We start from the raw sequence: 44,967 nt of genomic DNA on the forward strand, positions 1-44,967 counted from the left end.
TTTGCCGCGTAGCCATGACATCGGAGTGGTCGCCGAAAATGGAGAGGGCATGGGTAGCGACCGCTCGCGCAGCCACGTGAAAAACACAAGGCCAAAGCTCCCCTGCAATTTTATACATATTGGGGATCATCAGGAGTAACCCCTGGGAAGCTGTGAAAGTAGTGGTCAGAGCGCCTCCGGCTAAAGAACCGTGAACTGCTCCGGCAGCTCCGGCTTCCGATTGCATCTCAATTACTTGTACAGGGCGGCCGAAGATATTTTTGCGGCCCTGTGCAGCCCATTCGTCGCATAGTTCCGCCATGGGCGAGGAGGGCGTAATGGGGTAGATGGCAGCCACTTCTGAGAGGGCGTAAGCCACATGCGCTGCAGCAGTGTTGCCATCAATGGTTTGCTTAGGCATGATTTTCATCTCCTTTAATTTAATAAACTTAAAAGATAATTTTTTCTCCTCCCAACCCGCTAATACTGTATCACTATGGAGTGCAGCAGTCAACTACTATGTATACATTATACAAGTGGTTCGAAAGCCTGACTATTAGATGGCCTGACAACCTGGCGGGCACACCTAAAAATTGTTGACAGCGATAGGGGATAGTGATATACTAAAGCATAAAAAAGAAAAATTACAACACGGATATGGCCGCGGAATGCTGTAAAATATGTTGGTATTCCAAAGTAGAGAATAGACAGCAACTCCAGCGGGCCAAAAAAAACAATATAGCAGGGGAGGGAAAGAGTTGCGCATTGTCTTTATAGGGCAGGCCCCTTTCGGGCGGGACTGCTTAAAGGCATTGGTTGATCAAGGTGAAGAAATTGTCGGAGTATTGACAATACCCGACAAACCGGACCAGAAAAGCCCCAACCCGGTTAAAGAACTGGCCTTGGAGCTAGGATTACCGCTATTGCAGCCCCCCAGGCTTAAAGACCAGGAAGTTATAGATTGGGTGGCGGCTTTGAAGCCCGATCTTTTAGTGCTGGCCTTCGTGACGCAATTCGTCCCCCGAGCCATGATTGATTTGGCCACCCATGGAGGAATCAATTTCCATCCATCCTTGCTCCCCAAGTACCGGGGCGGTAGTGCCATGAACTGGGCTATCATTAACGGTGAAACCGAAACGGGCGTAACTATCCACCAGATTGACGAAGGTGTGGATACCGGCCCCATTATCCTGCAAGAGAAAGTCCCCATCGATCCGGAAGATAGTGTAAAAACCCTCTATTTTAATAAGATTTATCCCCTGGGCGTGAAGATGGTTGCCGAGGCGGTCCGGCTAATTCGGGAAGGCAAAGCGCAGCCAATACCGCAGGATGAGAGCCAAGCTTCCTTCCAGCCGGTTATTAAAGAAGAACATGTGGGCATAGATTGGTCATGGTCCACCCAGAGGATTTATAATCTTATCCGCGGTTCGGACCCGACGCCCGGAGCTTGGGCTTTGTTCCGCGGGGAAAAGCTAAAGATTTGGGAGGCCAAGCCCTATTCCGGTCAGGGCGTGCCGGGCGAGGTTATAGCCATACCCGGTGAGGAGGGTTTTGTAGTGGCCACGGGTGATGGCGCGATCCTGGCCAAGCGGGTCCAGTACACCGGTACGGGCAAAATTCCGGCAAATGAATGGGCTAAAGCGGAGGGACTCAAAGCAGGAGATAAGTTAGAATCCGCCCGCCTTTAAAGGCGTTTTAAGGCGTTAATGCAGAGAAAAGAAAAAAATATAAGGGGTTAAACCTGATAAAGGGGTGAGGGGGCTAAGTTAAGTACATTTTTACTTTTGTGAAACATTGAACATAAAAAAGAGAGAGGAGGAACTGCTATGGCTAAAATGGTGGAAATCCGCTGGCATGCCCGCGGTGGCCAGGGTGCGGTATTGGCTTCCCGTTATCTGGCAGCCTCGGCAATTCGCGAAAATCTGTATTTCCAGGCTTTCCCCCAATTCGGTACGGAAAGAATGGGGGCCCCGATCGTAGCTTATACCCGCATTAGCGATGCTCCTATCAATTTGCGCTGTGCCATCGAGGAACCCGACATTGTAGTGGTTTTGGATCCTACTTTGCTAAAAGCTGTCAATGTGACTGCCAACCTGAAAGAAGGCGGCGCCGTGGTGGCTAATTATCCCGGAACGTCGGCTGAACTGGCCAGGGAGCTGGGAGTTGACGGCAAATTTAAAGTTTATGCAGTAGACGCCTATAAGATTTCCAGCGAAGAACTCGGCCGTCCTATTCCTAATACCCCCATGGTGGGTGCCCTGGCTAAAGTTTTGGGGCTCATTAAACTGGAAAACATTCTGGCGGAGTTTGAGGAACAATTCAGCCACCGCTTTAAGCCGGAAATTGTCCAGAAAAACCTGAATGCCGTGCGTCGGGCCTATGAGGAGGTGCAGGGAGCGTGACGGTACAAATCAATAACGCCATTCGCAAGCTAGATAAAAAGGCTTTTCCCGCGTGGTATGAGATTCCCCTGGGTGGAGCAATTGTGTCGGAGGGTTCCACTGATTACAAAACTGGCAGCTGGCGTACCAAGAGGCCCATCTGGAACAAAGATGAGTGCTCCCATTGCTTGATTTGCTGGATGTATTGCCCGGAAATGGCCATTCAGGCGCAAGATGGCAAGGTTACCGGGATAGATACCTCCCTTTGCAAGGGTTGCGGCATATGTGCCAATGAATGTCCCAAGGATAACGCCATGACCATGGCCGAGGGTGGAGAGTATTAGGAATACGGGGATAATCGGGAAGGAGGAAGAGAAGCATGAGAAAAACCATCGGCTTGACCGGTGACGGTGCAGCAGCTGAAGCCATGCGCCAGATCGACCCCGATGTGGTAGCGGCTTATCCTATTACACCGCAGACGGAAATCGTGGAGCGGTTCGCTGAGTTCGTCGCCGAGGGCTCGGTAAAAACCGAATTAGTTGCCGTGGAGAGCGAACACAGCGCCATGAGCGCTTGTTGCGGCTCCTCGGCCGCGGGAGCGCGGACCATAACCTGTACGTCTTCTCAGGGCTTGGCTCTGATGCATGAAGTGCTCTACATTGCCGCCGGCAACCGTCACCCCATTGTACTGATCAACGTGAACCGTACCCTTTCGGCGCCTATTAATATTCATAATGACCAGAGCGACAGCCTGGGTTCCCGCGATTGCGGATGGATTCAGCTATACTGTGAGGGTGCCCAGGAAGTTTATGATACGGTGATTCAGGCCGTTCGCATTGCCGAGGATCGCTCGGTGCTGCTCCCGGTTATGGTGTGCCTGGACGGCTTTGTGGTGAGCCATAACGTGGAGCCCATCAACGTCCTGGATGACCAGGAAGTGAAAGATTTTATCGGGGAATTCCGGCCAGCCCTTAATCTACTGGACACGGAGAATCCTGTTTGCTTAGGTAACCTGACACTGCCCGATTATTTCTTTGAACACAAATATTCCCAGGCCTATGCTCTGGAGCAGTCCAAGGGCGTTATCGCGGCAGTAGACAAGGAATTCGGCGAGAAATTTGGTCGCAGCTATGGTATTGTTGAGGGTTACCGTATGGATGATGCCGAAATCGCCATTGTTACCCTGGGTTCCATGGTAGGTACAGCCCGGGTTGTTACAGATGAACTGCGCGAACAGGGGGTCAAAGCAGGTGTACTAAAGATACGCTGCTACCGGCCCTTCCCCGTCGATGAAGTAGCGGAGGCCCTGCGGGGCGTAAAAGCAGCAGCAGTTATGGAGAAAGCCCTTTCTCCCGGCGCTCCGGGCCCTGCTGTTTTCAGCGATGTACTGGGTGCTCTCTATCATAAAGGCGTGCACACCAACCTGATAAGTTATGTGGCCGGCCTGGGTGGCCGCGATGTCCCGGCCCGGAGCATCCGCAGGGTATACGAGCACTTGCAGAGGATCGCCGCTGCCGGCAAGGTGGATCGAGTCCTCAATTACCTCGACCTGAGGGGGTGGCAATAATGGCAAGCCTTAAGGAACTCAGCCAAAAAGAAGCCCTTTTCACCGGCGGCCACCGTCTATGCGCTGGCTGCCCGGCGCCCATAGTGGTGAAGCAGATTCTCCTGGCCGCACCCCATTCGCCCATTGTAGTAAACCCGACCTGCTGCTTGGAGATTTCCTCGGCGGTCTTCCCCTACACCGCCTGGAAAACACCCTATTATCATAACGCCTTTGAAAACGCTGCTGCTATAGCGTCGGGTATAGACGCGGCCATTAAAGCCCTAAAGAAAAGGGGCAAGCTGGATTCCAATAAGCAGTTCGACGTAATCGTTATTGGCGGGGATGGCGGCACCTATGACATTGGCTTCCAGGCCCTGTCCGGAATGCTCGAGCGCGGACACCGGGTATTATACGTCTGCTATGATAATGGGGCCTATATGAATACCGGTATCCAGCGCTCCGGTGCCACGCCTTATGGGGCATGGACTACCACCAGCCATGTAGGCGAGGCCCAGAAGGGTAAACAGCAGCACCGCAAGGACCTGGCCTGGATTGCTGCTGCTCATGGCGCCTATGTGGCCAATGCCTCCCTGCACAACTGGCGCGACTTTATGCGCAAAGTGGAGAAGGCTCTGAACTATGACGGTTCCTCCTTTATCAACGTTCAGGCTCCTTGCCCGCGCGGTTGGCGCTTCCCCGAGAACAAAACGGTGGAAATCGCCCGCCTGGGTACGGAATGTTGCTTCTACCCCCTCTATGAGGTAGAAGAAAAGGGCCAGAAGTGGATTATTAACTACGTGCCCAAGAACAAGATTCCGGTGACAGAGTATCTCAAGCCCCAGGGCCGTTTTGCGCACTTCTTCCAGAAAGGAAACGAATACCTTATTGAAGAGTTCCAGGCGGAAGTGGACCGGCGCTGGGAACACTTGCAGCGCCTGGCCAAGATGAGCGAGGGAATATAGTTAATCTTGGGGGGGGTTACCCTGGATGAGGTAGCCTCCCCTTTATTTACTGGTCTACTGGTTAGGCCATAAGATAAGTGGATAATGTATAAAAAATAAAGAGAGAAGCGAATTTATGGTCTTTATAGGTGCCAGAGGTCGTAAAAAGGGCATGCTAGTTTTTGACCTTTTTTCTTAAAGGATGTTAAAATAAAATTAAATACCTAAGATGGAATTATCTTATCCTCTAACAAGTTTTGCTAAACTTATTAATCTTTTGAAGGACTCACTGGTACCTTACTAGGAAGCCCGCAGGGAGCCCGTTGCAAAAAAAGGGAAGGAGGCCTGGCATGCTGGATAGAGAAACCTTAGCCGAGCTGACCCGGATTGTGGGCCAAGAGAATGTACTGACCTCAGAAGTATCCCTGGCTACTTACATGTATGACGCCACTCTCTTTTATGGCAAGCCTGATGTCGTAGTGTTTGTTCAGAATGCAGAGCAAATATCAGCTATTTTAAAATTGGCCAACGCCAAAAATATCCCCGTAACACCCCGGGGAGCAGGTATGGGCTTGAGCGGGGGCACTGTCCCCCACCGGGGAGGCATTGTTGTTGTCATGACCCGTATGAACCGCATTTTGGAGATCGATCCGGTCAATAGGATAGCTGTAGTTGAGCCGGGTGTTACCAACATGGAATTGCAGAAAGCGGTGGCACCTTACGGAATGGTTTATATACCTGACCCGGCTAGCCAGAAGGTATCCACCATGGGCGGCAATTTTGGTGAAAACGCAGGCGGCATGCGGGGTATAAAATACGGGGTGACCAAAGACCATATCCTGGGCGTGGAACTTGTACTTCCTACCGGTGAGATCGTGAACATAGGAGGTAAGTGGGAGCCCATTGCCCCGGAACTTAACCTGTTGGCCCTCCTCATAGGTTCGGAAGGCACCCTGGGTATAGCCACCAAGATTACTGTGCGTCTTACACCCATGCCCCAGGCTATTAAAACCATGTTGGCCATCTACAATACTCTGGAGGAAGCCGGCAATTCCGTATCCCAGATCATTGCTCACGGTATTATTCCCACCACCCTGGAGCTAATGGATAATAAAGTAATCCAAGCCGTAGAGGACTGGTTACACATAGGCCTTCCCCTGGAGGCCGGTGCGGTGCTGCTCATTGAAGTGGATGGCTGGGAAGCCGGCTTGGAGCGGCAGGCGGAGAAAATTATTGAAATCTGCCGGGCCAACGGAGCGACGGAGGTGAAACTGGCCAGGAATGCCAGTGAGAGGGATAATTTATGGCTGGCCCGCAGGACAGCCATTGGAGCCATAGCCCGTCTCCGTCCCTCCTATGACCTAGAAGATGCTACCGTCCCCCGGACCAAGCTGCCGGAGATGCTGCGCCGGGTGGAGGCTATTGCTGAAAAATATAACGTTCCCATCGGAATGCTGGCCCATGCAGGTGATGGCAATCTCCATCCTCTCGTACTGTTTGATGAGAGGGATCATGATGAAATGGAACGCGTGCACAAAACGCGGGAGGAAATTTTTAAAGCCGCCCTGGATTTAGGCGGAACCCTCTCCGGAGAACACGGTATTGGCCTAACCAAGCTGGATTTTATGCCTCTGGCATTCACGCCGGCTGAGCTTGATTTTATGCGCCGGGAGCGTCGGGCCTTTGATCCCAATTCAGTGCTTAACGCCGGAAAATTCATACCCGAGGTTTAAGTTTTAAAACACCGGGGGGTAACAAAATGCAGGCGAAATTGATCAAGGAATTAGAAAATATCCTGGGTGCTGAACGGGTTAAAGAGGATTTAACTACGCGGCAGAAGATGGCCCTAGACTCGGACTACCTGCCGGATGTGGTGGTCTTTCCTGCCGATAGCGAGCAGGTAGCCAAAGTTGTGCGCCTCGCTAACGAGGAAGGAATCGCCCTAATTCCCTGGGGAGCGGGAAACCACGCCTGGCGAGGGCTGTTGCCTTACAAGGGCGGTATAGCTTTAAACTTGACTGACTTGCAGAACATCGTGGAGTTCGACCAAGATAACCAGACGGCTTACGTGGAAACAGGACTTTCCCTGGCCGCCTTAAATGAAAGTTTCCGGAAAGGGCGCCTGTTCCTACCAGTTGATCCGGTAGAAGGGGAGACGTGTACCCTGGGCGGTTGCATTGCCAGCAATGCCTCGGGCCCCAGGAAACTGAGCTATGGCACCATTAAAGATTATCTCTTGGGGTTGGAGGTCGTGTTGCCCACGGGCGAGATTGTGCGCACTGGGGGCAAGACGGTTAAAAACGTCCAGGATTACGATAACACCCGCTTTATGGCCGGATCTTGGGGCGCTTTGGGCATTATTACCAAGGCCATGCTGAAACTTAAGCCCCTGCCGGAAAAGGAGACTACGGTTTGCCTCGGATTCAGGGCCATAGAAGAGGCCTGCGAAGCGGCTTTTAATTTGCGCCAGGAATTGGGGCCGACGGCCTTGGAAGTCCTGGATTCTTACGCCGTAGAAGCGCTGGAGAAGGCGGGATACCCCTTGCCGGTTAAAGGAGAGGCATGTGTGCTGGCTGCTTTTGCCGGTTTTGAGGAGGCCGTCGCCTGGCAAGCTGGAGAAGCAGAGAAAAAATATGGCCAGGCTGCTCAAGGGGTTATCTGTACGGCAGATCAGGGAGAAGCTGTCTGGACGGCCAGGCGTTATGCTTTTAAAGCTGTTGCCGGCGATAAAGGAGCCCTGCTGGGCAGCGCTTCCCTACCTTTCACGGCCACCGGTAAGTTTATAAAGGAAGCCCGGTCGTTGCTGGCTTCCCTCCACCAAGAAGCTGCTTTGGTAGCTCATTTTGGCAACGGCCACGTCCACGTTTTCTTAAGGCAGCCGCCGGCAGCTTACCGGGAAATACAAGATGTGCTAGACAGGTTGCAAAATATGGCCTTAGAGGCAGGAGGCCATTTCCTGGTAGATAACATTAATGATTTGACCATGGCACGTCGCTGGGTAGAGGCTCGCGGGAGAGCCCTTATCCCCCTCCTCAGAAGGATAAAAGAAGCCCTGGATCCCCGCCGGGTTTTGACGCCTAACAGCAAAGTTCTGGCCTATGTGCTGGCTACCCCAGAGGTTAGCTAAATTGCCGGGTGGGAAAGGAGAGGCAAAGATGGTTAGAGCTTTACGCGACATGATGGAAGATGTGGTGCGCTGTAACAAGTGCGGCTTTTGCCAAGAAGTTTGCCCTACCTATAAAGCAACCGGCGAAGAGTTTTCGGTGGCCCGCGGTCGGAACCGCCTGATACGCCTTTCGCTGGAAGGGCTCTTTGATCTCACTCAAAATCCGGAAATAAACCACCACATATACTCCTGCCTCCTCTGCGGGGCCTGCGTTAACGCCTGCCCCTCTTCGGTCATAACCGATACCTTGGTCAAGGCAGCCAGGGCGGAGATCACCCGGGCCAAGGGTCAGCCCTTCCCTATCCGCCTGGCACTGAGGGGTGTCCTGGCCAATCAGCGCCGCTTAAGTTTAGGGGCCAAGGCTTTACGCTTTTACCAGCGCAGCGGAGCCCGCTGGCTGGCCCGGCATACGGGTTTTCTGAAATTGCTGGGCGCCCTCGGCAAGGCCGAAGGCCTTCTGCCCGATATACCGCCTGTTACCTTGCGCCAACGGTTGCCCCAGCTGCTTAAACCGCCTGCTCGACCTCGCCACAAGGTGGCCTATTTCATCGGCTGCGTAATTAATAATTTCTTCTCCCCCATAGGTGAGGCCACTTTACGGGTGTTGCAGCATAACGATTGCGAAGTGGTGGTGCCTGCCACTAACTGCTGCGGTATACCCCATGAGGCTTACGGCGATACAGAGATGCTCCTCGCTCTGGCCAAGCAGAACCTGGAGGCCTTTAAGCGGCACCAGGTAGAAGCTATCATTACAGATTGTGCTTCTTGTGCCCACGGCCTGCACAATTACGCCGAACTCTTTAAAGAGGATCCCTATTACGGGCCTTTGGCTCAAGAGATGGCGTCTAAAGTAAAGGAAGCAGTGGCTTATCTTTCTGAAATAGGTATAAAGAAAGAAATGGGCACCTTGGAGATTACCGTTACCTACCACGATCCCTGCCATGCAGTGCGAGGCTTAAAAGTTAAAAAAGAGCCGCGGGAAATTTTAAAAAGTATCCCTGGCGTGAAATTCGTAGAAATGAATGAAGCAGACTGGTGCTGCGGGGGAGCCGGATCCTACAATGTTACCCATTATGATCTGTCCCGCAAGATACTCGAGCGCAAAATGAACAACTTCCGCAATACCGGCGCCCAGTATCTGGCTACTGCCTGCCCGGCCTGCCTCATGCAGTTGGCCCACGGTATAAACACCCAAGGCCTGGCAGCCAAAGCCGTTCATGTAATCCAGCTATTAGACCAGGCTTACCAGAAAGCCTAAAACTTAAAAAGACACATATCCTTTCCCCCGGCCGAATAGGATTATCCTGGAGGTGCGGGGGATGTTTATTATTTGGAGACGCAAAATTATCCTGCAGGGGCTCTTGGGTCTTTTAATTTTTTTCTTAGGTTTGCTGGCCGGAAGTGTTCTCGCCGACCGCTCGCCCCTGGCCGTGCTGGTGGGACGGGCTAAAAAATTACTACCTATTTATAGCGTGGCTACCACCGAAAAAAAGGTGGCCCTTTCCTTTGATGCCACCTGGGGGGCGGAACATACCCCCAGAATATTAGAGATCTTGCGCCAGCACAATATAAAGACCACCTTTTTCTTGACTAACATCTGGCTGAAAAAATATCCCGACCTGGGGAAAAGAATCGCAGTAGAAGGCCATGAAATAGGGTTGCACTCGGCCACCCACCCCCATTTTACTTCCCTCTCCGAAGAGCAGATGGAACAGGAACTTAGAGAAAACCACCGCCTGGTGGAAGAAATTACCGGGTACAAGCCGGAACTCTTCCGGCCGCCCTTCGGCGACTATAACGACACGGTAATACGGGTGGTGCAGCGTCTGGGCTACAAGGCCATCCAGTGGGACGTGGATTCCCTGGACTGGCAGGAACACTTATCTGCCGAGGATATTTACCGGCGGGTTATAAAAGGTATCAAACCCGGCTCCATTGTCCTTTTCCACAACAACGGCCAGCATACGGCGGCTGTTTTGGGTCCTCTGCTAGATAAGCTGAAAGCCGAAGGCTACCAGGTGGTGCCGGTCTCCGAGTTGTTGGTCAAGGGCGATTATTACGTAGATCATGCCGGCGTCCAGCGCCCCGCTCAGTAAAATTAAAATTGCCTTGGAGGTCCCCCTTTCTCGTGCTATAATGCTATAATAAGCAGCAAAGGATGGAGCAAACCAGGAGCTTAAAAGTGAGGGAAGAAGGACGCAGCTGGGCACCTTTGTGGGAGGCCCTAAAGGGCTACACTAAGCAGAGGCTGGTTTCCTGGCATACGCCGGGGCATAAGGGCGGCCGGAACACCGGCCGGGATTTTTATGATCGCCTGGGACAATTCGTCTTCCAGGTGGATTTGACGGAACTGCCGGGTCTGGACAATCTCTACCGGCCGCAGGGGGTAATTAAGGAAGCCCAGGAAAAAGCGGCTAGTTTCTTTGGAGCGGGTCAAACTTTCTTCCTCGTTAATGGAGCCAGCACCGGCATAATGGCGGTTTTTCTGGCCGCCTGCCGGCCGGGAGATACGGTACTTCTGCCGCGGTATGCCCACCGTTCGGCTTTTGCCGGCCTTATCTTAAGTGGGGCGCGGCCGGTTTACCTCGAGGCCGCCTGGCTTTCCGAGCTAGACTTGGTTTTAGGTATCGAACCTGCTAAAGTAGAGAAGGCGCTGGAGGCTTATCCTGACGCCAAGCTGCTCTTGGTAGTACACCCCACTTATGAGGGGCTGGTACCTCCCACCCGGCACCTGATAGATCTGGCCCACGAGAAGGGTTTGCAAGTTTTAGTGGATGCTGCCCACGGGTCCCATTTCGGCCTGGATCCCCGGCTACCACCGTCTCCTCTGGCTTTGGGGGCCGACTACGTAGTACACGGTACCCACAAAACCTTGGGGGCCTTTACCCAGGCGGCCATGTTGCACATAAGGCCCGGGCTTGACGGCCGGGAAATCGGCCAGGCCCTCCAGATTTTGCAAACTACCAGCCCTTCATATTTGCTCCTGGCCTCCTTAGACGTGGCTCGCCAGCAGGTGGAGCTATGGGGAAGGGAATTATGGGCCCAAGCAGTGGTCCGGGCCCTGGAGTTGCGGGAAAAATTGAAAAAGGCGGGCGTACCCTGCCTGGAAGCAGCAGATGTACACGGAGAAGCCACAGCCGGGCTGGATGTGACGAGGCTGGTCATCCCCACGGCTCCTTTAGGGTTAACGGGACCGGAGGCACTAAAGGTTTTGCGAGACCTGGGTTACGAGATGGAAATGGCCGCTCTCAAATATATAGTAGGGATTCTCACGCCGGCGGAGGAAGAGGCCGAAATAAGCGGGCTTATAGAGGCATTGCGGCAAATAAGACAAGCCAGTCAGCCCTCCGGCAGGCGCCCACCGAGGATTTATACTACCTGCCGGCCGGTTGAGCTATGTAGTATCTTACCCCGAGTGGCCCTAACCCCCCGGGAGGCTTTTCAGGCCCGCCACCGGATGTTACCCCTTAAAGAGGCAGCGGGCAAGATAGCAGCCGAGTTGGTGGCTCCTTGTCCGCCGGGCGTGGCCCTGGTGGTACCAGGAGAAGTGTTAACCCCGGAGGTAGTAGAACTGCTGGCTCTCGTTTTAGGAAAAGAAGCCGAGGTACAGGTAGTGGACGCATGAAAGGCATTTTTATCACCTTTGAAGGCCCAGACGGTTCTGGCAAGACCACCCAGTTAGAGCTTTTGGCCCGGCACCTGGAAGCCAGGGGCCGCAAAGTTTTATGCACGCGGGAGCCCGGAGGTACTCCCCTGGCGGAAGGGATCCGCCAGCTTTTGCTTAAGCCCTGGCCGGAGGAAGTGTTGGGGATTACGGAGGTTTTTCTTTACGCTGCAGGCCGGGCCCAGCATGTAAAATTTTGCATCCTGCCCGCCCTGGAAGCCGGGAAGGTAGTTCTGTGCGATCGGTTCACGGATTCCACCCTGGCTTACCAGAGTTTCGGCCGGGGCCTGAGCGAGGGTCTGGTGCGCCAGATTAATGAGCTAGCCACCGGGGGGATAAGGCCTAGCCTCACCCTTCTTTTAGACCTGCCGCCGGAAGAGGGTTTGCGGCGTAGAAGCCCAGGAGAGGGAGGCAAGATACCGGACCGTTTGGAACAGGAAGACCTTACCTTTCACCGGCGGGTGAGGGAAGGCTACCTGGAGCTGGCCCGCCAGGAACCCGGCCGCATCAAGATCATTGACGCCCTCCAGCCTAAAGAAGAGGTCTTCAGGCAAGTCTGGGCAGCGGTAGAGCCGCTGCTTTAGCTCGGGGAGCCTGAGCTAACGCGGGTCAGGGAATGAGTCCTCTTAGGAGCTGAACTCTTGTGACAGTGCTGGAACAGTTAGAACAGGCCCTGGCGGCCGGCCGCCTGAGCCATGCTTATCTCCTTATAGGCGGCGAAAAAGAGGAAAAGCTGCATACGGTGCGCCAGATTGCGGCTGCGATAAACTGTGCTGCCAGGCAGGGCGGCCGGGCTTGCGGGCAGTGCCGTTCCTGCCGCCAGATGGCTGGCGGTAACCACCCTGACTACCATTACCTGGAGCCCCGCGGAGCCAGCATTAAAATAGATCAGGTGCGGCGGCTGGAGGCCGAACTGTACCTTAAGGCCTTCCAGGGGGGAGCACAGATAGTAGTACTCAATCAAGCCGAAAACCTTACGCCGGAAGCTGCCAATTGTCTTCTAAAAATCTTGGAAGAACCGCCCGGGGACGTCTATTTTTTCCTTCTGGCTGTCCAGCCGGCTCTGTTGCTCCCTACCATCTCTTCCCGCTGCCAGGTCTTGCGCTTTTCTGCCGAGGAGTCGGCGGGAGAAAGACTACACTACTGGCAGGAAATATTATCTGCGGACCTGTCCCGGTTGATGACCGCCCTTCTGCCTCGGATGGAAAAAGAAGAGGATGTGCTTTCCCTGGTGGACAGCCTTATGCTGGCCTGCCGGGATCACCTGGTATGGCAATTAACCCGGCAGGAAAGACTACTCCTGACCCCCAGAGGGGAATCCAGCAATACTGGCTGGCGGCCGCTGCCGCCGGCAACCCTCTGGAGGTGTTATAGGCACCTTTGGCGGACCAGAATTTATCTGGAACAAAACGCTAACCGCCGTTTGGCCCTGGAAGTTATGCTGCTTAATATCTATCGCGCCTTGAATTCCGCAGAGAAAGAAGGGATATAGCGATTGGCCCTGGTGGTAGGAGTTCGATTTAAAAAAGCAGGAAAAATATATTACTTTGATCCCGTAAATATAGAGCTTCAGGTAGGGGACAAGGTAATAGTGGAGACGGCCAGGGGCCTGGAATATGGCGAAGTGGTGGTAGGCCCGCGGGAGGTACCGGAGGAAAAAATAGTCCAGCCTCTTAAACCGGTGATCCGGCGGGCCACCCCGGCCGATGAAGAGCAGGTAGCCCTTAATCGCCAGAAGGAGAAAGAGGCTTTGGCTATCTGCCAGCAGAAAATTGCCGAACACGGCTTGCCCATGAAATTGATCGACGTAGAGTTTACCTTTGATCTCAGTAAAGTAATTTTTTACTTTACTGCCGAAGGGCGGGTGGATTTTCGCGAGCTGGTACGGGATCTGGCTTCTATCTTTCGTACCCGCATTGAATTGCGCCAGATTGGCGTGCGGGATGAGGCTAAGATGGTGGGAGGCCTGGGCGCTTGCGGCCGGGAAATTTGTTGCGCCTCCTTCTTGGGCGAATTCGAACCGGTTTCCATACGTATGGCCAAAGACCAATGCCTTTCCTTAAACCCCAGCAAGATCTCGGGCTTATGCGGGAGACTTATGTGCTGCCTGCGCTTTGAAAATAATGTTTACGAAGAGGCCAAACCCCTTTTTCCCGAGGTGGGGGACCAGGTGAAGACACCTCTGGGGGAGGGGAAGGTAACAGCCCTGAATATCCTCAAAGGTACTGTAGCTGTGGAACTGCCCGAGCGGGGTGTAATGGAATTCAGACGGGAGGAAGTAGAGGAGATTGAGTGAATTCAGGGACACTGGGCCATTGGAAGAACAGGGCGGTGAGAGTTTGAGCGTTGCCCTGGCTGCCCTGGAACTAAAGCTGGCTGAAGTACAGCGCGAAATAAAGCGGCTGAAGACGCACGTCCGGGGGCTGGAAGAAGAAAACCAGCGTCTGAGGGCAATGATAGCGGAGTCCGTTGCCGGTCCTCAGGGGCAGGACAGATTACGGTTTCTTTATGACCAGGGATATCATATCTGCCCCGCGCAATTTGCTCGGGTACGCGGGAGCCAGGGTTGCCTTTTTTGTTTAAGCTTTCTGGAAAAGAGGGGATGAGGTGGTGGGCTGCCTTTTTTTAGTTGGCACTCCCCTGGGGAACCTAGAAGATATTACTCTAAGAGCCCTCAGAGTCCTGAAGGAAGCCGACCTCATTGCTGCTGAGGATACCCGCCGCACGCGCGAATTGCTCGCCCATTATGACATCCATACTCCTCTTACCAGTTATCACCAGCATAACCTGCAAAAAAAAGGACCGCTCCTGCTCAAGCTGCTGAAGGAGGGAAAGAAGATAGCCCTGGTAACGGATGCAGGTATGCCCGGCATCGCCGATCCGGGAGAAGAGCTGGTAAGGGAAGCAGTAGAAGCAGGGATAGAGGTAGTAGCCGTGCCCGGTCCTAGCGCCGTAATTGTAGCCCTGGCGGTGTCGGGTTTGCCGACGGGGCGATTTGTCTTTGAAGGCTTTTTGCCGCGTAAACCCTCCGAGCGAAGGGAAAGGCTCACCGAGTTAGCCGAGGAAGAAAGAACGTTGGTCATCTTTGAGGCACCCCACCGGCTGCTGGACACTTTAGAGGATATGGTGGAGATCTTTGGCGGGGAACGTAAATTAGCGGTAACCCGGGAGTTAACTAAGAAGTTTGAAACGGTCTTCCGCGGGAGCCTGAAGGAGGCCCTGCAGCATTTTAAAGAGGAAGTCCCGCGGGGAGAGATAACCCTCGTGGTGAAAGGTGCTGTCCGCCTTAAACCCCTCTTTATACCGGAGGAGGCAGCTATTCTGGTGGCAGCCCTCGAAAAGGCAGGGCGACCGCGCAAGGAGGCTCTCGCTGAGGTAGCCAGATTTTACGGTCGCCCTCGTCGCGAAATTTACCAAGCTTGCTTGGAGAGCCCTAAACAGCTATAGAGCTCATAGCCATGGCGCAATCGCGGCACACATTTTTGCCCCGGAAATTGGTAACGTTCTCCGCATTGCCGCAGAAAACGCAGGCCGGCTCGTACTTTTTGAGGATAATTTTTTCCTGATCCACGTAGATTTCCAGGGCGTCTTTTTCTTCAATACCTAGAGTGCGCCGCAATTCGATGGGAATAACAATGCGGCCCAGCTCGTCCACTTTGCGGACGACACCAGTAGATTTAAGCAAGATTCTCCTCCCCCTTTTCTACACAGTTCGACATCTGAGCTATATGATACCACCTTTTCCAGTTCTAGTAAAATCGAATAAGGTTTAAAAATCGGCTATTTTGACCCTTTTTAGGTAAAACTTGACATATTGCTGAGTTTTTTAATATAATACTCCTGAATTTGCAGAAAGGGGACGGCCTTTAATGGGGGACAAAGTTTTTTACGTCACGACCCCAATCTATTATCCTAGCGACAAACTCCACATTGGCCATGCCCTTACTACGACCATGGCCGACACCCTGGCTAGATACAAGAGAATGCGGGGGTACGATGTCTATTTTCTTACCGGTTCTGATGAGCACGGCCAGAAGATACAGCGCAAGGCTCGAGAAGAAGGGCTGGAGCCTCTGGCCTATGTGGACCGCATCGTAGCCACTTTTAAGGAGCTATGGCGCCGGTTGGATATTTCCTACAACGATTTTATCCGTACCACCGAAGAACGGCATAAAAGGGTGGTGCAGGAGTTATTCCGGAAGATTTACGAAAAGGGTGACATCTACAAATCAGAGTATGAGGGTTGGTACTGCACACCCTGTGAAACCTTCTGGACAGAACGCCAGTTAAAAGATGGGAATTGCCCTGACTGCGGACGGCCGGTGGAGCTTCTCCGGGAGGAGAGCTATTTCTTCCGCATGAGCAAGTATGCCGACCAGCTTCTTAAATATATTGAAGAACACCCCGATTTTATCCAGCCGGCTTCCCGGCGGAACGAGATGATAAACTTTATTAAAGGCGGCCTGGAGGATCTCTGTGTCTCCCGGACCACCTTTGACTGGGGCATCCCTGTACCCCTGGATCCCAAGCACGTTATATACGTTTGGTTCGATGCCCTGACCAACTACATCTCGGCTTTGGGCTACGGCACCGAGGATGATAGCCTCTTTCGCAAATATTGGCCGGCGGCCGTCCACCTGGTAGGCAAGGATATTGTGCGCTTCCATACCATCATCTGGCCTACCATCCTTATGGCCGCAGGCATAGAACCGCCTCGGAAGGTCTTTGGTCATGGGTGGCTGCTGGTGGAGGGGGGCAAAATGTCCAAGTCCAAGGGCAACGTAGTGGACCCCATGGTTCTTATCGACCGTTATGGCTCGGATGCCATCCGCTATTTCCTCTTACGGGAGATGCCCTATGGCGGCGACGGGTATTATTCAGAAGAAGCTCTGGTCCACCGTCTGAACACTGACCTGGCTAATGATTACGGCAATCTTGTAAACCGCACCGTATCCATGATCGAGAAGTTTTGTGACGGTCTAATACCTGCTCCGGCCGGGGAAGAGCCTGTGGATCGGGAGCTAAAAGAACTGGCGGCCCGTATTCCGGTAGAGGTGGATGAGGCCCTGGAGCGTTTTGAATTTGCCCGGGCTTTAAGCGCCATTTGGCAGCTGATAAACCGGGCTAACAAATATATTGAGGAGACGGCGCCGTGGGCCCTGGCCCGCGACCCTGCCAAGAAGCCCCGCCTGCAGACAGTCCTCTATAACCTGGCGGAGGCCGTCCGCCAGGCGACTGTTATGTGTGCGCCCTTTATGCCGGGGGTTCCGCCCAGGGTTTGGGAACAACTGGGCATCCAGGATGCTTCCTTTGCCCATACCTGGGATAGCTTGAGCCAGTGGGGAGGCCTACCGGCGGGCAGCCGGGTAAAGCGAGGAGCACCTCTCTTCCCGCGAGTGGAGTGGCCGGCTGATGAGGAAGACCACCACAAGCAAGACCGGGAAAGCCTGGAAGAACAGGTCCCCGAGATAACCCTAGAGGAATTTTCTCGCTTGCAGCTTAAAGTGGCTGAAATAGTAGCCGCCGAGAAGGTTCCTCAAGCCGATAAGCTCCTCAAGCTGGAAGTAGACCTGGGAGGAGAGAGGCGGACGGTAGTAGCGGGTATTGCGCGCCATTACCAGCCCCAGGAACTGATAGGTAAAAAAGTAATCCTGGTAGCCAACTTAAAGCCGGCCAAATTGCGCGGGATCGTTTCCCAGGGCATGGTGCTGGCGGCTGTAGAGGGCGATAACTTGAGTCTCATCACCCCTGACCGGGATATTCCCTCGGGGGCTAAAGTGCGATAAGATAAAGAGAGGAACCGGGGATGAGCTTAAATCTAATAGATTCGCATGCCCACTTAAACGATCCCGCTTTTAGCCACGACTTGCCGGAGGTAATGGACAGATTGCAAAAGGCGGGGGTGGCTGTAGTCATAAATGTGGGATATGATATCAAATCTTCGCGGGAGGCAGTAGTTCAGGCCCATAACTGGCCGTTTTTGAAGGCGGCGGTAGCCGTTCACCCCCATGATGCCGCTACCTTCGATGAAGAAAGTGCGCGTGTCTTAAGGGGTCTGGCTCTGGATCGCCAGGTGGTAGCCATAGGTGAGACAGGGCTAGATTACTACCGGAATTTGTCGCCCAGGAAAAAACAAGAAGAAGTCTTCCGCTGGCACCTGAAACTGGCCAGGCAGCTAAACCTTCCGGTTATAGTTCACAATCGCGAGGCCCACCAGGACATATTGCGCGTTTTACGAGAGGAAGCTGATGAGCTGCCGGGGGGCGTGATGCACTGTTTTTCCGGCAGCTGGGAAACGGCCCGCCAATGCCTGGACCTGGGCTTTTATATTTCCTTCGCCGGTCCGGTGACTTTTAAAAATGCTGTAAGGCTCAGGGAACTGGTAACCAGGATCCCGCTGGATCGGCTTCTGATAGAGACGGATGCCCCTTATCTCACCCCGGAACCTCATCGCGGGCAGCGCAATGAACCGGCTAACATTCGTCTAGTAGCCGAAGCAGTGGCCACTATCCGGGGTGTAACGGTGGAAGAGATAATCGAGACCACCGCAGCCAACGCTAAAGCCCTCTTCAGACTATAGCGATCATTGGGGATAAACTTGAAGCTGGCAGGAAGCCATGGCGGCACTTTTAAAAGTGCTACCATGGCTTTTTTTATGGGGAGTTTAAATTGAGAATTATATGGCAAAAATTATCCCTAGGGAGAAAATTAAGTAGTACCTTTAAAAAGGAGTGAAAGAATTGCTGCGAAACTTGCGATATCGGGCCTTGAGGGCCAGCCTCTGCCTGGTCATAAGCCTTTGGGCCCTGGTATCGATAGGCTGGGCTCCACGAGAAGTGCAAATTGAGGCAGATGGACGCCTTATAAAGCTTGCCACCCGGAGCTGGACTGTAGCCGGTGCGCTGGAGGAAGCTGGCATCCGGGTCCAGCCGGAGGACCTGGTCATTCCCGATCCGGCCACGCCCATAACGCCGGGTTTAACCGTGAGCGTGAACCGGGCGTTGCCCGTGAGGGTGGAGGCCGATGGACAAGAGAGACTGGTCCGGGTACCGATACCCACGGTGGCTCAGGTGCTTTCTGCTACCGGACTCACCTTGGGACCCCAGGATCGGGTAGAAACCAACCTGGGTGGCACCAACGGCGATTTTTTCCTTCGGGTTTTCAGAGTACAGCAGGAGATTGAATTGCGCCAAGAATCCATCCCTTATGCTGTTGAGCGTCAAGCAGATTTTAGGCTCGAGCGGGGTGTCCAGAAGGTCGTGCGGGAAGGGAAAGAAGGAATACGTTACTATAAATACCGTATAACCAAAGAAAACGGCAAGGAGGTAAAGCGGGAACTGCTGGATACCTGGGTGGAGGTGCAACCTCAATCGAAAATAATAGCCTACGGCACCAGAACGCCCGAAACAGCAGCGGCGGTAGCCCAGGCCGGTAAAACCTTGGAAGTAATAGCTACAGCTTATACTCATACCGGTAACCGTACCGCTACCGGTATCTACCCTTATAGGGGTATTGTAGCTGTGGATCCCCGCGTAATTCCCCTGGGAACCAGATTATACGTAGAAGGCTATGGTTACGCCTGGGCCCAAGATACAGGGGGTCTTATTAAGGGTAACCGCATTGATGTTTTTATGGACACGGAAAAGGAAGCCATTCAGTGGGGACGCCGTCGCGTTAAGGTGCATATTTTAGAGTAAAGGTTTCTGCGGAGTATCTTCCAAAAATAGACAGGAGCTGCGGCAGGAAAAATTTACGTAGGTGTCGAAATACTAATAGCCACTTTTTTAACTTGGGAGGTGGCCCTTTGGACGGTTGGATTAGTGCCTGGCGAGAAGAGAAAAGATTGCGCTCACGCCGCCGCTCCCTATTTTTATTTTTGTGGGCTTTGGTCCTTGTGCTGGTGGGCACTGGATGGGGAGTGACTACCTTCACCTGGAAGAAAGTTACCCTGGCAGCAGACGGGCAGGAGAAGGTTTTGCGCACCTGGGCCAGGGATGTGGGACAGCTATTACAAGAGCAAAAAGTGACTCTAAATCCTGAGGATCAAGTCACACCTCCTTTAAATACCCCTTTGCGCAAGGGTATGTACATCGAAGTAAAGCGAGCAATAGAAGTCCGTATACTGGCCGACGGCCAGGAGAAGCTAATACGCCTCCTGCCGACGACAGTACAGGAGGCTCTGTCCCGTGCCGGAATCCGTCTTGGCCCTGAAGACAGAGTAGAACCTGATCGGGAAAAAATCATTACAGCAGGAGACGTTATTAAAGTCACCCGAGTGGAGGTTCGCACGGAAACTGTAGAAGAAGAACTGGCATATGGCGTGGTCCGCCGTCAGGACTCGGAATTGGAGAAGGGGATCACCCGGATAATCCAGCGCGGTCAAAAAGGGCTTCAACGGACCGAATACAGGGTAATATACGAAGACGGGCAGGAAGTGAAACGCGAGGTTGTCAAGCAGGAAGTCCTGAAAGCTCCGGTTCCGCAAGTGGTGGCGGTGGGAGCTTTGAGCCAAGCTTCCCGCGGCGGTCATAGTTTCCGATTTAAGCGTGTTTTCTGGGCGACAGCCACTGCCTATACCCATACGGGCAGGCGGACGGCTACGGGGGCTATTCCCCGGGTAGGTACTGTAGCCGTTGATCCGGAGGTAATTCCTTTGGGCAGCAGGCTTTATATTGAAGGTTATGGCTTCGGAATAGCCCAGGATGTTGGCAGTAGGATACAGGGGGAACGCATCGATGTGTTCCTGGATACCGAAGAAGCTGCTCGCCGTTGGGGGGTTCGCCAGGTTAAAGTTTATGTCCTAGAATAAAGAAGGGATAAGACGCCTTCCAGGTTCAAGTTGTTTACACCGGGGCTTTTGTAGTATAATAAACTGGTGGAGGGAGAAGGTTGTGAATTTCGTAGCTAGCCCCGGCAAACTTATATCCTTTATGAAGGCGAAGGGGCTGAGCCCCCGTAAATCTTTAGGCCAGAATTTTCTTGTAGATGCCAATATAGCGCGAAAGATTGTGGAGAAAGCCGAGCTTAAGCCAAGGGATATAGTGGTAGAGATAGGGCCGGGTTTGGGGGCTCTTACCCAGGAATTAGCCCGGCGGGCAGGGTTAGTGATAGCACTGGAGATAGACCGAGGGCTGGTGGCTGCTTTGCGAGAGATAGTAACAGGGATAGAAAACGTGCGCCTGGTAGAAGGCGACGCTTTAAAAACGGATTTTGACGAGCTGGTAAGAGAAGTTTTGGGTGTAGAGGACAGGGGGAGGTTGCCCGGTTATAAGATAGTGGCTAACCTTCCCTATTGTATTACTTCGCCCCTTTTGTTACACCTTCTGGGCAATAACTTTAATATCCAATACCTGGTAGTTATGCTCCAAGCAGAGGTAGCCGAGCGCTTGGTAGCCAGGCCGGGCGTTAAGGATTACGGTACTTTAACTGTGTTCGTTCAATATTTTGCCGAGCCCCAAATTATCATGAGAGTGCCGCGGACTGTGTTTTATCCTCGGCCCGAGGTGGATTCGGCTGTAGTTCGCTTGGTCGTGCGCCCGCAGCCTCCTGTGGACATAGAGGACAGGGAATTTTTCTTTCGCGTGGTCCGGGCAGCTTTTGCCCAGCGCCGGAAAACTCTGGCCAATGCTTTGCGCACCTTGACCAGCGCGCGTGAACCGGTGGAGGCTGCCTTGAGTGAGGCAGGTATTGCACCTTTACGTCGCGCTGAGACTTTATCTTTAGAGGAATTTGTCCGCCTCAGCCGTTCCTTGCAGGCAAAGATGGGAAGAAGGTGACAAAGTGTATTTCATCAGTCCCAGCAAAGGCCGTCTCAGTGCAGAAGAGATGTTTCAGGATATTATGGCCTTTATTGAAGCCACTCCCGATGCCCAGTATAAAGTGATTATCGGGACTGATTCCCAGGCGCGGTTAAATACTTGCTTTGTAACGGCCATAATTATCCACCAGGTGGGTAAAGGAGCTCGTTATTACTATCGGAAAAAATATCAGCGCAAGATAACCTCCTTAAGGCAAAAGATTTTTTACGAGACTGCTTTAAGCTTAGAAACAGCCAGTTTCCTGGCGCAAAAACTGGCGGCCAACGGTCACCCGGAACTCAATGTCGAAATACATCTGGATGTGGGCCCCAACGGCGATACCAAAGAGCTTATCCGGGAGGTTGTAGGCATGGTCGTCGGGAGCGGCTTTGCTGCCAAGATCAAACCCTATTCCTGCGGCGCCTCCAAGGTGGCTGATAAATATACTAAAAGCGGATAAAATAAGGAGAAAATCCAAAAGGGAGAAGGCCGGTTGCCTTATGTTTTACCGGCCTTCTCTTTTTTTTGGCAAATTGCTCCTGTTCTAAATTTCTCCTGTTGTCGCCTTCCTTTATTCCGCGTGCGATTTTCAAATGGCAAAAACGTGATTACCGATTACGGTGATAATCTGCCGTGTCCATACCCAGGGGCTGGTGGCTCTGGCCGGGTTCCAGAAAAAGAGCGCGCCTCCGCTGGGATCTCTTCCAGAAAGGGCCTCACGGGCCGCGCGGTAAGCTGTAGCATCTGGCTGTAGCCAGAATTGGCCGTCGGTGACGGATTCAAAGGCGTCCGGTTCGTAAATAACACCGGCAATAGTATTAGGGAAGCGCCCGTCACGGACCCTGTTTAGGACAACAGCAGCTACGGCAACCTGGCCAGCATAAGGTTCGCCGCGGGCTTCGGCATAAACCAGACGGGCTAAAAGATCTACATCTTGGGCGGAATAACTTATCCCTGCTCCCCGGGAAGCTGCAGGCGTTGTCCTGGATCTTCCACCGGTAGGGATCCACAGGGCCTGTCCGGGATAAATGTAATGGCTGGATAACCCGTTAGCACTCACAATGTCTTGATAGGGCACCCCGTACCACTGGCCGATTAAAAAGAGCGTATCACCGGGGCGAACTACATGTACAGTACCTGGGCTATCAGGAATCCACAAAACCTGGCCGGGGTAAATCCAGGAATCGGGGAGGCCGTTAATTGTTTGTAGTTCCCAAGCACTTATGTTATAGCGCTGGCCGATCAGGAAGAGAGTATCTCCCGGTTGTACGGTATAAGTAGCGGCTTGCGCGGTACGGGAATAGAGGAGCAGGAATAAAAGGAAGGCTGCTACATAACTGGCAAGAAGGTATACTCTCTTTCTTCTAATGGCCATCAACTCCTTTAACTTTTGGTTACCGCCTGCCAGCCTTGATAAAATTATACCTGGAAACGGATAAGCACGTCATTGCAAAATAGTTGGCAGGACAGGCATTTTATGTTAACTATTTGCCTCCGGCCGAGAACCCTCCCTTTTGCATCGCATACACTGATAATAGGCCAACGACGGAGGGGGGAGTATGGCCGAGATCAAACCGGGCGACATTGTGGCGCGTAAATCTTACGGGAAAGATATCTTTTTTAAGGTTAAGGCCATTACCGTCACCGATAAGGGTAAAGCCACTGCTCATTTAAGAGGAATAGATGTACGCTTGAGCGCTGATGCTCCCCTGGAAGATCTGGAAGTTCAACCGACGGAACAGGTGGTGCGCTATCGTTATCGAGATGAAGAGAAGTACCAATCTTGTTTTCGTCGTGTCCGGGAGCGCCAGAAGGCGAAGCGGGAAATGATGCTGGCCAGGTTAGATGTCGCAGGGGCTCTGGAAGAACAGTTTACAAGGGAAGGAGAAGTTAAAGGAGGAGACAAAACAAATTTTTTTGAGTTTCCCGGCAGGGTAGTGCACGTCGATGGTGATGAAGAATATTTACACCGTTGCTTACATGCTTACCAGCAGCTACGCCTGCCGGTGGCGGGCTTTTTTGTAGCTGAAGGGGAACAGGCGGAAAAAATACCGGAGCTGCTGGCCAAATTCACTCCTGATATCCTCGTTTTGACCGGCCATGACGGTTTAATTAAAGATAAAAAGGACCAGACCAGTTTAGACAGCTACCGCCATTCCAAAGATTTTGTGGCTGCCGTCCGGGCAGCCCGCAGGCTGAGGCCCAGCCATGACGATCTAATCATCTTTGCCGGGGCTTGCCAGTCCCACTATGAGGCTCTGTTGGAGGCCGGAGCTACCTTTGCCAGCTCGCCGAGCCGCATTTTAATTCATGCCTTCGATCCTCTTCTGGTGGTAGAACGAATAGCCTATACTTCTATCCAGGAAATTGTGCGACCCTATGATATAATTAAAGAAACCGTGACTGGCGAGGGAAGCATAGGTGGGGTAGAGATCAGGGGGAAATTGCGTTTAGGCTATCCTTCCTCTCCCTATTCGGAGCTTCTTAATTTGACAAGGAAAGAAGAATAGTATCGATAAATCTAAAAAACAGCTGACTTTCGTTAATAAAATCATAATAAAACCGTAATAAAGCCTTAATATAGGGTTGGCTACCCTTGACAGATTGCCGGGGGGTTTAGTAAAATGAAATAATATCTTGACACCTTGTTCCCGGCATAGTATAATATGATATGTATGCCGGGAAGGGGTGGTTTTATGGCTGCCAAAGAAGTTTTGGCTACTATAAGGCAGGATCTGGAGGCTCGGGTGGGCCAGAAAATCAAGTTACGGGCCAACCGCGGGCGTAAGAAAATTATAGAGAAGGTTGGCATACTGGAAAAAACTTACCCCAACATCTTTATTATCCGCTTGGAAGAGCAGAAGAGCCCAGAACGGCGCATTTCCTTTAGCTATACCGATGTACTCACCGATACGGTGGAACTGATGGTTGAAGGAGAAGAAGGAGATATCAAGATAGGTGCCAAACCTTAAGGAGCTGTGGGGAAACCCAGGGCTCCTTTATTTTTGGTACAAGTCGAGGGGATGCGGGAAGCGAGGCAAATGGCTGTGCTTAAAGATATACCGGCTATCCTGGCCAAGTGGCAGGATACTCTGCTTAAGATGGATAACGTGGTGGGTGTGGGCTACGGATATAAAACCCGAGGGGGTAAACCTACATCCATCCCCGCCATAATTGTTTACGTTAGCCAAAAAGTACCCTTAAAGCAGCTAAAACCCCACCAGCGTATCCCGTCCAGTGTAGACGGCGTACCTACAGATGTAGTGGAAGCAGGGGAAATGCGGCTTATAAAGGGAAACCTTTAGGACTGGTAAAGCAAGACCGCCTCAGGGGGAAACGCGGAAGTGCAAAACCTGAGGCGGTTTCGATAACATGTGACTTTTACTATTATAAAGACTTTAGCTCTTCTACCAGCACGGGTAACACCTGATGCACATCACCTACAATGCCGTAATCGGCCACCTTAAAAATAGGGGCTTCAGGGTCAGTATTAATGGCTACGATACACTCGGAATTTTGCATGCCCGCCAGGTGCTGGACGGCGCCGGATATCCCGCAGGCAATGTAAAGCCTGGGTTTCACTGTTTTGCCCGTTTGTCCCACTTGATGCTCACGGCTGATCCAGCCGGCGTCCACAGCGGCACGCGAGGCCCCTACAGTAGCCCCCAGGAGCTTAGCTACCTCTTCCAACTTCTTAAAGCCCTCCGGCCCGCCTAGGCCGCGTCCTCCAGCAATAATGATCTCGGCCTCTTCTAAATTTACCTTGGTCCTGGCTCGTTCTATAACTTCTAAAATTCTGGTCCTCAAGCACTGGGGAGGGATTTCGTAAGAGCGCCTCACGGCTTCCCCTCTACGGCCGTAATCTGGCTTTTTCTTGCGCATTACTCCCGGCCGGACAGTGGCCATCTGCGGCCGGTGGTGAGGACAGGCTATGGTGGCCATAAGATTGCCGCCAAAGGCGGGACGTGTTTGCAAGAGAATTTTTTCTTCCGGGTCGATAGCCAGCTCGGTGCAGTCGGCAGTAAGACCGGTGCCCAGGCGACGGGCTAGCCGGGGAGCCAGATCACGCCCCAGGGGTGTAGCTCCCAGGAGAAAAATTTCCGGTTTGAATTCCTCAACCAATTTGGCCAGCACATGAGCATAAGGCTCGGTCCGATAAGAAGTCAGCTCAAGGTGTTCCACCAGATAGACGCGGTCGGCACCATAGGCAAAAAGCTCGTCCACCATCCAGGACACATCATGGCCTAAAAGTGCAGCAGCCACCTGAGTTTGGCGCTGGGCGGCCAGATCTTGAGCCGCGCCCAAGAGTTCCCGTACAACCTCGGCCAGCCGGCCTTGGTGCTGCTCAGCGAATACCCAGATTCCCTCATAAGACCCAGAGAGGGGTTCGACTTCGGGGGCCGTTTGGCCCGCATCTTCTTCCTTCTGGATGGCGCCAAATTTACAGGAATCAATGCACGCGCCGCAGTTAGTACAGTTCTCCCTGATCCGGGCTTTTTTATCCACGATTTCTATCGCCCCAAAGGGGCAGTGCCGTAGGCAGGCTTTACACCCTGTACATAGTTCGCTATCTATACGCATGTTACAAAGCCTCCTTAAACTTCCTAAGCCCCTCAATACAATCTATCCAACGAGAACCTTTAAAAGCCTCCGCTCCTTGAGGTGCTTGATCAAGGTCGCACCAATTTCTTCCAAAGAGCCTTGTAACATTACACAGTTTCTTCGGTGCTCGGGGACAAAGGTACGTCTTACCTGGGTAGGAGACCCTTTAAGACCTATCAGGTTCGAGTCCACCGGCACATCCTTGGCTGTCCAAACGGTGACGCCTTGACGGCAGGCGCGGACAATCCCCCGAATAGAAGGATAGCGCGGTGTGTTTAGCTCTTTTATAACCGTGAACAGGGCGGGAAGACGCGTTTCCACGAGCTCATAGCTCCGCTCAAGGGCGCGCTGCAGGCGGCAGGTGGTGCCGTCAGGTAGAAGTTCTATTTTTTGTACGTAGGTAACTTGGGGGATATCCAGCAGCTCGGCTAGTTGGGGTCCCACCTGAGCGGTATCCCCGTCGATAGCCTGGCGGCCAGTAAGGACTAAGTCATAGGAACCAAACTGCTTTATGGCCTGGGCTAGAGTATAAGATGTCGCTGCGGTATCGGCACCGGCAAAAGCGCGGTCGGTGAGCAGGATGGCCCGGTCCGCCCCCATAGCTAAAGCTTCTAAAAGGGCTTCCTCTGCCTGGGGCGGACCCATCGAAAGGACAATTACCTCGGCCCCGCACTGGTCCTTTATGGCCAGGGCCGCTTCCAAGGCATGGCGGTCTTCGGGATTCATAATACTGGGTACCCCGGTTCGTATCAGGGTGCCGGTACGGGGGTCTATACGCACTTCGGTGGTGTCCGGCACTTGCTTAATACAAACTATTATTCTCATTGCCCGTTCCTCCCTATCGCAAGAGATGAGAAGCAATGACCATGCGCTGTACTTCCGAAGTTCCTTCATATATTTCCGTGATCTTGGCGTCCCGGAAGAAACGCTCCACAGGATAATCCTTCATATAGCCATAGCCTCCGTGGATTTGAATGGCTTTCACAGCTTGCTGCATGGCCACTTCGGAAGCATACAGTTTGGCCATGGCCGCCTCTTTAGAGAAGGGTTGCTTGTTGTCTTTGAGCCAGGCGGCACGGTAGGTTAATAGGCGCGCCGCGTCAATCTGGGTAGCCATGTCGGCCAACATCCACTGTATGGCCTGGAAAGATCCGATGGGTTTGCCGAACTGCTCGCGCTCCTTGGCATAGCGTAAACAAGCCTCCAGACACCCTTGGGCTATGCCTACAGCTTGAGCTGCGATACCTATACGCCCCCCATCCAGCGTCTGCATGGCGATCTTAAACCCTTCCCCTTCTTCTCCCAGACGGTTCTCTACGGGAATATGGCAGTCTTGGAAAATCAGTTCTGTAGTACTGGAAGCGCGAATGCCTAATTTATCTTCTTTTTTGCCAAAGAAAAAACCCGGTGTACCCTTTTCCACTATAAAAGCGGTAATACCACGTGTGCCCTTAGAAGGGTCTGTCTTGGCCAGAACAATGTAAATATCGGCTACTCCGCCGTTGGTAATGAAGATTTTGTTTCCGTTTAAAACGTAGGAGGCCCCTCGGCGTACAGCGGTTGTGCGGAGAGAGGCGGCATCCGTACCCGCGTTGGGCTCAGTTAACGCAAAAGCCCCTAATTTTTCTCCCTGGGCTAAAGGCACTAGGAAGCGCTGCTTTTGTTCTTCAGTACCGAACTGGTAGATGGGGTGAGCGCAAAGGGAAGTGTGGGCCGAGACAATGACCGCCGTGGCTGCACAGACTCGGGCCAGCTCTTCTACAGTGATAATGTAACTCAAAGTATCGGCTCCAGCCCCGCCATATTCTTCGGGGAAGGGAATGCCCAACATGTTATAACAGGCCATCTTTCTTACTATTTCCCAGGGGAATTCGCCAGTGCTATCCCGTTCGGCCGCCCCAGGTGCGACTTCCTTTTCAGCGAACTCCCGCACCATCTGGCGGATCATTCTTTGAGATTTAGTCAAATTTAAATCCATCGAGATATCTCTCTCCTTTCCTCAACTTTGGTAATAGCCAAAATAAGTGGCGCGGCTGGAAAATAGAGGAACGTTAATTAGCAATTGCGAACACATTCACGAATCCATTTTTTTAATTACCGCTTCTCCTTTTAAAACCGTGTCTCCTTTCTGGTTGATAGCTGTTGTCTTCAAGCGCAGAATTTTTTTCTCCGGCTTTTTTTCCAGCACTTCTACTTCTGCTGTTATGGTATCGCCTATGCGCACCGGAGCAGTAAACTCGAGTACCTGTTTGAGATAGATGCTGTTAGGGCCGGGGAGCTTGGTGCCCAAAATGGCGGAAACAAGGCCGGCAGTCAACAGGCCGTGGGCAATCCTTTCCCCGAAAATAGTTTTTTTGGCAAATTCAGCATCAACGTGTACAGGATTAAAGTCGCCCGTGATGCCTGCAAAAGTGTAAATATCCGTCTCCGTGATGGTTTTGCTGAGGCTAGCCTTTTGGCCGATTTGAATTTCATCGAAGCTGTAGGACATATTGCACTTTCCTCCTTGTTGTATAGGCGGCAATTTCTATTCCCACACTACATGCAAGATTCGTGCCAAGGGCTAGGCGAATTTCTACTTAGACAGTATAGCCCGACCAGTTACCTTTGGGTTACACAAGTTAAAGAGATTCAGGGGTACTTTTGAAGGATTGCGTGGATTGAGTTAAAATTAAATATATAAGAGAATAGGACTCAGAAGATTCTGGAGGTGGAAGAGGACCTTTTATGGCTCAGAAGTACCTTTTATCTCTTTGGCAATTTGTGTCGGAAGGAGCTATTGTACTGGACAATGAACTAAAAGTTGCTGCCACCAACCCGGCGGCGGAAAAATTTTTGGACCAGCCGGAACAGCTTTTGTTGGGGAAGCCTTTGCCGGATTTTATTTCTTCTCATATTCCCTGGGAAGAAGCCCTATGGAGCAGGGAAATAAAAGAAGGAAGCTTCTGCATACAGAAGAAATGCTTTCGTTGGCGCTTGTTACCTTTACTTGGCGAAGGGGCTGAAGTTGAAGGATATTTGCTGCTTTTACAGGATATAACCGAGGGCAAAAACCTAAAAGAGAAGCTTTCCAGCGTTGAACAATGGAAAGACATACTCTTTACCATCCTGGAAACCAGCTATGATCCCACGATTGTGGTAGATGAGAACGGCTTCATAACGTTGTTTAACCAGGCCTATTGTGATTTCCTGGGTATTACCAGGGAAGAGGCCGTCGGTCGCCACGTAACGGAAGTTATTGAAAATACGCGTATGCATATTGTAGTAAAGACGGGTCAAGCCGAAATCAGGCAAATCCAGCGGATTAAGGGGCACGACATGGTGTGCGACCGCATACCTATTCGTACCGGCGATAAAGTGATAGGAGCTGTAGGGAAGGTTTTGTTTCGTGACATTTTCGAGATAGGAGAACTTTGGAATCAAGTTCAGAGGCTAAAACAAGAGGTGGAATACTATAAAGGGAGATTGCGCCGCCGTGAGCAGCGGGCCAGGTATTCGCTGGACAACATCATCGGCCGCAGCCGGGCCATTGTTGAGCTCAAGGGAATGGTGGGCAAGATAGCTCTAACTAATTCAACGGTTTTGCTGCGCGGTGAAAGCGGAACCGGCAAGGAACTCTTCGCTCACGCTATTCACAATGCTTCTCCTCGTTACGCAGCGCCTTTTATAAAAGTTAACTGCGCGGCTATTCCGGAAAATCTTTTAGAGTCAGAGCTTTTCGGTTACGAAGAGGGGGCTTTTACCGGGGCCAGGAAGGGAGGTAAACCAGGAAAGTTTGAGCAAGCCAACGGGGGCACTATTTTTTTGGATGAAATAGGGGATATGCCCTTGAACATGCAGGCCAAGGTCTTGCGCGCCCTGCAGGAGAAGGAAATCGAAAGGGTAGGTGGCACCAAACCGATTAAAGTGGATGTGCGCGTCATTGCCGCTACGCACCGCAACTTAGAGCAACTAGTCCGTGAGGGGCACTTTCGGGAGGACCTTTTTTACCGGCTGAACGTGATAACGCTGGAAATCCCGCCTTTGCGGGAGCGTCGAGAAGATATTCCAATATTGGTCCACTATTTTTTAGAAAAATTAGGGAAGTTATTGGGATGCGGTAAAAAGAAGATAAGCGACGAGGCTATGGAAATTCTTTTGCGCCACGATTGGCCTGGAAATGTACGGGAGCTGGAGAACGCTTTGGAGCGGGCTTTAAATCTAGTGGAGGGTGAAGAAATTCTTCCCCAGCATCTCCCCCACTACCTTTTTGAAAGTCCTTCGTCAGACTTCGGTATACCAACATTAAGGGAGGCTGTAGCTAAAACCGAACGGGAGCTTATAAAGCGAGCTTTGAGTATGGCCCGGGGCGATTGCTTGCAGGCTGCTCGTCTGCTGGGGGTGGGTAAGTCCACTTTTTACGAGAAACTGGCCCGGTATAAACTTCGGTGATTCCGGATATCCGGAAGCAGATTCCGGGGAACCGGAAAGGATTCAAACTTTGGCTTTAAGCTGGGCGCAGACCCAGGAAAGATTTGTCTTTCCGGAAATCCGGAAAACGCGGGTAAAGTGAAGTACGTTTTGGCGGTTGGCACGAAACTTGCAAAAACAATGAAGTGAACTTGAAAAATAACTGAAAGGCGCGAGAGGGGGGATTCGTTTATCGGATATTGAGAGCTAGAATTCCAAGTACGAGGGAAGAGGAACGAGAAGAAACGGAAAAGAGAGAAAAGGAGGAGTGATGAGTGGTAATTTTTAGTATCTTAATGATTTTGTTAAGCTTAGGCCTATTAATGTATTTTGCTTATCGCGGATGGTCGGTTATCCTTATGGCTCCGGTATTCGCCTTGCTGGCGGCAGCGGCCAGCGGTCTTCATGCTTTGCCGGCTTATACTGAGCTTTTCATGGTCAAAGCTGCCGGGTATTTTAAGAGCTTTTTCCCGCTTTTTATGCTGGGTGCTGTATTTGGTAAAGTTATGGAGGATTCGGGTGCCGCCCGTTCCATCGCGCATGCAGTCATAACTTCTCTAGGTAAAGAAAAGGCCATCATATCGGTGGTTCTCGCATGTGCTATTCTTACTTACGGCGGGGTAAGCCTTTTCGTGGTAGCTTTTGCCGTGTATCCTTTTGCGGCCGCCTTATTTAGAGAGGCCCAGATACCCAAACGCCTTATTCCGGGTTGTATAGCCCTAGGGTCTTTCACCTTTACCATGGTCGCCCTTCCTGGTACTCCGCAAATCCAAAATATGATACCGACTCGCTATTTCGGTACTAACGCCTATGCCGCGCCAGTTACTGGAATACTCTACACGATTATTGTCTTCGCTGCCGGTGTGGCTTGGCTTGAGTGGCGGAAGCGTAAAGCTTGGGCTGCTGGAGAGGGATACGGCGTTCACACCAAGAACGAGCCGGAAGTGGGCAACGGGAATAGTCTACCCAATCCATGGGTATCCGTACTACCTCTTCTGGCGGTACTGGTGTTGAATTTTATTCTGACTAAGGTGTATGGCGGCCTTAATCCGGACATCATGAAACCCTTTGCGGGGGCTAGTCCTGTAGCACAGGTGGCGCCTACCTGGGCCCTTATAACCGCCTTAGTGGTGGGCATAATTTTGGCGATTGTCTTAAACTGGAGAACAATGAAGGATAAATATGTTAATAGTTTAAATCAAGGAACGTTAGGATCACTTCTGGCAATTATGAACACAGCCTCTGAGGTGGGCTATGGGAACACCATCGCCGCCCTATCCGGCTTCTCATCCATTGCGAAAGCTCTTCTTTCTGTAAAGTTGGGCGGTACGCCGCTGGTATCTGAAGCGCTCACGGTAAACGTGCTGGCTGGGATTACGGGTTCGGCCTCCGGCGGTATGAGCATAGCATTGGAGACCATGGGTAAGCAATACCTGGAGTGGGCCACCAGCATCGGGCTTAATCCGGAATTGCTGCACCGCATAGCGGCCATGGCCTCTAGCGGCTTCGACACTTTGCCCCATAACGGTGCGGTCATTACACTCCTGGCTATTTGTGGTTTAACCCATAAAGACTCCTATCTAGATATTTTTATCGTGGCCACCTTAGTTACTTTTTCTACAGGATTCCTAATGGCGCTCCTGGCGCCTGTTATCGGGTTCGTATAAATCCTGTTTTTAGAGCTTCGATCCTGCACTTTTGCATGTACCGGCTAAAGGGAGGGGGCGCCGCTTAACAACGGTGCTCCCTATCGAAAAAATGTCGTGGCTAAGGAGGATGATCGTCGTGGCACCTAAGTTTTTGACTGCTCAGGAAGCGGTTAAATTAGTTCGAGATGGAGACACCATCGCCTTTGCCGGCTTCGTGGGAAACGGGCATCCCGAAGAACTCACCGCCGCCTTAGAAGAGAGGTTTCTGGCCACCGGTAGTCCACGCCATTTAACCTTGATTTACGCTGCGGGGCAAGGCGACGGCAAAGAGCGTGGTCTAAATCACCTGGGCCATGAGGGTTTGGTCAAGCGAGTCATTGGCGGGCACTGGAACCTGGCGCCCAAGTTGGGCAAGCTGGCTGTAGAGAACAAAATAGAGGCATACAATCTTCCCCAAGGGGTAATATCGCAGCTTTTCCGAGAAATAGCTGGCGGGCGGCCGGGGGTTATAACCCACGTGGGCTTAAAGACCTTTGTGGACCCTAGGGTAGAGGGAGGCAAGCTCAATAGCAAAACTATTGAGGATCTGGTAGAGGTAATTACCATTGGCGGCCGGGAACGGCTTTTCTACAAGGCACTGCCTGTAAACGTAGCTTTCCTGCGGGGGACCACTGCCGATGAGCGGGGCAATATTAGTATGGAAAAAGAAGTGGTATATCTAGATGCCCTAGCCATGGCCCAAGCTGTGCGCAATTGCGGCGGCATAGTGATAGTACAGGTAGAACGAGTGGCTCAAGGGGGAAGCTTGGATCCCAGGTTGGTCAAGATCCCGGGCATTTTGGTGGATGTGGTGGTAGTGGCTAAACCCGAAAACCACCAGCAGACCTACGCCGAGGACTACAATCCTGCCTACTGCGGAGAAGTTAAGATACCTTTGGCGCAAATACCGCCTATCTCTCTGGATGAGCGGAAAGTCATAGCGCGCAGGGCCCTATTCGAGCTGTACGAGGGCGCCATAGTGAATTTGGGTATTGGTATTCCGGAAGCTATCGGCTCGGTGGCGGCCGAAGAGGGCATGAGTGACTATATGACCTTGACGGTGGAGTCAGGTCCTATAGGAGGAGTACCAGCCGGTGGCTTGAGCTTTGGGGCTAGTAGTAATCCGGAGTGCATCGTTGACCAATGTTATCAGTTTGACTTTTACGACGGCGGAGGCCTGGACCTCGCTTTTTTAGGCATGGCCCAGATGGATAGCCAGGGAAACGTTAACGTTTCGAAATTCGGGCCACGTATAGTAGGCTGCGGCGGATTTATTAACATTACCCAGAATGCGAAGAAGGTGATATTCTGTGGCACCTTCACAGCTGGTGGACTGGAAGTAAAGGTGGAGGATGGGCAACTAAAAATTGTGAATGAAGGCAAGTTCCAGAAGCTGGTTCCGACAGTAGATCAAATAACCTTTAGCGGTGAATATGCCCGCGAGCAGGGCCAGTCTGTGCTGTATGTAACGGAAAGAGCAGTCTTTGAGCTGCGCTCGGACGGCGTCCACCTTACCGAAATAGCTCCAGGTGTTGATTTGCAGGAGGACGTGCTGGACAAAATGGGCTTTGTGCCTATTGTAGATAAAGATCTAAAAACGATGGACAGCAGGATCTTCAGGGATAGTCCTATGGGGTTGAAAAATAGCCGCGGTTAATGTTCTGGAAGGGAATGTAACCTGCCGGTAACCCACGGTCTGTAGAATACGAGGAGAGGGGGTGGGTGGCCTACAAGGAGTCAAAAATAATATGAGGCCTGCCAAAAAAAGGAGGGAATAGAACCATGCGAGAGGTAGTTATCCTAAGCGCGGTGAGAACCGCCATAGGTAGCTTCGGAGGTAGTTTAAAAGATATTCCGGCCTCCGAATTAGGAGCTGTAGTCATACAACAGGCCTTGGCCAGAGCTGGGGTACAGCCCGCAGAAGTGGGTGAGGTGCTCCTGGGCAATGTATTGCAGGCGGGACAAGGCCAGAATCCAGCGCGGCAAGCGGCTATAAAAGCCGGGATTCCAGTAGAGGTGCCGGCCATGACCATAAACATGGTATGCGGTTCGGGGCTTAGGGCTGTGAACTTGGCAGCTGCCCTGATTATGGCCGGCGAAGCTGATATTATAGTGGCGGGCGGCATTGAAAATATGTCCCAGGCCCCCTACGCCTTGCCGGGGGCGCGTTGGGGTATGCGCATGGGCGAAGGTAAGGCTGTAGACCTAATGATTAAGGATGGCCTGTGGGATGTTTTTAACGACTACCATATGGGTATTACTGCTGAGAATTTAGCCGAGCGGTACAATATAAGCCGGGAAGAGCAGGATCTTTTTGCTTTGGAAAGCCAGAGGAGGGCGGCTAAAGCTATTAAGGAAGGGCGCTTTTGCGAGGAAATAGTGCCTGTTAAAGTTCCCCAACGTAAAGGCGAACCCATTGAATTCGTACAGGATGAGTTTCCCCGCTTTGATACTAGCTTAGAGGCTTTATCTAAGCTGAAACCCGCTTTCAAAAAGGATGGAACTGTAACAGCCGGCAATGCCTCGGGCATCAATGACGGAGCGGCGGCCCTAGTATTGGCTTCCGCCTCCAAGGCTGAAAGCTTGGGACTTAAACCTCTGGCAGTGATTCGCGGTTGGGGCAAGGCGGGGGTGGATCCCAGTATTATGGGCATCGGTCCGGTAGAGGCGTCTCGGCGTGCCCTTCGCCAGGCCGGCCTAAACATCTCGGACATGGACCTGGTGGAGGCCAATGAGGCTTTTGCTGCTCAGGCCCTGGCAGTGGCTCGAGAATTGGAATTGGACCTGTCTAAGACCAACGTGAACGGCGGTGCTATCGCCCTAGGGCATCCCATTGGGGCCAGTGGAGCCAGAATATTGGTTACCCTCCTACACGAAATGCGGAAGAGGGGCAGCCGCTACGGATTGGCTACCTTGTGTATCGGCGGTGGCATGGGTGTAGCCACGGTAGTTGAAGCGGTTTAAAAATTTTTACCAGACATAAAAAGGAGGAGTACCTTATGCGCCTTAAGGATAAAGTAGCCATAATTACAGGCGGAGCCAAGGGTATCGGGAAGGAGACAGCCCTGCTTTTTGCCCGGGAGGGGGCTAAGGTGGTTATTTGCGATTTTGACGAGGAAACCGGTCAGAAAACCCTAGAGGAACTGAAGGCTATGGGGGTTGAGGCGAGGTTTTTCAAGGTCGATGTAACGGACCGCTCGAGCGTTAAGTCCATGGTCGACGCCGTTAAAGCGGAGTTCGGCAGGATAGACATATTGATCAACAATGCGGGTATTACAGCGGATGCTTTGCTGGTTAAAATGACGGAAGACCAATGGGATAAAGTGATTGCAGTAAACCTTAAGGGAGTGTTTAACTGCACCCAAGCGGTGGCCCCCGTTATGATAGAGCAAGGTTCCGGAGTTATCCTCAACGCTTCCTCGGTAGTGGGTGTTTACGGTAACATCGGACAGACCAACTACGCTGCGACTAAGGCCGGAGTCATAGGGATGACCAAGTCATGGGCTAAAGAACTAGGCAGAAAAGGTATTCGGGTAAATGCCGTAGCGCCCGGCTTTATCATTACCGACATGACGGCCAAAGTACCGGAGAATATCCTGGAGATGATGAAGTCCAAGACCCCTCTAGGAAGGCTCGGTGTACCTGCCGACGTAGCTGCGACCTACCTGTTCCTGGCCTCGGATGAGGCGTCCTATATCAACGGTCAGGTGCTAGGTGTAGACGGGGGCTTAATGATTTGAGCTGAGGAAGAGCTGACGAAGTGAGGAGGGAACCCCATGGGCGTGCAACACGTGGCCGTAATTGGCGCCGGGACCATGGGCAGGGGTATTGCCCAGGTCCTGGCCCAAGCCGGCTTTCTGGTGACGCTACTGGACGTATCCCAGGAGTTGGCCGATAAGGGGTATGAGGGGATAAAGGGCAATTTGCGCAAGCTGGTGGAGAAGGGGAAATTGGCGGAAGGGGAAGCGGAAGAAGCTTTAAAGCGTATCCGCAGTGGAGGCGATGTTGCCCTAGCTGCCGAGGCAGACATGGTGATAGAAGCTATCGCTGAAGATATGGAAGCCAAGCGAGAACTCTTCCGCCAATTGGATGAGGTTTGCCCCCCGGGAGTGATTTTGGCTAGTAATACTTCTTCCTTGAGCATCACGGAAATGGGATCGGCGACCAGGCGGCCGGAACTCGTGGTGGGAATGCACTTTTTTAATCCGGTTCCCGTAATGCAGTTGGTAGAAATTATCAGGGGTCTAAGGACCAGCGACTCAACGGTAGAAACAGTACGCCAAGTAGCACTAGCCTTAGGGAAAAAGCCCGTAGTCATTCCGGAAGCCCCCGGTTTTATAGTAAACCGACTTTTGATTCCTTTGATCAACGAAGCCATTTTTCTATTGGAAGAAGGCGTCACTTCCGCCTCCGATATCGATGCGGCGATGGTGGCAGGAGCCAATCATCCTATGGGCCCGCTGGCCCTGGCTGACCTGATCGGTTTGGATGTTTGCCTGGCCATTATGGAAACCCTGTATCGGGAACTGGGTGAGGATAAGTACCGGCCGGCCCCCTTGCTGCGCAAGATGGTGCGGGCTGGTTACCTGGGCCGCAAGACGGGCCGCGGCTTCTATGAATATTCCTCGTAGGTAGGTCTTGCTTTGGACAGGGTTTATCGAGACACCCTACCATTATCGGCCTCTCTGAGGGGGTGCTGTACCTAAGATGGTGAAAATATTGGCTATAAACGGTAGCCACCGCAAGGCCAAGAATACTGGGTCCCTCCTAGCGGCAGTGCTGGAAGGGGCGCAAGAAATGGGAGCCGACACGGAACTAATAGAACTGGTAGATTATAATGTAAAACCCTGTTTGGGATGTAATAGTTGCATTAAGAAACCTGAATGTTCCATAACAGATGACGACATGGCCTTTCTGGGTAAAAAACTGCTGGACGCTGACGGTATAGTATTCGGATCTCCGGTGTACTTCGCCAACGTCAGCGGACTCATGAAGATTTTTATGGACCGCACGAGATGGCTTTATCTTACCAAAAACATGCTAAGCGGCAAGATAGGTGCTGCGGTTACCAATGCAGCTCTGCGTAACGGCGGACAAGAACTGGCCCATGTCGTGTTAGAACGCTTTATCACCATGCACGGTATGATACTTGCCTCCAGCCGGGAACCGATAGGGCAGGTATATAATGGTGGAGCGATGGGCAGTCTGTTTCAGGCCATGGAAACGAGTGGCCGTGTGTTGTGGAGACGCAGTGTAGAGGAAGATGAGCTGGCAATTAGGGAATGCCGTCAGTTAGGCCGTAATATGGTGAGGTTGGCACAGCGAATAGCGGCTTTTAGAACGCCCTAGCTCGCTTCGAAATAGCGGCTCAAATATTATGTACGGCGGGCAATAGAAAAGGAGGAGGAAAGGAGGCGACTGGGCAGTGGAAAAAGTGTTTATCGTCGGCGCGGCTCGTACGCCCATTGGTGACTTCCTGGGCAGCCTCAAGGATGTTTCAGCAGTAGATTTGGGTGCAATAGCGGCCCAAGAAGCCATTAAACGGGCTGGCATCAAACCGGAGCAGGTGGAAGACGTAGTTGCGGGAATGGTCTATAAAGAAGGGGTGAAAGGTAACCCGGCGCGGCAGGTACAGCTAAAATGCGGTATACCTGTAGAAGTGGCGGCGGTAACGGTGGACCAACAGTGCTGTTCCTCCATGCGAGCTGTGGAAATAGCTGCGCAGCAAATTATGCTGGGGATAACCCATGTGGCGCTGGCTGTAGGAATGGAAAGTATGTCCCAGGTGCCCCATTTGCTCATGGGAGTGCGCACCGGCTACCGCATGGGAACGGCCAACGTGGAAGATGCGCTTCTATATGATGCCCTCCATGACGCTTTCCACGGCTATCACATGGGAGTTACCGCCGAGAACCTGGCCGAAAGATATGGTATAACGCGGCAAGAGCAGGATGAGCTTGCTGTACTAAGCCATCAGCGGGCAGTAGCGGCCATCAAGGAGGGTAAATTTAAAGAGGAAATCGCGCCGGTGGAGGTTAAGACTAAAAAAGGAGCAACATTGGTGGATACGGATGAACACCCGCGGCCGGATACTAGCTTGGAGAGCCTCGCCAGGTTGAAGCCGGTGTTTAAAGAGAATGGAACGGTAACAGCGGGTAACGCGAGTGGCATCAATGATGGGGCGGCGGCCCTTGTCCTTATGTCGGAGACAAAAGTGCGGGAACTGGGAGCAAAGCCGTTGGCCAGAATATTGGCTACTGCTTCCTATGGTGTGGAGCCCGCGATAATGGGGATCGGTCCAGTTTATGCCATTCCTAAGGCCTTAAGGTATGCCGGGGTGGAGCTTAAAGATGTCGACTACTTCGAAATAAACGAAGCCTTCGCTGTTCAGTTCCTGGCAGTTAATCGTGAGCTTAAGCTTGACCTGGAGAGGGTTAATGCCAACGGTTCGGGTATCGCTCTGGGCCATCCGGTAGGGTGTACCGGGGTACGCATCATAGTAACTCTTCTGTATGAAATGCGGCGCCGGGGGGGCCGTTACGGGGTTGCCTCTTTATGCGCGGGTGGCGGCCCCGCTATGGCTACAGTGTTGGAGTTGGTTTAAGTTTACAGACGTATTCACATTTTAAATCTTCAGGAGGGCAAGAGAATATTACCTTGCCCTCATTTTATGTAGGCAAGTCGGCAGGAGGGAACGGAAAAATGAGCGGGAGTCAAGGCAGTAAACTTCTTGAGTGTTTTGTTGCAGTAGCCCCTTACATAAACCGGCTGGTAGCCGGCGATGTGGCTGTGGCTGTGTGTGACCGGGAAAGGTATTTATGCTATGTTCCGGGAGAGAAGATAAATCACGGGGTTTCTGCAGGCGACCCGGTAAAAGAGGGCACGCTGGTATGGGAAGCCATGCAAAAGGGCCAGCCGGTCAGCAAAAGGGTGGGCAAAGAATTGTTCGGGTTTCCCTACCTCGGCATTGCCCTGCCCATTAAAGAAGGGGGACTGGTTGTAGGCGGTGTTGTGTTTATGGAAAGTACCGAGCGGCAGGAACTATTGTTAAACATGGCCAATCAATTAAGTAAGGCATCTCATGAGACGAGTGCCGCGTTACAACAAATCTTTGCCGAGGCCCACCACCTGGCCGAAATAGGTGAGGAGTTATATGCTCTGTCTTCCACTGCCGCAGCGAAGGCGGGTGAGACAAGTAACATAATTACTTTTGTAAGAAAGGTGGCGCAACGGTCCAAGATACTAGGCCTTAACGCCTCCATTGAGGCCGCGCGCATAGGGAGGTACGGAAGCGGGTTTGGTGTAGTAGCCCAAGAAGTACGCAAAATGGCCGAAGAGAGCTCCAATGCTGTGGATAGGATTGCAAATATTTTAGGCCATCTGGAGCAAGCAACGTCTATCGTAAAGCAAAGGTCCGTGGCCGTCCGCGATGTATTGACCAACCAGGCTGAAGCCTTACATAGGATCGTAGGTGTGGCAGAAGAAATGGAGTCTTTGGCAGCTTGCCTGCAGTCGGAAGCAGAAAAACTGGGCGGAGCAACAGGTGAATAGCAGGTGAATCGTTATGAAATTAGCTTTGATACAACTCCGGCGAGATGGGTGTCCAAGATTAAATCTGGAGCGCGTAAAGGCCCTCATAAAAAAAGCCAGGCGGGTAGATGTAATTCTTTTACCAGAGAACTGGTTGGGGCCTATCCCCCTTACGGCGCAGGAATATCTTAATTACTTGCGAGAAGTGGCTGGAGCTTTGCCTTCGAGTACCTTGGTAGTAGGCGGTGCTCAATATATACAGGTAGGCAAAAAGCTGTATTCCCGGGGAGCCTTCCTGCGGGGAGGAAACACACTTCTTGCTTACTACCAGAAAATCTTTCCTTCCCGGGCAGTGGGCGAGAGGGACTACCTTGAGCCCGGCAAATATATTACCATAGTAAATCATGTAGGGTGGAATATAGGGGTACTAATCTGCGTGGACCTTTTCTATCCCGAACTAGCCAGAAATCTCGCTATGCTGGGAACTCAATTGATACTTAATCCTGCCAGTATACCGGAAGACCGCAAGACGCTCTGGCAGGCCGTGGGTTTGGTGCGGGCGGCGGAAAACACTATATTTGTGGCAGGAGCCAATATTACCGGTGCCGTTTATCCGGACGGTCGGGAGGTGGCGGGAGGGAGTTTTATAGCCCTTCCCAATGGTAACTTTGCTGCTGTGGCCAACGAGGAGGAAGCTCTGTTATGCGCTGAACTGGAGATAAAACTTATTGGATTAGTACGAAAAAGATGGCCTTACCTCGAGGATGCTAAGGAGGGACGTTTTTATGCCTTACGAAAAGGTAAATGATATAAATATTTACTATGAAATCTATGGCGTTGGTGAGCCACTGCTACTCATTGAAGGTCTCGGGTATGCCATGTGGATGTGGGACAAACAAATTCGTGCTTTTTCCCGGGAATTTCAGGTCATAATGTTTGATAACCGCGGTGTGGGTAAGAGCGATAAACCCGATATGCCCTACTCCATCGAACTAATGGCGAAAGATGCGGCGGAGCTCATGAAGCATCTCGGTATCGATAGAGCGCATGTTTTAGGGGTTTCCATGGGAGGAATAATAGCTCAAGCCCTGGCCGTTATTTATCCTCAATTTGTGCATACCTTGACCCTAGTCTGTACTACCTTTGGTGGGCCTCAGGCGGTTCCCGTCCCGGAAGAAACAGTAGAAGCAATGTTAAACATAAAGGGGTTACCCGCCAGGGAAGCCCTCAAGGAAGCCATGAAATATGCTTTTGGCCAAGAATTCTTATCCCGCAACCCAGGGGAACTGGACAGGTTGGTGGAGCAGCGTCTGTCCGAGCCAGTGCCCAGGTATGCCTGGATGAGGCAATGGGAAGCTGTACTAAAAGTAGATTTGGGGGAGAAAGTAAGAAACATTAAGACGCCTACCCTCATACTAACCGGCGACGACGACCGGGTAATACCTGGGGAGAATTCAAGGTTATTGCACAAGAGAATAGAAGGGTCCCTATTGGAGATACTTCCCGGCGGAGGGCACTTGTTTTTTATGGAGCAGGTCGAGGCCTTTAATAATCGGGTTCTAGCCTTCTTGAAAGCACATCCTATGGTATAGAGCCCTTCGCTATTTTCCTGTGACTGTCAAATGTTAAGACAATATTTATAGAAATCATTTCTGTACCCCCTTCTCTCTTACCTAACTCAATGCTTCTTACCTGTGCCGGATTACGCACTTTTGGCTACCGTTTTTACCTAGCGCCCGATGGACTGCGTCCTGTGATACTCAAAGGTTTACAGAGGTGCACTTACTATTTTAAAATAAAGGAAAGAGTTTTCTGGAAGCAAAAAGTCCAGGGGGGAGAGAGGTGAAAGCAGGTATATTTCCGGCGACTAAGTTTATGATGCCTTCTACCGGAAAAGCCATAGTACCTAATTCGCGGTTCTACGAAAAAATAAAAGAAATAAATAGATATCCTTTAATCTTGATTTCAGCCGGACCGGGTTACGGTAAGAGTACGGTTTTGAGCTATTATTTGCATATCCAGGGATATAATTGTTCCTGGCTAAATCTGGACAGGGAAGATAATGAATTGCCCGTATTTCTGTCAAGCTTTTTGACAGCTTGTGCTAGCCTTAAGGGAACACCAATTAGGTGTATAGAGGTTTTGAAAGAAAGTGAAGATCTCAGGCAATCCTGGAAGTATATTTTAAACTTATGGATCAATGAGTTAATAAGTATAGCAGACAAGGATTTATATTTTGTCATTGAAGATTATCATCAAATTAACCAGGATGAAGTAAATACAGTTATAGAGCATTTAATTCGTTATTTGCCCCAAAATATTCACCTGATTATTACTTCCCGCACTCCTTTTAATTTTTCTTTTCTGCCAGAATGGAAATTGAAAGGGCGCATTTTGTATATTGATCAAAATGATTTAGCTTTTGATGCTCAAGGAATAGAACAGCTTTTTAAAATGAAGTACGGAAAACAGTTAACAGAACAAGAAACCCAAGCTATTTTAGAGCTTACAGATGGGTGGCCTATAGCAGTAGCCATGTTAGCAAGTAGCCAGGGGGCAGGGCGGGAGGAAATTTTTATTCCAGACGGGCAGGAAAATATACAGGATCTATTCCAATTCTTAGCTATTTCAGTTTTAGAGAGCCAGCCCTCGGAGCTGCGTAATTTTCTTCTTAAGTCTGCTATATTACGCGATCTCAATGAAAGAGTTTGTGCAGGCCTTTTTGGCCCTAAAGGCGTAAATAGCTTATACCAAATAATTGACAGAGGCCTTTTTATTCATGATTACGGTCGAGGTACTTATAGGTTTAATAAGCTTTTCAGGCGTTTTCTACTCCATACAGCAGAAAAGGAAGGGATAAATTTAAAGCTCTTACATATTCAAGCCGGGGAATATTTTTTACAAGAAGGCTTGCCGGAAGAGGCAATTTACCATTTTCTTAGGGCCGGTGAATTTGATCGTGTTGCACCTATAATTTTAGAAATAGCAGGGTCTTTGATAAAGACGGCCCAATACCAAAAAATTATAAAATGGCTGGAAGAAGTACCGGCAGAAATATACAGCATCTATCCTCGCCTATACTTATATTTAGGTGATGCCAAGAGGCTTACCAGCCGCTTCCAAGAAGCTTTGGAGTCCTACGAAAAAGCGAGGCGTCTCTGGGAAAAGGTAGAGGATAACCTGGGTATAGCAGCAGCACTGGAAAAAAAGGCCCTGGTATTTCTCGATACCGTTCAACCTGCCAAGGCCGATCCCTTATTATATGAAGCCTACAAGATCTATGACCAAGCCGGTTCTTTCGATACAGGGTCTATTTTAGAGTTGTTAGGCGAAAATTCTTTAAACCAGGGTAAGCTGGTGGAGGCCCAAAGTTATATCACCCGGGCTGCAGTATCAGGGCATAACATATCCAGACATTTAAAAGCTCGTCTCCTCCTACGCACTGGGCGGTTGGAAGAGGCCATAAATTATGTGGAACAGGAATTGACTGGGGATGAAAGCGATCTGTCTCCCAAATCTCACAGGGAAATAAAACTGGTACTTTCTCTGTTATATAGTTTAACAGGTCGGAATTTAGGGCGGGCTTTAGAGCTGGCCTGGGAAGTGCTAGAGGCTAGCCAGAGAGTAGGTTCCCCCTTTACCGAATCCGTGGCTGCTGCGCGCATCGGTCAGGTTTACAACGTTATGAATGAATTGGGAAAGGCAATACAATGGTATCAGCGGGCAGTGGAACTGTCGGACCGGGTCAGTACGCCGCGAGGAAAGGGGGAGCCTCTGTGGGGGTTAACTTTAGCTTACGCTTTTAAAGGAGATTTGACTAGAGCGCGTTATTATGCCGAGATGGGTTGCCAAATTTGCAATGAAGTAAACGATCGCTGGCTGGCTGCTCTAACCGAACTGGCCTTAGGTATAGCCTATTATAATAGCGGTTTTTACAACCAGGCCCTGGATTTGTTTCTTAAAGCGAGAAAAATTTTAGCAGATTGTGGAGATACCTTTGGCCCGGTAGTTGCTCTTTTTTGGGAAGCTTTAGCTTACTGGCGTACTGCTTCCTATGAGTGCTTTTCCCTTATAGGGCAAGAATTGGAATACAAGCTAAACCAGCACGGGTACCGCTTCCTATTGGAGCGCCCCTGCCTTTGGAGACCGCGAGATGTGGGAGAACTGAAGTTATTTCTTACTTCCTGTTCCGCCAAAGGCTTTTTGGGGAAACAGCTATTGCCCTATTCTCAAGAATATCATCCTGGTTATAAATTATCTATTAAAGCGTTGGGAGAACTACAAGTCTACCGCGGTTCCCAAAAAGTATCCAGCAAAGAATGGCGCAGAGATAAAGCCAAGCGGTTATTAGAAATATTGATAACTTGCCGCGGTTCTCTGCTGCCTAAAGAAAAGCTGATGGAAATGTTGTGGCCGGAAAAGGAAGAAGATAGAGCCGACAGCAATTTTAAGGTTACTTTGGTGGCTTTGAATAATCTCCTGGAACCCCGGCGACCAGGAGGAACTTCTTATTTTGTAATCCGGGAAGGTAATCGTTATGGCCTTCGTAGTGGGGAAGATATAGAATTGGATGTAGATATTTTCACGCAAAAAGTGAAAACGGGCCTGGAATATTTAAGCAAAGGGAAGAAAGCTTTGGCTCAGGAGTTCCTAGAAGAAGCTGTGCCTTTATATGCCGGGGATTACTTGGAAGATGCTTTATATGAAGATTGGGCTGCTTTAGAAAGGGAACGAATGCGGGACTTATATTTGTCGGCCAACGATGGGTTGGCCAGAATATACCTGGAGCAGGAAGATTATTACCGGTGCCTGTACGTGTGTGGGCAAAGCCTTAAAGTTGACCCCTGCTGGGAGAACGCCTATCGCGTAATGATCCAGTGCTATGGGAAGCTACGGCAAAAAACCCGGGCTGTCCAGGTTTACCAGCAATATAAGGAAGCTGTGCGAAAACACCTCGGTATCCGTCCTTCCGGAGAGATCTTAAACTTACTTAAAAATACCCTCAGCCAAATATAGCTTTTGGAATATGTCATAATTTCATAGGGTGAGAACACAGCATCCCGGCTTTCCGTGGCCCTCGGGATGCTTTTTATTTTTGTTACCGGATAGTAACCTTTTTGTCACCAGCTAGGGTTAACTTATAATTATAAGATAACCCCATTAATCCCTAACTGCTCTTTTCCAGCTTGATACCCCTGTTACTGATGTAACTGACCAGGGACTC

43 protein-coding genes (1 of these 43 running past the window's edge) are annotated in these 44,967 nt (G+C 51.4%); 36 read left to right on the plus strand and 7 right to left on the minus strand.

The genetic code is table 11. The features are described from left to right. Positions 1-400, minus strand: the 5' portion of a protein-coding gene (gene nifJ / locus AC1BI1_RS08225) for a pyruvate:ferredoxin (flavodoxin) oxidoreductase (RefSeq protein ID WP_476716801.1). Its footprint begins 3,131 nt before the window's first position; the window shows 400 of its 3,531 coding nt (coding positions 1-400); its start codon is at positions 398-400; its stop codon lies beyond the left edge, outside the window. Positions 401-737: 337 nt separating this feature from the next. Between nifJ and fmt the strand changes: the two genes are divergently transcribed. The 15 genes from fmt to rsmI all read left to right on the plus strand — a co-directional run bounded on the left by fmt (position 738) and on the right by rsmI (position 15,124). Further along, entirely contained in the window at positions 738-1,667 is a 930-nt protein-coding gene (gene fmt / locus AC1BI1_RS08230; RefSeq protein ID WP_476716802.1) for a methionyl-tRNA formyltransferase, read from the plus strand. 138 nt (positions 1,668-1,805) lie between these two features. Beyond that, complete coding sequence (locus AC1BI1_RS08235; protein ID WP_476716803.1) at positions 1,806-2,381, plus strand: 2-oxoacid:acceptor oxidoreductase family protein; 576 nt, start codon at positions 1,806-1,808, stop codon at positions 2,379-2,381. Continuing rightward, positions 2,378-2,704, plus strand: coding sequence for a 4Fe-4S binding protein (locus AC1BI1_RS08240; RefSeq protein ID WP_476716804.1), 327 nt, complete (start codon positions 2,378-2,380; stop codon positions 2,702-2,704). Before AC1BI1_RS08235 ends, AC1BI1_RS08240 begins: the two co-directional genes overlap by 4 nt. A gap of 35 nt (positions 2,705-2,739) precedes the next feature. After that, positions 2,740-3,927 (plus strand): transketolase C-terminal domain-containing protein, encoded by a 1,188-nt coding sequence (locus AC1BI1_RS08245; protein ID WP_476716805.1) that lies wholly within the window; start codon positions 2,740-2,742, stop codon positions 3,925-3,927. Then, positions 3,927-4,868 (plus strand): thiamine pyrophosphate-dependent enzyme, encoded by a 942-nt coding sequence (locus AC1BI1_RS08250; RefSeq protein WP_476716806.1) that lies wholly within the window; start codon positions 3,927-3,929, stop codon positions 4,866-4,868. The genes AC1BI1_RS08245 and AC1BI1_RS08250 overlap by 1 nt, the downstream gene beginning before the upstream one ends. Positions 4,869-5,197: 329 nt before the next feature. Next, positions 5,198-6,580: an FAD-binding oxidoreductase gene (locus AC1BI1_RS08255; protein ID WP_476716807.1), complete on the plus strand. Its 1,383-nt coding sequence runs from the start codon at positions 5,198-5,200 to the stop codon at positions 6,578-6,580. Positions 6,581-6,606: 26 nt separating this feature from the next. Continuing rightward, entirely contained in the window at positions 6,607-7,974 is a 1,368-nt protein-coding gene (locus AC1BI1_RS08260; protein ID WP_476716808.1) for an FAD-binding oxidoreductase, read from the plus strand. A 28-nt stretch (positions 7,975-8,002) separates the two neighbouring features. After that, positions 8,003-9,271: a (Fe-S)-binding protein gene (locus AC1BI1_RS08265; protein WP_476716809.1), complete on the plus strand. Its 1,269-nt coding sequence runs from the start codon at positions 8,003-8,005 to the stop codon at positions 9,269-9,271. Between the two features lie 61 nt (positions 9,272-9,332). After that, the gene (locus tag AC1BI1_RS08270; protein ID WP_476716810.1) at positions 9,333-10,109 is read left to right on the plus strand and encodes a polysaccharide deacetylase family protein; all 777 of its coding nucleotides are present in this window, start codon (positions 9,333-9,335) and stop codon (positions 10,107-10,109) included. Between the two features lie 86 nt (positions 10,110-10,195). Next, positions 10,196-11,638, plus strand: coding sequence for an aminotransferase class I/II-fold pyridoxal phosphate-dependent enzyme (locus tag AC1BI1_RS08275; protein ID WP_476716811.1), 1,443 nt, complete (start codon positions 10,196-10,198; stop codon positions 11,636-11,638). Continuing rightward, positions 11,635-12,261: a dTMP kinase gene (tmk, locus tag AC1BI1_RS08280; protein ID WP_476716812.1), complete on the plus strand. Its 627-nt coding sequence runs from the start codon at positions 11,635-11,637 to the stop codon at positions 12,259-12,261. Before AC1BI1_RS08275 ends, tmk begins: the two co-directional genes overlap by 4 nt. A gap of 59 nt (positions 12,262-12,320) precedes the next feature. Continuing rightward, positions 12,321-13,169, plus strand: a complete 849-nt coding sequence (gene holB / locus AC1BI1_RS08285; RefSeq protein WP_476716813.1) for a DNA polymerase III subunit delta' — start codon at positions 12,321-12,323, stop codon at positions 13,167-13,169. Between the two features lie 3 nt (positions 13,170-13,172). Next, entirely contained in the window at positions 13,173-13,973 is an 801-nt protein-coding gene (locus AC1BI1_RS08290) for a PSP1 domain-containing protein (protein ID WP_476716814.1), read from the plus strand. Further along, positions 13,966-14,283, plus strand: coding sequence for an initiation control protein YabA (locus tag AC1BI1_RS08295; protein WP_476716815.1), 318 nt, complete (start codon positions 13,966-13,968; stop codon positions 14,281-14,283). Before AC1BI1_RS08290 ends, AC1BI1_RS08295 begins: the two co-directional genes overlap by 8 nt. Before the next feature lie 4 nt (positions 14,284-14,287). Then, entirely contained in the window at positions 14,288-15,124 is an 837-nt protein-coding gene (rsmI, locus tag AC1BI1_RS08300; RefSeq protein ID WP_476716816.1) for a 16S rRNA (cytidine(1402)-2'-O)-methyltransferase, read from the plus strand. Here the strand turns inward: rsmI and AC1BI1_RS08305 are convergent. Then, positions 15,111-15,365 (minus strand): AbrB/MazE/SpoVT family DNA-binding domain-containing protein, encoded by a 255-nt coding sequence (locus AC1BI1_RS08305; RefSeq protein WP_476716845.1) that lies wholly within the window; start codon positions 15,363-15,365, stop codon positions 15,111-15,113. The genes rsmI and AC1BI1_RS08305 overlap by 14 nt on opposite strands. Before the next feature lie 181 nt (positions 15,366-15,546). Between AC1BI1_RS08305 and metG the strand changes: the two genes are divergently transcribed. From metG to AC1BI1_RS08335, 6 genes are all read left to right on the plus strand, one after another. Then, positions 15,547-17,463 (plus strand): methionine--tRNA ligase, encoded by a 1,917-nt coding sequence (gene metG, locus AC1BI1_RS08310; protein ID WP_476716817.1) that lies wholly within the window; start codon positions 15,547-15,549, stop codon positions 17,461-17,463. A gap of 20 nt (positions 17,464-17,483) precedes the next feature. Beyond that, a complete protein-coding gene (locus tag AC1BI1_RS08315; protein WP_476716818.1) occupies positions 17,484-18,257 on the plus strand; it encodes a TatD family hydrolase in 774 nt (257 codons plus the stop codon). A 160-nt stretch (positions 18,258-18,417) separates the two neighbouring features. After that, entirely contained in the window at positions 18,418-19,374 is a 957-nt protein-coding gene (locus AC1BI1_RS08320) for a 3D domain-containing protein (protein ID WP_476716819.1), read from the plus strand. 107 nt (positions 19,375-19,481) lie between these two features. Then, positions 19,482-20,486, plus strand: a complete 1,005-nt coding sequence (locus AC1BI1_RS08325) for a ubiquitin-like domain-containing protein (protein ID WP_476716820.1) — start codon at positions 19,482-19,484, stop codon at positions 20,484-20,486. An 82-nt stretch (positions 20,487-20,568) separates the two neighbouring features. Beyond that, positions 20,569-21,453, plus strand: coding sequence for a 16S rRNA (adenine(1518)-N(6)/adenine(1519)-N(6))-dimethyltransferase RsmA (gene rsmA / locus AC1BI1_RS08330; RefSeq protein ID WP_476716821.1), 885 nt, complete (start codon positions 20,569-20,571; stop codon positions 21,451-21,453). 4 nt (positions 21,454-21,457) lie between these two features. Beyond that, positions 21,458-21,934, plus strand: a complete 477-nt coding sequence (locus AC1BI1_RS08335; protein WP_476716822.1) for a ribonuclease H-like YkuK family protein — start codon at positions 21,458-21,460, stop codon at positions 21,932-21,934. Between the two features lie 129 nt (positions 21,935-22,063). Here the strand turns inward: AC1BI1_RS08335 and AC1BI1_RS08340 are convergent, their stop codons facing one another. Continuing rightward, a complete protein-coding gene (locus tag AC1BI1_RS08340) occupies positions 22,064-22,849 on the minus strand; it encodes a cell wall hydrolase (RefSeq protein ID WP_476716823.1) in 786 nt (261 codons plus the stop codon). 184 nt (positions 22,850-23,033) lie between these two features. On the opposite strand from AC1BI1_RS08340, the gene yabG reads away from it, so the two are divergent. The 3 genes from yabG (at position 23,034) to AC1BI1_RS08355 (ending at position 24,779) form a co-directional block, all read left to right on the plus strand. Then, positions 23,034-23,984, plus strand: coding sequence for a sporulation peptidase YabG (gene yabG / locus AC1BI1_RS08345; RefSeq protein ID WP_476716824.1), 951 nt, complete (start codon positions 23,034-23,036; stop codon positions 23,982-23,984). Between the two features lie 186 nt (positions 23,985-24,170). After that, positions 24,171-24,446 (plus strand): Veg family protein, encoded by a 276-nt coding sequence (locus AC1BI1_RS08350; protein WP_476716825.1) that lies wholly within the window; start codon positions 24,171-24,173, stop codon positions 24,444-24,446. Positions 24,447-24,515: 69 nt separating this feature from the next. After that, the gene (locus tag AC1BI1_RS08355; RefSeq protein WP_476716826.1) at positions 24,516-24,779 is read left to right on the plus strand and encodes a hypothetical protein; all 264 of its coding nucleotides are present in this window, start codon (positions 24,516-24,518) and stop codon (positions 24,777-24,779) included. Positions 24,780-24,861: 82 nt separating this feature from the next. Here AC1BI1_RS08355 and AC1BI1_RS08360 read toward each other — a convergent pair whose 3' ends face one another. The 4 genes from AC1BI1_RS08360 to AC1BI1_RS08375 all read right to left on the minus strand — a co-directional run bounded on the left by AC1BI1_RS08360 (position 24,862) and on the right by AC1BI1_RS08375 (position 28,567). After that, a complete protein-coding gene (locus AC1BI1_RS08360; protein ID WP_476716827.1) occupies positions 24,862-26,055 on the minus strand; it encodes an FAD-binding protein in 1,194 nt (397 codons plus the stop codon). Between the two features lie 42 nt (positions 26,056-26,097). Further along, positions 26,098-26,901: an electron transfer flavoprotein subunit beta/FixA family protein gene (locus tag AC1BI1_RS08365; protein WP_476716828.1), complete on the minus strand. Its 804-nt coding sequence runs from the start codon at positions 26,899-26,901 to the stop codon at positions 26,098-26,100. 13 nt (positions 26,902-26,914) lie between these two features. Then, a complete protein-coding gene (locus tag AC1BI1_RS08370; protein WP_476716829.1) occupies positions 26,915-28,054 on the minus strand; it encodes an acyl-CoA dehydrogenase in 1,140 nt (379 codons plus the stop codon). A 96-nt stretch (positions 28,055-28,150) separates the two neighbouring features. After that, the gene (locus AC1BI1_RS08375; RefSeq protein ID WP_476716830.1) at positions 28,151-28,567 is read right to left on the minus strand and encodes a MaoC family dehydratase; all 417 of its coding nucleotides are present in this window, start codon (positions 28,565-28,567) and stop codon (positions 28,151-28,153) included. A 236-nt stretch (positions 28,568-28,803) separates the two neighbouring features. On the opposite strand from AC1BI1_RS08375, the gene AC1BI1_RS08380 reads away from it, so the two are divergent. The 12 genes from AC1BI1_RS08380 (at position 28,804) to AC1BI1_RS08435 (ending at position 44,759) form a co-directional block, all read left to right on the plus strand. After that, on the plus strand, positions 28,804-30,507 hold the full coding sequence (locus AC1BI1_RS08380; protein WP_476716831.1) for a sigma 54-interacting transcriptional regulator: 1,704 nt from the start codon (positions 28,804-28,806) through the stop codon (positions 30,505-30,507). A gap of 314 nt (positions 30,508-30,821) precedes the next feature. Beyond that, entirely contained in the window at positions 30,822-32,192 is a 1,371-nt protein-coding gene (locus AC1BI1_RS08385) for a GntP family permease (protein WP_476716846.1), read from the plus strand. 118 nt (positions 32,193-32,310) lie between these two features. After that, positions 32,311-33,870, plus strand: a complete 1,560-nt coding sequence (locus tag AC1BI1_RS08390) for an acyl CoA:acetate/3-ketoacid CoA transferase (RefSeq protein WP_476716832.1) — start codon at positions 32,311-32,313, stop codon at positions 33,868-33,870. A gap of 125 nt (positions 33,871-33,995) precedes the next feature. Then, a complete protein-coding gene (locus tag AC1BI1_RS08395) occupies positions 33,996-35,177 on the plus strand; it encodes an acetyl-CoA C-acetyltransferase (RefSeq protein ID WP_476716833.1) in 1,182 nt (393 codons plus the stop codon). Between the two features lie 35 nt (positions 35,178-35,212). Next, a complete protein-coding gene (gene fabG / locus AC1BI1_RS08400) occupies positions 35,213-35,953 on the plus strand; it encodes a 3-oxoacyl-ACP reductase FabG (RefSeq protein WP_476716834.1) in 741 nt (246 codons plus the stop codon). A gap of 42 nt (positions 35,954-35,995) precedes the next feature. Further along, positions 35,996-36,844 carry a 3-hydroxyacyl-CoA dehydrogenase family protein gene (locus AC1BI1_RS08405; protein WP_476716847.1) on the plus strand — a complete coding sequence of 283 codons (849 nt, stop codon included), beginning with the start codon at positions 35,996-35,998 and terminating at the stop codon, positions 36,842-36,844. A 76-nt stretch (positions 36,845-36,920) separates the two neighbouring features. Beyond that, a complete protein-coding gene (locus tag AC1BI1_RS08410) occupies positions 36,921-37,562 on the plus strand; it encodes a flavodoxin family protein (RefSeq protein ID WP_476716835.1) in 642 nt (213 codons plus the stop codon). Between the two features lie 76 nt (positions 37,563-37,638). Then, a complete protein-coding gene (locus AC1BI1_RS08415; protein WP_476716836.1) occupies positions 37,639-38,817 on the plus strand; it encodes a thiolase family protein in 1,179 nt (392 codons plus the stop codon). Positions 38,818-38,915: 98 nt separating this feature from the next. Then, positions 38,916-39,764, plus strand: coding sequence for a methyl-accepting chemotaxis protein (locus AC1BI1_RS08420; protein WP_476716837.1), 849 nt, complete (start codon positions 38,916-38,918; stop codon positions 39,762-39,764). Positions 39,765-39,777: 13 nt separating this feature from the next. Further along, on the plus strand, positions 39,778-40,551 hold the full coding sequence (locus tag AC1BI1_RS08425; protein WP_476716838.1) for a carbon-nitrogen hydrolase family protein: 774 nt from the start codon (positions 39,778-39,780) through the stop codon (positions 40,549-40,551). Beyond that, a complete protein-coding gene (locus tag AC1BI1_RS08430; RefSeq protein WP_476716839.1) occupies positions 40,529-41,335 on the plus strand; it encodes an alpha/beta fold hydrolase in 807 nt (268 codons plus the stop codon). The genes AC1BI1_RS08425 and AC1BI1_RS08430 overlap by 23 nt, the downstream gene beginning before the upstream one ends. Positions 41,336-41,585: 250 nt before the next feature. Then, positions 41,586-44,759 (plus strand): tetratricopeptide repeat protein, encoded by a 3,174-nt coding sequence (locus tag AC1BI1_RS08435; RefSeq protein WP_476716840.1) that lies wholly within the window; start codon positions 41,586-41,588, stop codon positions 44,757-44,759. Positions 44,760-44,967 lie beyond the last annotated feature (208 nt).

It is taken from the genome of Thermanaeromonas sp. DSM 22490, assembly GCF_056378755.1.

Bases quoted from the DNA above. Each gene is read 5' to 3' on its own strand.
- AC1BI1_RS08370 (WP_476716829.1), bottom strand. From the start codon at position 28,054: ATGGATTTAAATTTGACTAAATCTCAAAGAATGATCCGCCAGATGGTG.
- AC1BI1_RS08410 (WP_476716835.1), top strand. From the start codon at position 36,921: ATGGTGAAAATATTGGCTATAAACGGTAGCCACCGCAAGGCCAAGAAT.
- fabG (WP_476716834.1), top strand. From the start codon at position 35,213: ATGCGCCTTAAGGATAAAGTAGCCATAATTACAGGCGGAGCCAAGGGT.
- AC1BI1_RS08340 (WP_476716823.1), bottom strand. From the start codon at position 22,849: ATGGCCATTAGAAGAAAGAGAGTATACCTTCTTGCCAGTTATGTAGCA.
- AC1BI1_RS08385 (WP_476716846.1), top strand. From the start codon at position 30,822: ATGATTTTGTTAAGCTTAGGCCTATTAATGTATTTTGCTTATCGCGGA.
- AC1BI1_RS08270 (WP_476716810.1), top strand. From the start codon at position 9,333: ATGTTTATTATTTGGAGACGCAAAATTATCCTGCAGGGGCTCTTGGGT.
- AC1BI1_RS08265 (WP_476716809.1), top strand. From the start codon at position 8,003: ATGGTTAGAGCTTTACGCGACATGATGGAAGATGTGGTGCGCTGTAAC.
- AC1BI1_RS08375 (WP_476716830.1), bottom strand. From the start codon at position 28,567: ATGTCCTACAGCTTCGATGAAATTCAAATCGGCCAAAAGGCTAGCCTC.
- AC1BI1_RS08315 (WP_476716818.1), top strand. From the start codon at position 17,484: ATGAGCTTAAATCTAATAGATTCGCATGCCCACTTAAACGATCCCGCT.
- AC1BI1_RS08425 (WP_476716838.1), top strand. From the start codon at position 39,778: ATGAAATTAGCTTTGATACAACTCCGGCGAGATGGGTGTCCAAGATTA.
- AC1BI1_RS08430 (WP_476716839.1), top strand. From the start codon at position 40,529: ATGCCTTACGAAAAGGTAAATGATATAAATATTTACTATGAAATCTAT.
- AC1BI1_RS08235 (WP_476716803.1), top strand. From the start codon at position 1,806: ATGGCTAAAATGGTGGAAATCCGCTGGCATGCCCGCGGTGGCCAGGGT.
- tmk (WP_476716812.1), top strand. From the start codon at position 11,635: ATGAAAGGCATTTTTATCACCTTTGAAGGCCCAGACGGTTCTGGCAAG.
- metG (WP_476716817.1), top strand. From the start codon at position 15,547: ATGGGGGACAAAGTTTTTTACGTCACGACCCCAATCTATTATCCTAGC.
- AC1BI1_RS08255 (WP_476716807.1), top strand. From the start codon at position 5,198: ATGCTGGATAGAGAAACCTTAGCCGAGCTGACCCGGATTGTGGGCCAA.
- AC1BI1_RS08365 (WP_476716828.1), bottom strand. From the start codon at position 26,901: ATGAGAATAATAGTTTGTATTAAGCAAGTGCCGGACACCACCGAAGTG.
- AC1BI1_RS08250 (WP_476716806.1), top strand. From the start codon at position 3,927: ATGGCAAGCCTTAAGGAACTCAGCCAAAAAGAAGCCCTTTTCACCGGC.
- AC1BI1_RS08380 (WP_476716831.1), top strand. From the start codon at position 28,804: ATGGCTCAGAAGTACCTTTTATCTCTTTGGCAATTTGTGTCGGAAGGA.
- AC1BI1_RS08245 (WP_476716805.1), top strand. From the start codon at position 2,740: ATGAGAAAAACCATCGGCTTGACCGGTGACGGTGCAGCAGCTGAAGCC.
- AC1BI1_RS08260 (WP_476716808.1), top strand. From the start codon at position 6,607: ATGCAGGCGAAATTGATCAAGGAATTAGAAAATATCCTGGGTGCTGAA.
- AC1BI1_RS08395 (WP_476716833.1), top strand. From the start codon at position 33,996: ATGCGAGAGGTAGTTATCCTAAGCGCGGTGAGAACCGCCATAGGTAGC.
- AC1BI1_RS08360 (WP_476716827.1), bottom strand. From the start codon at position 26,055: ATGCGTATAGATAGCGAACTATGTACAGGGTGTAAAGCCTGCCTACGG.
- AC1BI1_RS08355 (WP_476716826.1), top strand. From the start codon at position 24,516: ATGGCTGTGCTTAAAGATATACCGGCTATCCTGGCCAAGTGGCAGGAT.
- AC1BI1_RS08420 (WP_476716837.1), top strand. From the start codon at position 38,916: ATGAGCGGGAGTCAAGGCAGTAAACTTCTTGAGTGTTTTGTTGCAGTA.
- yabG (WP_476716824.1), top strand. From the start codon at position 23,034: ATGGCCGAGATCAAACCGGGCGACATTGTGGCGCGTAAATCTTACGGG.
- AC1BI1_RS08350 (WP_476716825.1), top strand. From the start codon at position 24,171: ATGGCTGCCAAAGAAGTTTTGGCTACTATAAGGCAGGATCTGGAGGCT.